The sequence below is a fragment of the Deinococcus peraridilitoris DSM 19664 genome, assembly GCF_000317835.1.
Lineage (GTDB): Bacteria > Deinococcota > Deinococci > Deinococcales > Deinococcaceae > Deinococcus_A > Deinococcus_A peraridilitoris.
Genome location: NC_019789.1, coordinates 394,562 through 442,500, shown reverse-complemented (window position 1 = coordinate 442,500; position 47,939 = coordinate 394,562). Strand labels below are relative to the sequence as shown.

Annotated in this window: 41 protein-coding genes and 5 pseudogenes; 22 read left to right on the top strand and 24 right to left on the bottom strand. The window is 62.5% G+C overall.

Annotated elements, in window-relative coordinates; genetic code table 11:
• Positions 1 to 288 precede the first annotated feature (288 nt).
• Positions 289 to 2,193, top strand: a complete 1,905-nt coding sequence (locus tag DEIPE_RS22805; RefSeq protein ID WP_015231519.1) for a DUF6345 domain-containing protein — start codon at positions 289 to 291, stop codon at positions 2,191 to 2,193.
• Between the two features lie 558 nt (positions 2,194 to 2,751).
• Here DEIPE_RS22805 and DEIPE_RS20830 read toward each other — a convergent pair.
• From DEIPE_RS20830 to DEIPE_RS22800, 3 genes and pseudogenes are all read right to left on the bottom strand, one after another.
• The gene (locus tag DEIPE_RS20830; protein WP_015231260.1) at positions 2,752 to 3,735 is read right to left on the bottom strand and encodes an IS110 family RNA-guided transposase; all 984 of its coding nucleotides are present in this window, start codon (positions 3,733 to 3,735) and stop codon (positions 2,752 to 2,754) included.
• Positions 3,736 to 3,923: 188 nt separating this feature from the next.
• Positions 3,924 to 4,930: pseudogene (locus DEIPE_RS23495) on the bottom strand (IS630 family transposase).
• Between the two features lie 76 nt (positions 4,931 to 5,006).
• Positions 5,007 to 5,513, bottom strand: a complete 507-nt coding sequence (locus DEIPE_RS22800) for a DUF6714 family protein (RefSeq protein WP_015231517.1) — start codon at positions 5,511 to 5,513, stop codon at positions 5,007 to 5,009.
• Positions 5,514 to 6,029: 516 nt separating this feature from the next.
• On the opposite strand from DEIPE_RS22800, the gene DEIPE_RS22795 reads away from it, so the two are divergent.
• Positions 6,030 to 7,670 (top strand): sensor histidine kinase, encoded by a 1,641-nt coding sequence (locus DEIPE_RS22795; RefSeq protein ID WP_015231514.1) that lies wholly within the window; start codon positions 6,030 to 6,032, stop codon positions 7,668 to 7,670.
• 116 nt (positions 7,671 to 7,786) lie between these two features.
• Here DEIPE_RS22795 and DEIPE_RS20805 read toward each other — a convergent pair whose 3' ends face one another.
• The 6 genes from DEIPE_RS20805 to DEIPE_RS23490 all read right to left on the bottom strand — a co-directional run bounded on the left by DEIPE_RS20805 (position 7,787) and on the right by DEIPE_RS23490 (position 14,719).
• Entirely contained in the window at positions 7,787 to 8,116 is a 330-nt protein-coding gene (locus tag DEIPE_RS20805) for a hypothetical protein (RefSeq protein ID WP_245557662.1), read from the bottom strand.
• 114 nt (positions 8,117 to 8,230) lie between these two features.
• Positions 8,231 to 8,593 carry a response regulator gene (locus DEIPE_RS20800; RefSeq protein ID WP_157449124.1) on the bottom strand — a complete coding sequence of 121 codons (363 nt, stop codon included), beginning with the start codon at positions 8,591 to 8,593 and terminating at the stop codon, positions 8,231 to 8,233.
• Positions 8,590 to 9,045 (bottom strand): response regulator, encoded by a 456-nt coding sequence (locus tag DEIPE_RS20795; protein ID WP_015231511.1) that lies wholly within the window; start codon positions 9,043 to 9,045, stop codon positions 8,590 to 8,592. The genes DEIPE_RS20800 and DEIPE_RS20795 overlap by 4 nt, the downstream gene beginning before the upstream one ends.
• Positions 9,042 to 11,792 (bottom strand): ATP-binding protein, encoded by a 2,751-nt coding sequence (locus DEIPE_RS20790; RefSeq protein ID WP_015231510.1) that lies wholly within the window; start codon positions 11,790 to 11,792, stop codon positions 9,042 to 9,044. Before DEIPE_RS20790 ends, DEIPE_RS20795 begins: the two co-directional genes overlap by 4 nt.
• A gap of 422 nt (positions 11,793 to 12,214) precedes the next feature.
• Positions 12,215 to 13,141, bottom strand: a complete 927-nt coding sequence (locus DEIPE_RS20785; RefSeq protein ID WP_015231509.1) for a hypothetical protein — start codon at positions 13,139 to 13,141, stop codon at positions 12,215 to 12,217.
• A 792-nt stretch (positions 13,142 to 13,933) separates the two neighbouring features.
• On the bottom strand, positions 13,934 to 14,719 hold the full coding sequence (locus tag DEIPE_RS23490; RefSeq protein ID WP_083865924.1) for an IS5 family transposase: 786 nt from the start codon (positions 14,717 to 14,719) through the stop codon (positions 13,934 to 13,936).
• Positions 14,720 to 14,939: 220 nt separating this feature from the next.
• Here DEIPE_RS23490 and DEIPE_RS20770 point away from each other — a divergent pair, with 220 nt between their 5' ends.
• Genes DEIPE_RS20770 through DEIPE_RS20760 form a run of 4 tightly spaced genes read left to right on the top strand, consistent with a single transcriptional unit; the run spans position 14,940 to position 16,610 of the window.
• Positions 14,940 to 15,572, top strand: a complete 633-nt coding sequence (locus tag DEIPE_RS20770; protein ID WP_041231835.1) for a PAS domain-containing protein — start codon at positions 14,940 to 14,942, stop codon at positions 15,570 to 15,572.
• Positions 15,569 to 15,844, top strand: a complete 276-nt coding sequence (locus DEIPE_RS20765; RefSeq protein ID WP_169316629.1) for a hypothetical protein — start codon at positions 15,569 to 15,571, stop codon at positions 15,842 to 15,844. The genes DEIPE_RS20770 and DEIPE_RS20765 overlap by 4 nt, the downstream gene beginning before the upstream one ends.
• Positions 15,829 to 16,101: a hypothetical protein gene (locus DEIPE_RS22785; protein ID WP_157449123.1), complete on the top strand. Its 273-nt coding sequence runs from the start codon at positions 15,829 to 15,831 to the stop codon at positions 16,099 to 16,101. Before DEIPE_RS20765 ends, DEIPE_RS22785 begins: the two co-directional genes overlap by 16 nt.
• A complete protein-coding gene (locus DEIPE_RS20760) occupies positions 16,098 to 16,610 on the top strand; it encodes a sensor histidine kinase (protein ID WP_052326866.1) in 513 nt (170 codons plus the stop codon). Before DEIPE_RS22785 ends, DEIPE_RS20760 begins: the two co-directional genes overlap by 4 nt.
• 211 nt (positions 16,611 to 16,821) lie before the next feature.
• Here the strand turns inward: DEIPE_RS20760 and DEIPE_RS24290 are convergent, their stop codons facing one another.
• Complete coding sequence (locus tag DEIPE_RS24290; protein WP_157449122.1) at positions 16,822 to 16,986, bottom strand: hypothetical protein; 165 nt, start codon at positions 16,984 to 16,986, stop codon at positions 16,822 to 16,824.
• Positions 16,987 to 17,390: 404 nt separating this feature from the next.
• Here DEIPE_RS24290 and DEIPE_RS20755 point away from each other — a divergent pair, with 404 nt between their 5' ends.
• Complete coding sequence (locus DEIPE_RS20755) at positions 17,391 to 17,840, top strand: response regulator (RefSeq protein ID WP_015231508.1); 450 nt, start codon at positions 17,391 to 17,393, stop codon at positions 17,838 to 17,840.
• 36 nt (positions 17,841 to 17,876) lie between these two features.
• On the opposite strand, the gene DEIPE_RS20750 is transcribed toward DEIPE_RS20755, so the two are convergent.
• Positions 17,877 to 18,314 carry a GGDEF domain-containing protein gene (locus DEIPE_RS20750; RefSeq protein WP_245557661.1) on the bottom strand — a complete coding sequence of 146 codons (438 nt, stop codon included), beginning with the start codon at positions 18,312 to 18,314 and terminating at the stop codon, positions 17,877 to 17,879.
• 43 nt (positions 18,315 to 18,357) lie between these two features.
• Positions 18,358 to 19,071 carry an IS1 transposase gene (locus DEIPE_RS20745; RefSeq protein ID WP_015231507.1) on the bottom strand — a complete coding sequence of 238 codons (714 nt, stop codon included), beginning with the start codon at positions 19,069 to 19,071 and terminating at the stop codon, positions 18,358 to 18,360.
• A 249-nt stretch (positions 19,072 to 19,320) separates the two neighbouring features.
• Between DEIPE_RS20745 and DEIPE_RS24285 the strand changes: the two are divergent.
• From DEIPE_RS24285 to DEIPE_RS20730, 3 genes and pseudogenes are all read left to right on the top strand, one after another.
• Positions 19,321 to 19,434: pseudogene (locus tag DEIPE_RS24285) on the top strand (IS982 family transposase); the annotation flags it as partial.
• A gap of 867 nt (positions 19,435 to 20,301) precedes the next feature.
• The gene (locus tag DEIPE_RS20735; protein WP_245557660.1) at positions 20,302 to 22,770 is read left to right on the top strand and encodes a PAS domain S-box protein; all 2,469 of its coding nucleotides are present in this window, start codon (positions 20,302 to 20,304) and stop codon (positions 22,768 to 22,770) included.
• 86 nt (positions 22,771 to 22,856) lie between these two features.
• Positions 22,857 to 24,069: pseudogene (locus DEIPE_RS20730) on the top strand (IS3 family transposase).
• 256 nt (positions 24,070 to 24,325) lie between these two features.
• Here the strand turns inward: DEIPE_RS20730 and DEIPE_RS20725 are convergent.
• Positions 24,326 to 26,359: a tetratricopeptide repeat protein gene (locus DEIPE_RS20725; RefSeq protein ID WP_157449121.1), complete on the bottom strand. Its 2,034-nt coding sequence runs from the start codon at positions 26,357 to 26,359 to the stop codon at positions 24,326 to 24,328.
• Between the two features lie 618 nt (positions 26,360 to 26,977).
• On the opposite strand from DEIPE_RS20725, the gene DEIPE_RS24280 reads away from it, so the two are divergent.
• The gene (locus DEIPE_RS24280) at positions 26,978 to 27,391 is read left to right on the top strand and encodes a hypothetical protein (RefSeq protein WP_041231832.1); all 414 of its coding nucleotides are present in this window, start codon (positions 26,978 to 26,980) and stop codon (positions 27,389 to 27,391) included.
• Between the two features lie 279 nt (positions 27,392 to 27,670).
• On the opposite strand, the gene DEIPE_RS24275 is transcribed toward DEIPE_RS24280, so the two are convergent.
• From DEIPE_RS24275 to DEIPE_RS20705, 3 genes are read right to left on the bottom strand one after another with little or no spacing between them, the layout of a single operon-like run.
• The gene (locus DEIPE_RS24275) at positions 27,671 to 27,814 is read right to left on the bottom strand and encodes a hypothetical protein (protein ID WP_157449120.1); all 144 of its coding nucleotides are present in this window, start codon (positions 27,812 to 27,814) and stop codon (positions 27,671 to 27,673) included.
• 33 nt (positions 27,815 to 27,847) lie between these two features.
• A complete protein-coding gene (locus DEIPE_RS20710) occupies positions 27,848 to 29,473 on the bottom strand; it encodes an MBL fold metallo-hydrolase (protein WP_015231502.1) in 1,626 nt (541 codons plus the stop codon).
• A 34-nt stretch (positions 29,474 to 29,507) separates the two neighbouring features.
• Positions 29,508 to 29,789 (bottom strand): HNH endonuclease signature motif containing protein, encoded by a 282-nt coding sequence (locus DEIPE_RS20705; protein WP_015231501.1) that lies wholly within the window; start codon positions 29,787 to 29,789, stop codon positions 29,508 to 29,510.
• 123 nt (positions 29,790 to 29,912) lie between these two features.
• Between DEIPE_RS20705 and DEIPE_RS25665 the strand changes: the two genes are divergently transcribed.
• The gene (locus DEIPE_RS25665) at positions 29,913 to 30,230 is read left to right on the top strand and encodes an IS1/IS1595 family N-terminal zinc-binding domain-containing protein (RefSeq protein WP_041231830.1); all 318 of its coding nucleotides are present in this window, start codon (positions 29,913 to 29,915) and stop codon (positions 30,228 to 30,230) included.
• On the top strand, positions 30,227 to 30,661 hold the full coding sequence (locus DEIPE_RS25660) for an IS1 family transposase (RefSeq protein ID WP_425387747.1): 435 nt from the start codon (positions 30,227 to 30,229) through the stop codon (positions 30,659 to 30,661). The genes DEIPE_RS25665 and DEIPE_RS25660 overlap by 4 nt, the downstream gene beginning before the upstream one ends.
• Here DEIPE_RS25660 and DEIPE_RS23475 read toward each other — a convergent pair.
• Positions 30,625 to 31,098 carry a hypothetical protein gene (locus DEIPE_RS23475; protein WP_015231500.1) on the bottom strand — a complete coding sequence of 158 codons (474 nt, stop codon included), beginning with the start codon at positions 31,096 to 31,098 and terminating at the stop codon, positions 30,625 to 30,627. The two genes, DEIPE_RS25660 and DEIPE_RS23475, sit on opposite strands and share 37 nt — an antisense overlap.
• A 92-nt stretch (positions 31,099 to 31,190) precedes the next feature.
• Here DEIPE_RS23475 and DEIPE_RS20685 point away from each other — a divergent pair.
• Positions 31,191 to 31,850: pseudogene (locus DEIPE_RS20685) on the top strand (IS256 family transposase); the annotation flags it as partial.
• A gap of 353 nt (positions 31,851 to 32,203) precedes the next feature.
• Here the strand turns inward: DEIPE_RS20685 and DEIPE_RS20680 are convergent.
• From DEIPE_RS20680 to DEIPE_RS23470, 6 genes are all read right to left on the bottom strand, one after another.
• Positions 32,204 to 32,521: a helix-turn-helix domain-containing protein gene (locus DEIPE_RS20680; RefSeq protein ID WP_015231498.1), complete on the bottom strand. Its 318-nt coding sequence runs from the start codon at positions 32,519 to 32,521 to the stop codon at positions 32,204 to 32,206.
• Positions 32,522 to 32,524: 3 nt separating this feature from the next.
• Complete coding sequence (locus tag DEIPE_RS20675) at positions 32,525 to 32,896, bottom strand: type II toxin-antitoxin system RelE/ParE family toxin (protein ID WP_015231497.1); 372 nt, start codon at positions 32,894 to 32,896, stop codon at positions 32,525 to 32,527.
• A gap of 928 nt (positions 32,897 to 33,824) precedes the next feature.
• Complete coding sequence (locus DEIPE_RS20670) at positions 33,825 to 34,823, bottom strand: threonine ammonia-lyase (RefSeq protein WP_015231496.1); 999 nt, start codon at positions 34,821 to 34,823, stop codon at positions 33,825 to 33,827.
• A gap of 5 nt (positions 34,824 to 34,828) precedes the next feature.
• Positions 34,829 to 35,236 (bottom strand): RidA family protein, encoded by a 408-nt coding sequence (locus tag DEIPE_RS20665; RefSeq protein WP_015231495.1) that lies wholly within the window; start codon positions 35,234 to 35,236, stop codon positions 34,829 to 34,831.
• Between the two features lie 93 nt (positions 35,237 to 35,329).
• The gene (locus tag DEIPE_RS20660) at positions 35,330 to 35,614 is read right to left on the bottom strand and encodes a winged helix-turn-helix domain-containing protein (protein WP_041231827.1); all 285 of its coding nucleotides are present in this window, start codon (positions 35,612 to 35,614) and stop codon (positions 35,330 to 35,332) included.
• Between the two features lie 55 nt (positions 35,615 to 35,669).
• Positions 35,670 to 35,864 (bottom strand): hypothetical protein, encoded by a 195-nt coding sequence (locus DEIPE_RS23470; protein WP_083865921.1) that lies wholly within the window; start codon positions 35,862 to 35,864, stop codon positions 35,670 to 35,672.
• 221 nt (positions 35,865 to 36,085) lie between these two features.
• Here DEIPE_RS23470 and DEIPE_RS20655 point away from each other — a divergent pair, with 221 nt between their 5' ends.
• The 7 genes from DEIPE_RS20655 (at position 36,086) to DEIPE_RS20620 (ending at position 46,824) form a co-directional block, all read left to right on the top strand.
• The gene (locus DEIPE_RS20655) at positions 36,086 to 36,529 is read left to right on the top strand and encodes a DMT family transporter (protein WP_015231494.1); all 444 of its coding nucleotides are present in this window, start codon (positions 36,086 to 36,088) and stop codon (positions 36,527 to 36,529) included.
• Positions 36,530 to 36,771: 242 nt separating this feature from the next.
• A complete protein-coding gene (locus DEIPE_RS20650; RefSeq protein WP_041231826.1) occupies positions 36,772 to 36,951 on the top strand; it encodes a WapI family immunity protein in 180 nt (59 codons plus the stop codon).
• A 634-nt stretch (positions 36,952 to 37,585) separates the two neighbouring features.
• Positions 37,586 to 41,200, top strand: coding sequence for a PAS domain S-box protein (locus DEIPE_RS20640; RefSeq protein WP_015231491.1), 3,615 nt, complete (start codon positions 37,586 to 37,588; stop codon positions 41,198 to 41,200).
• A gap of 342 nt (positions 41,201 to 41,542) precedes the next feature.
• Complete coding sequence (locus DEIPE_RS20635) at positions 41,543 to 42,124, top strand: hypothetical protein (protein WP_015231490.1); 582 nt, start codon at positions 41,543 to 41,545, stop codon at positions 42,122 to 42,124.
• A gap of 11 nt (positions 42,125 to 42,135) precedes the next feature.
• The gene (locus DEIPE_RS20630) at positions 42,136 to 43,344 is read left to right on the top strand and encodes a multidrug effflux MFS transporter (protein WP_015231489.1); all 1,209 of its coding nucleotides are present in this window, start codon (positions 42,136 to 42,138) and stop codon (positions 43,342 to 43,344) included.
• Positions 43,345 to 44,326: 982 nt separating this feature from the next.
• Positions 44,327 to 46,216 carry an ATP-binding protein gene (locus tag DEIPE_RS20625; RefSeq protein ID WP_015231488.1) on the top strand — a complete coding sequence of 630 codons (1,890 nt, stop codon included), beginning with the start codon at positions 44,327 to 44,329 and terminating at the stop codon, positions 46,214 to 46,216.
• Between the two features lie 119 nt (positions 46,217 to 46,335).
• The gene (locus DEIPE_RS20620) at positions 46,336 to 46,824 is read left to right on the top strand and encodes an MHYT domain-containing protein (protein WP_015231487.1); all 489 of its coding nucleotides are present in this window, start codon (positions 46,336 to 46,338) and stop codon (positions 46,822 to 46,824) included.
• Here DEIPE_RS20620 and DEIPE_RS20615 read toward each other — a convergent pair.
• On the bottom strand, positions 46,813 to 47,391 hold the full coding sequence (locus tag DEIPE_RS20615; protein ID WP_015231486.1) for a hypothetical protein: 579 nt from the start codon (positions 47,389 to 47,391) through the stop codon (positions 46,813 to 46,815). The two genes, DEIPE_RS20620 and DEIPE_RS20615, sit on opposite strands and share 12 nt — an antisense overlap.
• Before the next feature lie 104 nt (positions 47,392 to 47,495).
• Here DEIPE_RS20615 and DEIPE_RS25180 point away from each other — a divergent pair.
• Positions 47,496 to 47,670 (top strand): annotated as a pseudogene (locus tag DEIPE_RS25180) (IS982 family transposase); the annotation flags it as partial.
• Positions 47,671 to 47,939: the final 269 nt, after the last annotated feature.

Genomic DNA, 47,939 nt, shown 5'->3' with positions numbered 1-47,939 from the left:
TTCGCTCGACGCAAATGAGGCACTTCGGCAGCTTCATCCTGGCGCTTCCGGCGTGAGTGCGTACGTGACTTCGCATCAGGCGTCCTGATGCCGACCTGCCAGCGTTTTCAGGGGCGCTTTTGGGACGTTCGAACGTATGAGAGCATCACGCGGTCGGCGGATGCCGCCTCAAACGTAAGCGGTGCGTGAGCCGGATGAGGCCACTGTGAAGGGGTCGCCCTCCGTGCAGGTGGCGCGACACGTGCGTCCATCAAAAACTCACCTGGACGGCACGCGCACTGGAGGCCAATGAAGTCACACCTGTCGCACAATTCGAGCTGGTGGATGCTGAGTGCCATGATCACCTTGTCGCTCGCCGGCTGCGCGAAGACGGGCAGCGCACCAAGCTCGAGCACGCTACCCGTGCTCACTGTCATCTCGCAAGGCCCCACCCTCGGACAAGCTCAAGCTTTACAGGCCGCCTTTGGCCTCCCGGTCACTCCGTACGACGAGACGGACGGCGCCATCCGCTTTCTCGACACGACGCGCTTCCATGTGCTGCCTACCACGCCGCTCCCCGACACCACGCCCAACGAGGAAGGCACACCCACGACCAACGCTGCCTTCGATTTCGCTGCGATCAACGCGATGCCGGTTTATCCCGACGGACAGGCTGCCTCGCGTACGCAAGCGGCTTTCAGCGCGGCCGGGCTCGCCACGACCGGTGGGAAGGCCGAGGTTGAACACGCGACTTTCGAGGCCGTTCAGGATGACGGAACCGTCGACGTATCCAAGGCGATTGACACGCAGGTCGGGTACGACTTCAGCTTCAACGGACTTCCGCTCGCGGGTCCCGGGGCGAAAGTCAAAGTGGTTTTCGACCCGGCAGGTGCGGTATCGCAGGTTCAGTACGCCATGCGCGGCGTCCAGTCAGGCGAGCAGGTCCCGGTCATCACGGCGCAGCAGGCGGACGCACGCGCTCAGCAGCGGATCGGCAAGGATGTCCTCAGTGCGCAGGGGTCCGCGGTGTCGCCGACCGTTCGGCGCGACTTGGTGTATTACGCGCCTCCGCTCGCCCTGAAGAGCGTCACGAAGTACTTCCCGCACTACCGCTACGTGTACACCTCGGTTGTCAATGGCCAGACCGTGAATTCCAAGGTCGTGTACGTTCCTGCCGTCCAGGCGGCACCTACCCCCACGGTCAGCATGAACGTCGTCGATCATCACGACATTGAAGCGAGCGTGCACGTCGCCGGTGGTACCGCTCCATACACATACCGCTGGGTGTCGTCAAATATGGGTGTCGTGGGTGAGGGGCCGACCGTGCGTTATTTCGTCGGCTCCGAGGAGGACGCGGGTACGCTCGTCGACGAGACCTTGAGCGTCGTCGTGACGGACGCGAATGGCCTGAGCGTGGAAGCTGGCAAGACCACGAGCATCACCGCCGGCTATCCCTTCCTCGAGCCGAAAGCAATCCGGCCCCTTGAGGACAGTTCGGTTGAGGTTGGCGTGTGGTCGGTTGGCATGACGTACAGCCGTGTCGGGCAGGACAACCTTCCTCTCTCCGTTGCAAACGGGAACAATTTCGCGGCGCGCTTTCAGCGTGACGCTATCAACGTTGCGTACAACAAGTCAGAAGCGTCCGCGTACGAGCAGCACCTGAAAAGTGGCCCGTCCGAACTCGTAGATCGGGTCGATCTTGGCTTCTTTACAGGCCACGGTATGCCGACGGGGGTTCTCTTCTCTTCGAGCCGGGACGATAGCTTCCTGGACATCAGCGCTGGGGACACGGTGCAGTGGGGCAATACGGACCTCGAATGGATGGTCTTTGCGGCCTGTGAGGTGCTGCAGCGCACTGCAGGTGGTCGCGGCGTCGCCAACCGCTGGGGACCCTCGTTCAAGGGCCTGCACATGATGCTCGGGTACCACAACATATCCGAGGACACTTCGAACGAAGGGGAGAAATTCGCTGACTACATGTTGCGCCAGAAGATTTTGTGGGTCTTCGGGAATGACGCGATGAAGGTGCGCGAGGCGTGGGTGCAGGCCGCAACGGACACGCAAAGCAGGAAAGTGCAGTGGGCATATATGGGCTTTTACGGAAACAACAACCGAACGAATATGAACGACTACTTCCATGGTCGGGGGAGCGTTTCGAGCGACATCAACGCCGCTGAACGAAAAGGCACCTGGTATGTCAGGGGCCCCTCTTGACCTGAAGGACTTGGTGTTGTCTGAGTGAACATGCCGAACTCAGCCTCAGCCGGTGAGCCGTCCTGCGCGGGCTCACCGGCTGAGGCTCGCCGGTTGCCAGGCCCTTTGGAACGCATCTGAGGTGAGGGCAGAACGAAACGCGTTTTTTGCTTGCGGATCACATGAAGTCTGGAAGGTGCAGATGCCACTCCAGTTGAATTTCCAGGAAGGATTTTGCCTTCTGCGAAATTTACTGGACGTGGCAAGATCTCGAGCACTCTCGGGGAAGTGCGGAGCTCGAGAATGGCGTGTTCCTGTGTACGACATATGACCATGAAGGACACGAGGACACGCCATTCGCTCACCGGCGAAGCAGTGGTCGGCCAGTATTGAGCAGCTGTCTTGAATGTCAAGGTGAATCCTTCGGGGCGTTGGCGTTTGGCGACCACAGGACGTGTCCTGTGGTCGCCAAACGCCAACGCCCCGCTCAAGCTATTGACAACACAAAATGCCGACCTCGAACAAGGATCCGTGTCGGACCGGCACGAGCTCTGTTGGCTCACTTCGAAGTCGGCTCCTCTAGCTTATGCTACCGACCGACTCATCGGGTTTCATTGCTACGCCGGGCTGGTCGCGCCACGGTTCATCAGCTCGAATCATGGCGTTCAAGTGGACAACGAACTTTCGCAGGCAGGCGATCAGTGCCACCATCTTTGGTTTCCCCCTGGCGACAAGTTGCTCATAGTGCGCCTTGATGGTTGGATTGTGCCTCACGGCGACGGTGGTTGCCATGTACAGCGCGGTGCGGACTTCTGCCCGGCCACCCCAGGTTGTGCGTCTTCCCCGCATTCGTCCGCTGTCCCGATTGAGTGGGGCGACCCCCACCAGCCCAGCAACCTGCCCTCGGGACAGCATGCCAAGTTCCGGCAACGCTGAGAGGAGCGTCAGAGCGACCACTGGACCGATCCCTGGCGCACTGCACAGCAGCTCGAAGCGGTGCTGTGTCGCTGGGTGAGCCTGCACTGCGTCCAACAACTCTCGGTCCAGGTCTTTGCGGAGCGTTTGGAGGTGGGCAATCAAGTGTTCGATATGAATTCGGACGCCTTGATCGTGGGTGGCCCCCAGCCGGTTTCGTTCTGCCGTCAACATCGTGACGATTTGCCGGCGCCGAACGGCGAGCGCTTCAAGATGACGGATCTGTTCGTCACGGACAAGGCGCACCTCTGGCCGCACAGCCTGCGCGAAGTGAGCGAGGATCAGGGCATCGAGGCGGTCGGTCTTGGCCAGCTGGCCTGTCGCTCTTGCAAAATTGCGGACCTGCCGAGCATTCACGACCGCGATGGGCAGGTGTGCGAGCGTGCTGGCCAGCACGACTGGGCGCTCCATTCCACCGGTGGCCTCACAGACGATCAGCGTAGGCGACAACGCGGCCAGGCGGGTGCAGAGCAGCTCAAAGCCGCCTTCGTCGTTGGTGACATGGAAGGTCTCCCCAGAGGGGTGGAGGGCGACATCGAGACGCGCCTGGGAAACATCAATACCGACGAAGAGTTCCGGGTTCGTCATATAGGACCTCCCGGGACGTGTTCCGGCCGAACCCAACCTTGCAGAAACGAACTTGGAGATTCACGCAGCTGTACGGGCTTTGGGGCCGGGACTGGGCGACGTGGCGACGCTTGCTCAAAACCGGTTTTGGGCACCCAGAGTAGTTCGGTCTGCCACGTCGTGTCCCATACCTAACTTACAAAGAGTAATTATTGATCGCGGCGTAAGTTTGCATTCAACAACTGTCGTGGCAAGTCGATGTACCGAACGCGCTGCCAGGCACCGACCAGCTTCTCCTTCAATATCCTGACCGTACGCGCACAGAAGTTGTCCAGCACCTTCCGCTTCACGAACAATCACACCAGCTCAACCCTGTTTAATTCCGGTGCGTACGGCGGCAAATACACCAGTGACAGGCGCTCCTGGCTCTCCACGAACGCCTGAACCGCTTTGACCCGATGAATACCGGCGTTGTCCAGCACCACTACGACCTGCCCCTGAATGTGGCGCAGCAGATGCTGGAGAAACTCGATGACCTCCGCGCTGCGGATCGCGCCTTTCTTGGTGTTCTGCAAAAACTGTCCATCCGACGTGATCGCCCCAATGGTCGAGAGCTTCTCCCAGTTCGCGGGCAGCGAGACCAGCGGCGTGACGCCCCTGGCCGACCAAGTCCTTCTTCGGACACCTTTCAACGCGAATCCCACCTCGTCGAGGTAGACCAGCGTGGCCCCTTCAGCCACCTTTTTTTCAACTCCGGGGCCAGCTGTTCCCGCCAGGAAGCGATCCGAAGTTCATTGCGTTCTGCCGCCCGTCCATCGGGCATCTGTGGTGTAAATCCCAGCTGGCGCAGGATGTGCCGGACATGGTCATGGTGGTACCAGACCTCAAATCGACGACCAATCAAGGCACTCACGCGCCGGGTGGTCCAGGTCTCATCCGGGAAGCCGTGATGCAGCGCACCGTCGCGCAGAAAGGTGCGGAGCTGTGCGAGTTGATCTGCGGTGAGACGTGAAGTGGGTCCTTGAGCCACGGTGGCCCCAAGACTGCCGTTTCGTTTGAGTCGGGCTTTCCAGCTGTAGACGGTGTGGACTGAGACGCCGAAGTCATCGGCGATTTCCTGATTCCTGTGGGTACTACGCTCAATCCATTCGAGGGCAGCGAGACGGCGCTCTTCAAGTTGAGTGCGGGAGAAGCGGGCCGGTTGCCAGACGGGCATCTCGACAGAATATCAATGCGAACCCGTAACGCGATCAATAGAGGGCACTGCCGACACTCCTACAGTACGAACCCGATCATTCCTGCACCTGTTCTGCCCAGTAGGCCCACACGTCAAGATAATCGCGCCCGAAACAAGGGGCCGTTGCAATGCCAGGTTCCAGGTGCTCCAAGGCCTCAACGAAGCAAAGAATGGCGCGCTTCTGGGCAAGATCAAAATCTGGCAGGTGTCCGAACTGTTGCGCCGATTCCAGAATCTCAAGCGTCATCCAGGCGAAGGTGCCAAGCCTGCCGTTTGTCTCTATCAACGCTTCCGTCATGTACCTGGGCAGGTAGTACCGAAAGCCCTGGGCGTCCATGAAGATGAACACGCTGGAGTACTCTTTGAGATCTTCACGCGGCACTTCCCACCATGGTCCCTGGAAATCCAGAGCGCGTGCTGCAGCTCGTTCCTCCAGACTTCCGTAGTCGTCGATGACGTCCGACTCTCGAAGTGGCACGCCATCCCCGAGGGTGACGTCACGAAAGGCAGCACGAATTGCTTCGACAACTTCTTTTCGGTTGAAGGTGGCCACCGCAGGCATCGTACAACTACAACGCCTGCAATTGGGGTATCAGCCCGCGATGTTGAGCAACGCCCGGCGCAGCGTGAAACCGACGACCAAGTAAACGATGAAACCCCAGAGGGCCGCGAGTGCTAGGCCGACAACGAATAACGCGAGCTTGCGAAGCATCACCCAATTTCGCACTCTAAGAGAGGAAAGACGATGCAGAACATCCTTCTGAACTGGGCAGCGCTGGAGCCACAACGATGCTCGCAGCAGGCCAACTCCGAGCGATTCACGCTGCGCTTCAATAACGAGTACAGCGAAGGGCCGGACGGCACAACTGACCTTCGTGCCGTCCGGTGGGGCGTCATCGAGGCAATCGAAGCACATGGGTGGAAATTGGGGGCAGGGCGCCACCGACTCGCGCGACAAGGGCACTGATCAGCCGGACACCACGGAACGGCTCGACTGAAAGCACACTTACTCGAAAGTCTGAAGAGCCCTCCACCCGCTTCTCGCCGAGCAGCTTTCAGCGGACGCTAGCCTCACTGAATGTCTTCACCCGCCCGGCAGGCACCCACCATCTTCAGCGATGAACTCCAGGCGGTCGCGCAGGCACTCAGTCCCATCCAACCACAACGCGAAATCTCCGAAGTGATCCTGCGCCCTGCCCTCAGCAGCCTTGGCGCCGTCGCCGGTGCGGTATTGCTGATCAACGCCGCACAGGACAAACTGGAACTCATCGCCCGGCAAGGCTACGAACAGGACCATAAGACCATCTGGCAGGACGGACCGCTTGACCGGCATATTCCTGCCATTCACGCCATGCAGCGCCAGGAAGCCTTGTTCTTCGAGGATTCAGCGACCCTCAAAGCGGAGTACCCACAGCTGGAGCACGAAACGGGCGCCCTCAGTCCCCTGGCGAGTGCCGTGCTGCCCATCGTGCTGAACGAACAGGCGCTGGGCGTGCTGGTCCTTGACTTCCGCGAACCTCACGACTTCTCTCTGGCAGAAAAGCAGTTCCTGAACACCCTGGCGGTGCAGTGCGCCGTGGCGCTCGATCGCAGCATGCGACATGCACGTCAGCTGCTCGGACAGCAGCAACAGGTGCGCATCCTGGAGAGCATCGGTGACGCGTTCTACGCGGTCGATCACGACTGGCGCTTCACGTACGTCAACCAGCGCGCCGAGGAACTCTGGCATCGCCGGCGTGAGGATCTGCTGGGCAAATCATGCTGGGAGGAATTCCCGCACGCGGTCGGGAGCGAAGCGTACCTCGCGCACCTCGAAGCCGCACAGGAACGGCAGGTGGTGCGCGTGGAGACCCGCTCACGCACCCTTGATGCGTGGATCGAGATGGTCGTTCACCCTACCCCGGACGGTTTGTCCGTGTACTTCAAGGACATCTCAGAACGCAAGGAACTCGAAACCAGAAGTCATGACCTCACCCGTATGCTGGAACGCAAGGTGGCCGAGCGCACCCGTGACCTGCAGGACCTGAACGCGGAGTTGCGCGCGTACGCCATTGCCGTGGCGCGTGACTTGAGCGAACCGATGCGACGCGTGGACGCCTTGATGGGGCTGCTGGAGCGAAGACTGCACGACACGATGGACGAGCGAGCGAGGGCGCTCTTCACCCACTTGCGGGAAGAAGCGAAGCACGTGCAGCGCCGCATGGATGAGCTTCGGCTGCTGGCCGTGCTGGAACGCCGGGAGCTGACCGAGGAACTCGTCGCGCTGGACCAGCTGGTCGTGCAGGTCCGCAGTGACCTGGAGCCACTGCTGAAAGGCAGGAAAGTGAAGTGGGTGCTGGGAACGCTACCGTACATCACGGGGGATCCGATGCTGCTGCGGCAGGTATTCGGTGAGCTGCTGGCGGTTTCACTCGACGCCACGAAAGACACGCCTGGCGCGACAATCGAAGTGGAGGGTGAGGGGCGTGACGGGCAGGTGGTGGTTTGGGTACGGCACAACGGGCTCTCTTTGACGGCTGAGGAAGCGCAGCGGTACTTCGAGGTGTTTCAGGTGCCCAGTTCATTCTTGGGTGCGAGTGAGCGGATTGGCCTGGCGAACAGTCGCCGGATCGTGACTCGGCATGGCGGGCACGTCTGGGCAGAGGCGGCACCGGCAGGTGAAGCGGGCGCGTTGCTGTTCATGGCACTCCCGGACCGCCTGAATGCGGGCGGAAATTAACTGCGCTGCCAGGTGAAGAAGAGCCGCCACGATCGGTGGCTCTCTGGTTTGAGGCGATCTTTGGTTCTATGGTTTCCAGCACGCCTCTCGTAACAGCTCGGTTCGCACCTCGAATATCAACTCTGCCGATCGTTCGAGCCTTTCCATTCCGGATCGTGCTTCTCAACGTACTCAAAGAGGCTCTTGGCCGAGTTGAACACGTAATCGAACATCTCAGAAATATCCGTGCCGCGCGCCTTCACAACTCCGTGTCGGTCAATCTTGACTTCCAGCACCACGCCCTCTGAGAGGTCCTGCAAGGTGTCTTTAGGCGCCCAACTGGCTTCGAGCATGCACCGGTGGTTCTGAAGCCACCTCAGCTTTTCTTTCTGCTCTTTGGTCAGGAAGTCGACCCAGCGGTTGAGGTCGTCAGGAGTCATGGTGCAGGCTAGCGTGCTGATCCGCACGACGCGTGACCGTACATATCACACGACCTTCAGGGTCCACCACAAGGCATTGGAGGACGTATGGAAACAGTAGCGTCCGGACTGCAGTTTATGACCCTCCGCAGCCACCTTTCGTCATGGGGACGGATCAAGCAGCTCCACCAGCTGCTCCGCTGCCCCGAAGCCTTTCAACACGTACCCCCGCGCACCCAACTGCACCGCCCTCACCGCGACCTCCGGGTTTATCAGGCCACTCAACACCAGCACTGGAACGTCCTGTACGACCTGTAACGCGCGGGCCAGTAACTCCAGCCCGAAGCCATCCGGAATATCCAGGTCCAGCAGCAGCGCATCAAACTGTCCTTCCGGCCAGCGTAACGCCGCTTCACGGAAGGTCTTCACGTGCTTCACCTCCCACGGAGCGGCGGCCAACTCCAGCAACTCCATCAGCAGCAACGCGTCCGGGTCATGGTCCTCTACCAGCAGCACTCGCTTCACCACTTGTTCCCTTGGGGGAGTCGCGCTGAGCGGAACCAGTAGTCATTCATTTGCTGCATCAAGGCAAAGAAGCCCGGCAAGTCCCGTGGTTTCACCAGGTACGTATTCGCCCCCAGATCATAGGCCCGTTCGACATCCTCCCTGCGGTCCGAAGTGGACAACACCAGCACCGGAATGGAACGCAGTTCCGGATCGTCGCGCAGGTCACTCAGCACCTCCAGGCCGCCTTTCAGCGGCATGTTCAGGTCCAGCAGGATCAAGTCAGGCCGGGGGGCGTCCTCAAAGCTTGCTTCCCGTCGCAGGAAACGCAACGCGTCCACACCGTGTCCCGCGACACTCAAGCGGGTGTGGGGCATGCTTTCCTGGACGGCTTCCTGCATCAACACCACGTCCGCGAGGCTGTCCTCGACCAACAGGACATCGTGCAGTGCAACGTTGGTCAGGTTGATCATGCCGCGCCTCCTGGTGCGAGTGGAAGCGTGACGTGAAACGCCGTACCGTCTCCCGAGGTGCTTTCCAGCCAGATCTGCCCGCCGTGTCGCTCGACGATTTTTCGGGCAATCGAAAGCCCGATCCCGCTGCCTTCGTAAGTCTCGCGAGTGTGCAGCCGCTGGAAGATGGTGAAGATCCGGTCGAAATACTCGGGTTCGATGCCGATGCCATTGTCACGCACTGTGATCTTCACCTGGTCTCCTGCGTCGTGCGCGTGAATATGCACTTCCGGGGTTCGGTCGGGGTGACGGAACTTCAATGCGTTCCCAAGCAGATTCTGGAAGAGTTGCCGCAGTTGCGTGCCGTCCCCGCTGACGCTGGGCAGAGGACCGATGCTCACCTGCGCTTCAGTGCGTTCCACCTGCGCTTGCAGGTCCTGCTTCACCTGCGCCAGCACGTCCCTCAAATCCACCACGTCCCGCCGGCGGGCGGATGAGCCGACCCGTGAGAACGCCAGCAGGTCCTGCAGCAGCGTTCCCATCCGCGTTGTCGCGTCCCCGATCAGCCGAATGTACAGATCGGCTTTCTCATCCAGCCGCCCCTGATACTTCATGGCCAGCAGCTGCGAGAAGCTCGTGATGGTCCGCAGGGGTTCTTGCAAGTCGTGGCTGGCGACGTACGCGAACTGCTCCAGCTCCGCGTTGGACCGCCGCAGTTCTTCGTTGCGGCGCTGCAAGTCCGCCTCGGCCCGCTTGCGCGCCGTGACGTCGTGCATTGCGACCACCGCGCCCAAGGGCGCTCCGTTTTCTGTGAAGATCGGCTGGCCGTTCGCGATGATGCTGCGCGCTTCACCCTTCTCTGGACGGATCACCATTTCGGCGTCCCGTACACGCTCGCCTCGCCACGCGCGGTACAGCGGGATGCGCTCGGTCACCAGGGGCGTCACGCCGTCCCCCTCGAACAGATCGTACTGCCCGGACCACTCCTCGGGCGGCAAGGCTGAAGCTTCTTGACCGTGAAAGGTGCGTGTCGCTTCATTGAACAGGGTCAGGCGTCCCTCAGGGTCGCACGCGACGATGCCTTCCGTGAGACTTTCGAGCACGGCGCGCAAAAAGGTGCGCTCGCGCGCCAACTCATCTGTACGCGCTGCGAGGTCTGTTACGCCCTGCGCGCGCTCGAGGGCCAGGCCGAGGCTGCGCACGACGGTCTCCATCACAGCTTTGTCCGTGCCTGTCCATTTCCGTGGTTCGAACAGCACGAAGCAGATGATGCCGGCGATCTCGCCGTTGACGAAGACCGGCAGGGTCGCCACGGTGTTCACGTACTGTACCAGGGCCGCGTCCGTGTCGCCGCCCCGCAGGTACTCGTCTTGGTAAAAGGGTTGCCGGGTCGTCCACGGCACCACCAGACTTTGCGGCGCATCGTAGGGGAAGCCTGCGTCCACCACGGCCTGCAACGCCGCCGCTTCGGAGGGCGTCGGTCCCAGTTCGCCCGTCTGCACCGTGTTGCGCCACAAGCCGTCCAGACGTTCGTAGTACAGCGCGTAGCCCTCAGTGAGCAGCGACATCACCACTTCTTGGGCGCGCTTCACCAGCGTGTGTCCGTCCACCTCGACGCTGAGATCGCGGGTGAGTTCCGCAAAGCCCTCCAGCACTTTGGTGCGCGCGTCGAGCTCAACGTTCTGAGTGGCGAGGCGCTGCGCTTGCTCCGTACGTTCCAGGGCGAGTCCCAGACTATGGCCTACGGCGCGCACCACGGCTTTGTCCTGCTCAGACCAGTGCGCCTCTTGCAGACGGCCCAGGGCGAGCACCGACTTGACTTGACCGTCTTGTACGAGTGGATATCCGCTGCTGCTGGCGTAGGTCTCAGACTGCTCCACCTGTTCACGCCCGGCGTCCCAATTCTCCACAAACGTGGGTGTGCCTGTGCGGACGATCTCCACGAAGACGGGTGTATCGTATGGCAAACCCGCTTGCAAGACGCGCAGCAACTCCGGTTGATCGTTCAGGTCGTTCGTCCATACGCGTAACTTCCACACGTCGTCTTCGAGCACGTAGTACCCACCGCTGCCGTCCGTGAAGCGCGCGCGCAGCACTTGCAGTGCCTGAGCAACGAGGATGAGGACGTCCGACTGCGAGCCGATGAGTTCGGTCAGGGCCACGAACGCTTCTTGCGCGCGGGCGTCCAGCTCGATTTGTTGAACGCGTTCTTGCACTTGGCGTTGTAAGTCGGTCATGAGGCGTACGCGGCCAAGGGCGATGGCGCACTGCGCGGTGAGGGTGCGCAGAAAACGCCGCTCTTCGGGGGTGAAGTCGTGTGGTTCCTGGAAGTCGAGCACGATCGTGCCGAGCGGCCGCTCGTCCAGGAACATCGGCAGGACGGCGTTGGTGAGCGGGGCAATGGCCCCCGTTCGTTCTTCGAGTTCGGGGTAGGCGCGTACGAGGTCACCTTGCAGCTCGAAGAAGAGGGGTTCGCGTTTCTTCAAAGCGTCCCCGGCAGGAATATTGCCGCTTAAGGACCCGTCGTGCCAGATGGTCTGGGCGCCTTCCTGGTAGCCCTGGGTGGCGGCGATCTCCAGGCCGTCTCCCGCTTCGTTCACCAGCAGCACCGCGCCCGCGATAGCGTCCAGGGCTTGCAGGGCAGGGGTAAGCACGACCGCGAAGACGTCTGCAGGCGTGGACGCAGCGGCGAGCGCCTCAGTGACGTCTTGCAGGCGTTCAGCCAGGGACGGGGGCGGCACCTGAGGCGCCGCAGGCTGTTCGGGCATGCGCTTAGGATAGCGTTCAGCGTAGCCAGTCGGCGTGGTGTTTTCTGGTGTTTTATTGCGCCGTTCTCGTCAAAATGAAGTACTTGTATGTTCGAAAACTTTACCAGCGTGGCAGCGACCCCTTTTTTGCCGAACATTTCTCGGCAGCCGTCAGGTTATCCCAAGTGGCCTTTTCCAGCTCTTATACAGCAGTCATCAAGCCCTATGCAGCTGCAACAAACGAGTTTAATCATGACAAGACATCGCGTTTGAGCGATACGATTCTGACCACAGCGCCTTGGCTGAACGCGTACACAAGCTGATCGACCTGCCCCGCGCACTTGCCGTGCAGAGCATGCACTGCTGGTACGCTCGCAGGCCCAGCAGGTCACGGCGCATCAGCACCGCAACCCACGTGCAGCCATCGATTACCGGCAGATGCGTCACGCGCCGCTGTTGTGCATCTTCTTTTCGAAGCGGCGAATGCCGCCGCCCTGCATGACCGTCAGGGCGTACGTCACGCCCGCTGCGAGGACGAGGCCGAGCGTGTTCAGCAAGAACATCAGCAGATGCTCGCTCAACTCGCCTGAGCCTTCGAAGCCGAAGATCAACTTCAGACCGAACCAGGCGGGATGCACCGCAATGTGCGCCGTGGCGGCCAGACCAATCAGTTCCCTGCGGCCCGCCGCGTCGATGCTGCCAAGACCGGCCGCCACGCCAATCACCATGGAAATGATCACACCGGACACTGGGCTGCCGAACTCGTCGAACTTGATCGGCGGCTCCAGGGCAAGTCCGACCGCTACCCCGGCGAGGACGATCAGCACCGTGCTCACCAGAAGTGCCCACAATGCCTGCCCCAGAAACCGGCGCTCGCGGAGCACCGCACCGAGCGCCACGCCGATCATGTGATGGTGGTATGGCAAGAACAGCAACCCTGCGATGATCAGCGGCAGGTGATCCTCGACCATGCCGTACGCGACCAGCACCGCCGACAGGAACACCCGGCCGGCCAGACTGAAGGTGACCTGCACGAACTGCCACAGTTCAGCGTACACGTCGGGGCTGGGACGAACGACCGGGTAGGTTTCTTCCGCCTGCGGTTCGTTCCCGAAGATGGACTCCGGGTGACGGCTCGTGAGACTGTACGTGCCGGGGTCGTAGTAAGGTGCACTCATCAGCCGCTCGATAAAGTCTTTTGCCTTCGGGATGGACGTCGCAACCTCCACCACGTCCTGCGCGCGTTCCTGCCCGTCAGACCTAAGGGCAGCCGCTCGGTGAACACCGACCTCTGAGATCCCAGCTTCGAATGCTGTGGTCGCGACCTGCTGGCCATGCCCTGCCGGTGCGCGGATCGTAATCAGACGCATGTGATACCTCCTCGTGCCTCAGTGGAGCATACGCAGCACCGGGCTTGCAGCCGCCCGATCTGCCCAAGACAGTCGCATCGCCCGACACCGTGCCGTGTTCGGCAACGGTGAGGGTTCCGGTAACGACATAAAGCGCAAGGCTTTCTCAGCGCGTGCGCCTGGATCACGAACCTCCACCCGCCCGCTCTACTGTCCCGCTGGGCACTGTCGCCATCACCAGAAAGTTGCCTTCAGACGTGGCAAGAGACCGTGTGGCAGGCAGCCTGAACCTCCGGTACACCTCAGGCGCCAGCTACTTGCCACAACCTGTACACGCAGGACAGCCTCCGTCCGTTCTTGTACTCAACTGTCACAGGACGAACGTGCGAAAGAAGAGCACCAGGTTCGGGCGCTCTTCCTTCGTTCAGCGTTCGAATTGTGGTTCTGCGCGCGTTGCCGGGTTACTCGTTGCCGCCGGCAACCCACCCCCAGCAAGGCCCGCAACGCGAACGTGCTGCCCCGCCAGCGGACCAATACCCTCCACCATCAACTCGCTCGCGTCAAACCATTCATCGCCCGCAGTGTAGTCACGGTCGAGCAATTCCCCTGTTACACAATCCAGAACGCCCCGGCCCTGGTGGGACACGATCAGCAACACGTCCGATCCTGATGCAAAGCCAACTTCAGTGAGACCGCCCACTGCTCGAAGGGCACTTTGACGCCACGGTAGCGGTGGTGGAGCCACACTGAGAAACGGCAGTTGCTCGTACACAAGACGCATATTCAAACCAGTGTCCCGCCCCGTCATGTCCGTCATGCTACCGGATGCAATAACCTGCGCAGCACCAACATCAGCACCCCGACAGTGAAAAAGGCGACGTACACGTCGACATGTCGCTCCCAACGAATCAGCAGGCGTCGCTGATAGCCCAACCATGCGAAAGTGCGTTCAATCCGCCAACGCTGCGCGTAATCAGCCTTGGAATACGTTGTTGGGCGTTCCCTTCTCGGTTTCCATCCTTCTGGACGGCGTTTTTCAGGTATGCAGGCGCGAATGCCCCGCACACGCAGGAAGTGCCGAAACGGACGATTGTCATACCCTCGGTCCGCGACCAAACATGCTGGGCGATTCTTGACTCGGCCGCTTATGGTCCGGACACCGATGGTTCCAAGGGTTTTATAAGCCAAGCGTGTTTCGGCCAAACCGGCACTGTCGGGATGGTAACCAATCGGGGTGCCACGTGCATCAGTGACGAGCATCCACTTGGTCCCTTTTCCTTTGCGTGTAAGTCCGACAGCAGCGCCACCGCGTTTTGCGGGAACGAACGAGCCGTCGAGTTGCGCCTGCGACCAATCCACAGCCCCTTTGGACTCCAAAACGTTGAGGGCCGTGCGCCAGAGGAGTTCCCAGATATCCAGGGCTTGCCAGTGCTTCAGGCCTCTCCAGGCGGTGATAGGAGACCCGAGGTCACCGGGGAGGTCGCGCCAGGCAATGCCGGTGCGGAGGACGTAGAGGATGGCGTCAAGCGTTCGACGATCATCGGCACGGGGGCGACCACGGTTGTTGTGAGGGGCAGGAACGGTTGGATAAAGTGCCACTGGGCATCGGAGAGGCGGTGAGACACCAGGCTCGGCTACTGACCTGATATTTGAAACAGTCTCTAGCGATAACGTCAGTGTATGTGCCGGAGTTGCTCGCCCTCATCACAGGATAAAGACTTCCTTAAGTCGAGGTTCGATCCACACTCGCTACCCTGATAGCGTTCCCGTGGCTGACCGCGCTGACGTCCTTCCTTCCTGCTTCACTGTTACCAGTGAAATGGCGCGGTGCATTCACGCCCTCGACTGGACGCGGACTCCCCTCGGGCACCCGCAAACCTGGCCGCAGACGCTGTGCACCACCCTCGACATCATGCTGGCCAGTTCATTCCCCATGCTGGTGCTGTGGGGCCACGATCTGGTGCAGCTGTACAACGACGGCTACCGCGACCTGATGGGCGCCAAACACCCCAGCGGGCTCGGACAACCCACCCATGACTGCTGGCCGGAATCGCGGCACTTCACCGCAGGCATCTTCCAAGGCGTCCTGGAACGCGGGGAGAGCTACGAGTTCGTCGATCAGCACCTGGTGCTCCAGCGCAACGGGAATGATGAAGACACCTACTTCACGCTCAATTACAGCCCCATCCGCGACGCCGGAGCGGTGGGTGGCGCGCTGCTGCTGGTGACCGAAACAACCCGGCATGTCCTGACCCAACGCCAGCTTCACGAGCAGCACGCTGAACTCCAAGTCCGCACGAAAGCCCTCGCCAACTTTGCTGAACTCTCCCGAGAACTGGCTTTCGAGACGGACCGCTATGCCCTGGTGCGGCGCACGCAGGAAATCGTGCTGCATCTCCTCCCCCCGGGTACAGCGTGTACTACGAACTCGAAGATCACTTGTGGCAGTTGAAGTCACAGGTTGGCGACATCGGCAGCGCGGCGCTGCAAGCCGTGGTGAACGCCGGGCTCCCTGAAGCGGCGTCTTCGGTCATGAGGCCCTTCGAGACGCTGCTGCCGCTGTACCAGGACGTGTACGCCAGAGGTGCGGATACTTCCGTGGATCTGGTGACGCACATCAATGCGGTTGCGACACTTCCGCTGCTGATAGACGGCGCGCCCGTTGGGTTTTGGGCGTGGGATTGTTCGAGCAGCGCGCGTGGACGCCGGTGGATAAAGCGGTGATGGAAACGGCACTGCACAGCCTGACGCTGGCACTCGAGCGAGCGCGTCGTGCAGCGCAACTGGCGGAGGAACGCGGGAAGCTGCGCATGATGAACGAGGAACTCGAAGCCTTCTCGTATTCCGTGTCGCACGACTTGCGCACGCCCGTCCGGCACATCACGGGATTCGCCGCGATCCTCCGCAAGAACCTCGGGAGAAACTCGACGAGAAGTCGGATCGTTCACTTCGCACGATCGAAGAAGCCGCCCTGCGGATGAACACCCTGATTGACGCGATGCTGGAGTTGTCCCGCACATCGCGCCTCCCGGTGCTGGTGCGGCTGGTAGACCTGGGCCAGCTGGTGAGTGCCATACGAGCAGAACTCGAAGTGGATCTGCTGGAGCGGCAGGTGCGGTGGAAGATTGACGCCTTGCCGTTGGTGGCGGGAGATCAGGACCTGCTGCGGCAGGTGATGCAGAATCTGCTGGTCAACGCCGTCAAGTACACCGGCAAGCGTGATGAAGCCTTGATCGAGGTGTGGGCGGAGGAGCGGGCGGACGAATGGACAGTGTTCGTACGGGACAACGGCGCCGGCTTCGACCCGAGGTTCCAGGAGAAACTTTTCGGCGTCTTTCAACGGCTGCACCGGGCAGATGAATTCGCAGGGACCGGCGTGGGGCTGGCGACGGTGCGGCGGATTGTGCATCGGCACGGTGGGCGGGTATGGGCGCAAGGGCAGGTGGAGGCTGGCGCGACGTTCGCGTTCTCCCTGCCGAAACACCTGTAGTCTTGACGGCTGAATGCCGTTCTCCAACGCGCTTGTCCGGATTCTGGTCTGTCAGGTGTTGCTTTCAAGCCTCAAGCTGCTGCTTCGGTAGCGCTGACAGCAAAGCAGGAAGAGGGCACGCGAATCTCCGCCATTACTTCTGCGGTAAGATCCTCCGACTTGCTCACGCCCGCCAGCCTTCCCCTCAGGTTCGTACTACCCGATACTGAGGTTAGAGATTGGTGCGCACCATCCGCGTGGCCTGCTCGTCCAGCCGCCACGAACCGGTTTCCGTGCCGACCGCCTCGGTGAACGCCACGCGTGGGTCGAGCGCCGCGCGTTCCTCGTCGAGTTGTCGGATGCGTTCACGAACGCGGTCTTCCAGGGTGGCATGCAAAGCGTCTGACCGTTCAGAGTGGCCAAGGAACAGCGCCGAGCAGTCTGGCCGAATCGAAGGGCGTCGGCGTGGACGGCAGCGTGAAGCCCGGTATTTGCGGGTCGTTCACGGGCGAATCCCGTGAGTCTCATATACGCGACCTTCAGCAGGGATGGTCAGGGCGCGGTGACGTTTGAGGACACGCGCGATGGTGGCGGAACTGACGCCGTACAGGCGGGCCGCATCCGCAGCGGTGATTTCACCTCCGCCGACACGCCGGATGAAGTCGTGACGTTCCCTTTTGCACGGTGCCGTGACGGTACAAAAGCGACTCTCAGGAGACGCTGAGGAACACCCCACGTGAAGTTGAACAAGTCAGGAGACGTTGCTCCCAGCACGCCAGCAGCCTTTATCTTCAAGAAGAGATGTGTCAGATACTGCTGGTTGAAGACAACCCCCTGGACGTGGAGTTCATCCGGGAAACCCTCATGCAGTTCCCCGTCAGCGTGACCCTGCACGTCGCTCGTGACGGCGCCGAAGCCCTCGATTTCCTCAGGAATGACGGTGAAAGGCAAGGCCCGCCACGCCCCGACCTGATCCTGCTCGACCTCCGCCTGCCCCGCCGCGACGGCTTTGAGGTGCTCGAAGTGATCAAGACGCACCCGCTGGATCGCAACATCCCCGTCGTGGTGCTCACCATCTCCAATGAGGAAGCGGACGCGTGGCGGAGTTACCACTTGTACGCGAACGCCTTCATCACCAAACCCGCGGATTTGCAGCGGTTCACCGAGACATTACACGCCACGGTAGAGTTTTACTGTCACGTCACCCTGCGACCACCCAAACAGCCTCCACAGCCGCGAGCTCCAGCTTGAGGTAAGCACTGGTCAGGAGCGCCACGTGCATTCCCGTCAGCGGCAGTCGTGGATGAAGAAGTGATTCTTGCCCTGACGCTTCGCCTGGTACATGGCCCTGTCCGCCGTGGCGATCACCTCCTGCGCGCTCATGTCCCTGCCAGACAGGACCCCGCCCAAGCTTGCCCCCACGCGCACCTGAAGCCCTTTGAGGACAAACGGCTGCTCCAGCGCCGCCAGCGTCCGCTTCGCCAGCGCCTCGACCAGCTCGCCGTCGTCCAGCTCACGCAGCAGCAACACGAACTCATCCCCCGCGAGGCGCGCCACCACGTCCACCTTGCGCACGCTTTCACGCAGCCGCGCGCCCAGTTGCCGCCACAGTTCATCGCCCGCGTCGTGCCCGAGCGTGTCATTCACGCTCTTGAAATCGTCCAGGTCCGTGAAGCCCACCGCGAACCGCTCTCCCGACGCGGCCTGCGTGATCGCGTCGTGCACCGCCCGCATGAACTGCGTACGGCTCGCCAGGCCGGTCAGTTCGTCAGTCAGGACCTGCTGCGCCCTTGCGCCTCATGTGCGGCGTCATCTGCCGAGCAGTCCCATTTTGTCGCTCCACCGCAGAAGTGTTAGCGATGCTGTAGCCCAAGGTGCCCAGTTCCTGATCGACGCGCTTCTGGCTGCCGTGGGCCAGGCGCACTTCCACCTCCACCACCCGCCGCCCTTCGCGATGCTTGATGACCTGGGTATGCGCCAGAGAATGAGGAATCCGGTAACGCACTGCCGGTGGCCGACCGTGGAGATGTTTGCGGGGTGGGCGGTACGGGATACCGAAGATGCGGGGAAACAGCGTCTTGTAACTGGCTTCCCCGTCGGTGAAGAGCACCAGTTTTTGGGGTTGGGCCACACGGTTACGCGCCTCTTTGAGCAGGGCATGGATCAGGTCTTCGTTGCGTCGCCCGAGGCTGAGGGCCACCAGGGACTTGGTCTTGGGATCAATGACAATGGCTTCCCAGCAGGGACTCTGCTTGCTGCCCACGAAGCCGTAGCGCTCATCCGCTTGGAGGGCACTCACAGCGAGTCCTTTGGCACGGTCAGCATGGAAGGCAGTGGCGTGTGGACCGCTGACCAGGGCAATGCGTTCGACCGTGTCGTGATGCAATCCCACCAGGCGTGCGGTGGCGCTGATCGAGTTGCCTTCGGTCAGATGCAGCGCAGCGGAAACGAACTGCTCTGGAGGGATTTTGCTGTTCCACAACGCTGTGCCCTTCCGCTCGCTGAACTCACGCTGACAGCGACGACAACGCAGGTAACGCGTGCCTTAGGGGCCGTAGGTCTTGCGGACGATCAGGTTCCCTTGCCCTTTCTGGCCGTAGAGCGGGCAATCGGGGAACACGCAGGCTAGACTTTCCAGTGGGAGTGGTGCGGACATGAGACCCGCATCTTGCGGAGGCCAGCCACTCCCTTTCCGTGACCCCCTCCGGGATCATCTCATTCAACGACCCCAGGCATGGGGATGCGCTGGGGACAGGTCAAGACTCTGGCGAGTCTGAAACTCAAGGTGGCGCTGCTGATCCTGGCCTACAACCTCAAATTCCGTGACCTCGCTGCCTCACCATAAAACCCTCCCAATCGCAATCCCTATTCGCGGTGATAAGAAGAAAAGTTGCCATAGTGCTCCCCTCAGTAACAAGCGTAAACTCCAACGCTGCCTCCCTGATGCAGTACGAGTGATAGAAAGACGAACGCGGTATCCATGCCTTCAACAGAGGCGGGCACTCAAAAAAGCTACGCCGGCAAAAAGCGCTTGAATAGTGGGTAGGAGGGAAGTTGGCACGCTTGAATGCCCGCAACCTCGCCGACCGGCAGGAAGTCCTCCGTTGCGAGACTCGCCCCATTTACGACATGGCTAAGTGGCTAGCGTGAGCGGAATTGGTGATGGCATTCGGCCTGTTCGCCGCCGCCTGCACGCGCTTTGCCCGTAGTCCGGTCCGCTCCCAGGATCACCCGTTCCCTACCCGCTAGCCACTTATCAGAATGCGACACGCGTCCAACCTGAAGTACTTGAATCTGTGCGTACCTTTCCTTTGCGTTCGCCTAAGTTCCGACGTGTCCTGACATCTGAGATACTGTCGTTATGACCCGGCCTAGCTGGAACTCTCCGGGGGTCAGCGCTGCTCACGAACAACTGCTTGACACCCTCCATTGCTTGCTCTGGGTTCTTGACTTCCAGGGCAACATCACCTTCGTCAACCAGGCGTTTGTGGCTCACACTCAAAGTGCGGAAGCCCTTGCTTCGCATACGAACATCACCGCGTACCTCCCCGCAGCAGAACAGTTTTCCGCTCCCAGCGTGCATGACGCTTTGCGAGGTCAAACGCCGTTCACCCTCGAACTTGAAATTCCAGTCGCTGGTGAACCACACCCGTTTGAGTTGTGCGCTCAACCTGGTCCTCAGCTTCATTCCTGGGTCGCCACCCTTCGTGACTTGTCCCCACAGAAACAAGCTGAACTGGCCCGCCAGAAGCAGGCCCAGCAACTCGAAACCCTCAACCGCGTGAACCAGACCATCTCCGCAGAACTCGACGTTCAGAAAGTTGTGCAAGCAGTCACCGACGCCGGAGTTGAGCTCACTGGTGCTCAATTCGGGGCGTTCTTCTACACCTTGCCGGATCACAATGGCTCGCTTCTAAACCTCTATGCGCTCTCCGGCGCACCCCCAGAAGCGTTCGCGCACTACCCGATGCCCCACATGACGGCAGTGTTCGGCCCGACCTTCCGCAATGAAGGTGTCGTCCGGTCTGACGACATCACTCAGGATGCCCTGTACGGGCAAAATGCCCCTTATCATGGCATGCTACCAGGGCACCTGCCGGTGAGGAGTTATCTCGCGGTACCAGTCGTCACCCGCGAAGGAACCGCCATCGGCGGGTTCTTCTTCGGCCACCCTGAAGCGGGCATCTTCAACGACACCGCCGAGCGTGCGGCCCTCAGCCTGGCCACACAGGCAGCCATCGCTTTGAACAACGCGCAGCTGTACCAGACGGCGCGCCACAGCGAACGGCGTTTCCGCTCCCTGGTGGAAGCGACCAGCCAGATCGTCTGGAACCGCGCTTCAACGGGGGAAGTGATCGTCGAGCAGCCCGCGTGGCAGAACTTCACCGGACAGACCGCCGAGCAGCAACTCGGATGGGGCTGGCTGGACGCGATTCACCCGGATGACCGGGAACGCACCCAGCTTGCCTGGAAGCAGGCGGTGAACACGCAGGCCCTATACCGGGTGGAACACCGTCTGCGCCGTCACGATGGCGCGTATCGCTTCATGCGCGCCCGCGCCACTCCCGTCCGGAACGAGGACGGGACGTTACTGGAGTGGGTGGGTGTTCACGAGGACATCACGGAGCATCACGAGGCGGAACAGCGACTCCGAGAGCGGGAAGCACGCTACCGCGCTCTGGTGGAGTACACCATCGTCGGTGTGACTCGTATTGACCTGAACGGCCATTTTATCGATGTGAACCCCGCTGCCGCCGCGTTCCTTGGGTACAGCCAGGCAGAACTCGCGGGCATGAGCGTCAAGGACGTCACCTACCCGCCGGACCTGAACGAGAGCTTCGCCGCGTTGCAGACAGTGATATCCGGGGAACGTGCCGCGGTGACGCTGGAGAAACGCTACGTCCGCAAGAATCGTGAGATCGTCTGGTCGAATTCAGGCGTGACGGTCGTCCGAGGCGCTGATGGAGAACCGCAGTATTTGATCGCGGTGATCTCGAATATCACCGAACGCAAACATGCCGAGGCGGAACTGCACCGATTGAACGCGGATCTGGAGTCGCGTGTGCGGGAACGCACCCAGGACCTGGCTCAGGAGCGCTCCTTCCTGCGCGCCTTGCTGGAAAGCCTGGCTGAGGGTATTGCGGTGTGTGACGAGCACGGCCAGCTGACTTTGTTCAATGACTCAGCCGTCCGCATTGTTGGCTTGCCCGCCGAGTCTCTTCCGCCCTCCGAGTGGGCGTCACATTACGGCGTCTACCATCCGGACGGCATCACCCTCCTCGCAACCGAGGAGCTTCCGCTGCTCCGGGCGCTTCAGGGCGAGGACGTACGCGACGTGCCCATCATCATCGACACGGAGGACAGGCCGAGACGCTTCGTGTCCATCAGTGGGAATGTCATTCGCGGCGAATCCGGAGAGAAGCTCGGTGCCGTCGTGGCGATGCACGACGTTACCGCGCAGCAGCTCGCTGAACAGGAAGTGCGGCGCGTCAACCAGGAACTGCAGCGCAGCAATGCAGAACTCGCTCAGTTCGCCGCTGTCGCGTCACATGACCTGAAGTCGCCTTTGCGGACCATCACCAGTTATTTGCAACTTCTTGAGCGCCGGTATCAAGGCAAGCTGGACGCGCAGGGAGAACAGATGATCTCGTTCACGGTGGAAGCCGCGAAGCGCATGGACACCTTGATCGACGACCTGCTGGCTTACTCACGCTTGGGACGTGAGCGACGCGTGCGCAGAGTAGACGCCGGACAAGTACTCCAGGACGTACTGGGAAACCTGGACGCCACCATCCAGGAACTGAACGCCAAAGTGACATGGAGTGACGTTCCAGAGGTAATCGCGGACGAGACGCAACTCCGGCAGGTGTTTCAGAATCTGGTGGCGAATGCCTTGAAGTTCCAGCCGCCGGGCCGAGTGCCAGAGGTGGACGTTCAAGCGATCCGTGAAGGCGATCTGGTGCGTTTCCAGGTACGTGACAATGGGATTGGGGTCGACCCGGCGTATTTTGACCGGATCTTTGGTATCTTTCAGCGCCTGCACGGTAACAAGCAGTTCTCTGGGAGCGGCATCGGGTTGGCAGTAGTGAAGAAGATCATCGAGGAGCATGACGGAAGCATCTGGGTGGAGTCCGTAGTTGGGGAGGGCACGACATTCCACTTCACTCTGCCTGTAACTTGAGATCAGTGGCGCCTCCAGTGACTCACGCTGGTCTTGCTAGGGTTTTGTGGAGGGGAAGTTCAGTGTGATCCACACTGGAGACGGATATGGTAACCCCGAAGCAGCAGTACACAGCCGAGTTCAAGCAGGAAGCCGTCCGACTGGTTCAAACTACAGGGAAAAGCTGTGCCGAGATCGCCCGCGACCTGGGTGTTCCCCCGAATTACGTGGCCCGCTGGAAAAAGCAGCAGGAGACCCAGGCTGCTACAGGACGCCCGGCGTTCACAGGGCGTGGTGTCATGGCTCTTTCTGAACAGGAAGCCCGGACCAAGCAGCTCGAACGTGAGCTGGAAATCACCCGTCAGGAACGGGACATCCTGAAAAAAGCACTGGCCTGTCTTGGGCAGAACGGACGCCCCCCTGGACGCCTGCCCGCTTCTTCGCCAAACAAAGCTGATCTTTGCGTTTATCCATCAGCACCAGGAGGCGTTCCCAGTGGAACTGATGTGCGAGGTGCTGGAGGTCAGTCTGAGCGGCTATTACGCCTGGCGGAGAAGGCCGGAGTGCAATCGAGTGCAAAAAGACCGTGTATTGACGGCAAAAATCATCACTTACCATCAGCGGAGCCGGGAAACGTACGGGACACCCCGGATCAAGGAAGACCTGGCCGAAGAGGGACTCATGGTCAGCCGCCAACGAATCGGGCGCCTGATGAAGGCAGCCAAACTCCAGGTTCGCTGCAAGCGAAAGTTCCGCACCACCACGAAGTCAAAACACACCCACCCAGTCGCGGAGAACGTGTTGGACCGCGATTTCAAGGCGAACGGCCCGAACCAGAAGTGGGTGACGGACATCACCTACCTTCCCACGACAGAGAGCTGGTTGTATTTGGCCACCGTGATGGATCTGTACTCAAGGCGAATTGTCGGTTGGTCTCTGAACGAGCGTCTCCACACGCCGCTGGTCATCGACGCGCTCAACATGGCCAGACAGCGGAGGAACCCTGGGGCAGGGTTGCTCCACCACTCGGACCGGGGGAGTCAATACGCCAGCGACGCGTACTGGCAAGCCTTGGAGCGCTTGGCAGCCGTGCAGAGCATGAGCAACAAAGGGGAGTGTTGGGATAATGCTGTGCAGGAAAGCTTTTTCGCCACCTTGAAGACGGAACTTGATCTTCGGCAGGCCCGTGGAACTCGCGCCCAGACGCGCAGTGAGGTGTTCGAGTGGATTGAGGTGTTTTATAACCGGCTACGTCGTCATTCATCGCTCGGCTACCGCTCGCCGGTGGCCTTCGAGGAGCAAGCCCTCAGCATGAACTGACCCTCCACCAAACCCTTGCAACTTCACTGCCGCCTTGCTACTGGTGGAGAATCCGCTGCGCACCTGCTTGCCAAGGTGATGCTTCGTGATGGTCTGGAACAAATGGGAAGTTTAAGGGGCGGGCCCAGCCGGCATCTCGCACCAGCACGGGTCGGCGCGAGCGACCTCGGACACCAGTGTCGACGACGGGAGTCGGACGACCCCCGCGTCACCCCACCCCAAAGCAAGCCGTCACGGTGGCTGGGCGTGGACCTTGCTATCCGGCGATCACGACGATCGAGCCGCTCGCCTCTACCTGGAGCGCGCCCCCGGCAACGCCGGCCGACACCCCGCCACGCACGCCCGCGTCCACAAACTTCCCCGTGCCCGTGTCCACCGTCAGGTAGCAGCCGCCCTTCGCCTCCACGCCCGTCCCGAGTGGGCCACCGCCCACCTCCCCCTTCACGCCGACGCCCACCGTGACCTCGCCCGTCTTGGTCCCCTCGATCACGTACTCCACCTCGACGAAGCCATCGAGGATCAGGAAGCCCTTCTCGACCTCCACCGCGACCTTCTCGCAGTCGTACGAGACCGAGGCCACGAACAGGTCCGCCTCGAACGTCGCCCCGCCAAGGATGCAACGCTGCGCCGGCGTGAGCACGGCCGGCTTCGGATCCTCCGCGACGCCGGGCTCCTTACAGAACTGCGAGTACGCCGGCAGCGGCCCGAGGCTGGTCGCCGGCGTGAGCAGGTAGATCCAAACGAGGTTGTCGACCTCCCGCTCGATGTACAGCACCGCGATCTGGTGCTGAACCGGGTCGCTGATGTTCGCGGCCAGGCCGGTCATGAGCTTGTACGCCGGCGCGAAGTAGGCGGCGAGCGCGTTGTCCAGCCGCACCGCGCTTGCGCGCCACTCGTCCAGGCCCTTCCGGGCCGCCTCGCAATTGAGCTTGTCGTACTTGACCTGGACCGCCTCGCGGCAGGCCGAGCTGCCCGGCTCCCTGTCCGGACACTTTTTGTCCTCTTTGGCCTTCTCAGGCCCGAGGCGCGTCACCTCCGCCCAGAAGCGGCCCGACGCGGTGGCCGGGTTGAACTTCTGGTCCAGGACGGCACCCGTCGTTCCCGGCACGAGGCGCGAGCCGTTGAACATCACCTCGACGTTGTTGCGCGACCGGGCGTCCTCGACAGTCGACCACAGCTGGCGCAAGCTCGGCTCGTGCTGCGCCTCATCGATGCGGTTGATGATCCCCGAGACGCGCATATGGCTCAGATCGCTGCCCGGACCCGGAACCGGCTTGAGCCTGGCCTGCAGGACCTGGAGGCGCTGGTGCCAGGTCGCGTTGCGCCCCTTGATCTCCGCGATCATGGCCTCGAGCTTGGGCTGCTGCGCCTCGGCCTCCGCCGGCGTCTTCGGCCATTTGATCCTCGGCAGGTCCCCGCGCACGCCGCGCGACAGGTCGTACACCCGCTCGGCCGGCAGCTGCGCCGCTCCCTCCGGGGAGAACGGGTCCGCGGACTGCTGCCCCGATTGCCCGGGGGGTGGGGTCTGCCCGGAGGTGGGCGGCGGCTTGACCGCCGGCTGGCTCGGGGGCGGTGACCGCCTCATCCCCGCCCGGAAGAAGCGCACCGCCTCCTCGGTCTTGTTCTGTGCCCGCAGCGCCATCGCCAGGTTCGTTCTCGCCTCCGCCAGCAGCGGCTCGAGCGATACCGCCCGCCTCAGCACCGCCTCCGCATCCTTGGCTCGGCCGAGCCCGAGCAGGGCGTGCCCGCGGTTGTTCAGCGCCACCGCCTGCCCGTTCAGACCCATCGCGCTGGGGAACGGAACCTTGAGGGCGTCCGCACCGTCGAGCAGAGCGATCGCCTCGACGGGCCGGCCGAGCAGGCTGAGCAGGCCGGCCGCGTTCACCAGGTGCGAGGGGTTCTTTGGCTCTGCTGCCCTGGCGGCGAGCAGGGCGGCGAGGGCGCCGACGGGCCGGTCGCGCAGCACGGCCGCCGCCGCGAGGGCCGAGGCGCGCCTCGGATCCTTGCCGGCGGGGCTCGCGGTGAGCGCAGCGAAGGACTGACGCCCCTTTCCAGTCTCGACCAGCGCCCGAGTGTTCGTGAGTGCCTGCGCGAGGGTGAGCGGCCCGGTGGACTTGGGCGGTGCGGGTGCCGGCCTCGGCGCGGCCGGCTGTGGCGCAGGCTGGGCCGCGAACTGGTCGCGCGCCTTCTTCAGCGCCTCAAGCTGGGCCACAAGCTGGGCGCGCTGTAGGGCGTCGGGTTTGAGCTTCGCGAGCATGGCCTCGAGTTGCACGATGGCATCGTCGTACATCTTCACTGCTGCCGCTCGTGCCGCCGCCGATCCACCCGTGCTCGGCGCTGAGCCTGTCGCGGCTGGCCGTCCGTAACGCGCGGCGTACTCGCTCTCGAGCAGTTGCGCTGCGCCCCGCGCGTCCGGTAGGTCCTTCGCGTCGGACCACGCGCGCACGGGTGGGGCTGCGGCTTGGGCTTGGGCAGGGGACACGGCCGGGCCGAGGGCGAGGGCGAGAGCGCTGACCGCCAACCTAAGGATCTGCTTCACGGTGACCTCCTCGGCCGGGTCGCCCCGGGTCGTGCCTTGTGGGTGTCTAAGAGCATAGCGGATTCGGCCGGCTGGTACGCGGGCGTGACCTGCGGCTCCGGAAGCACGGGGCCCTGCCCTACTTGGACTGCCATGTTCACAGCCTATGGGAGCTGGTGGCGCCGCGCATCGTTAGAACGGGGGAGGAAAGCGCGTAGAGCGAAAGCGCGTAGAGCGGGCGTATGCGGGACCGGCTGTACCCCCTTCAGGCGGTCGAGCTGCTCGAGGCGGCCCGCGCTCACCCTGCTCGCTCACCCTGGGCAGAGCGTAGAGGGTGCCCTGCGGGCCATCACTGGGCAGAGTGAGGGTGGAGTCATCACGCCCGCGAGGGTGCCGGGCACCATCACACTGGACGATCTGCGGGCAGCGCTGGGCGTGGTGCTCGCTCCGGTGCTCGAGGAGCTGCAAGCCCAGCGGGCTCAGTCTGAAGCCCTTCAGGCTGAAGTGACCGCCTTACGCGCGCAGCTCGCCCAGCTGCCCAGCAGTCAGAGCGACCTGGTGCCGGTGCTCGCTTCGCTCGACGATCAGCGCGAGAGCGGCCAGGCGTTGCAGGGTGAGGTCAGCAGCCTACGGGGTGAGGTGGCGGTCCTCACTGCTGAGTTGCACGCGGCCCGCGCGACCGTCGAGCGGCTTGAGGTCATGACGCACGCCGCCCTGCCAGGGACTACACCCGCTCAAGCTCCGGCAGCGCTGGGTGTGTGGGGTGTCCTCGCTCGAGCGTTGGGGCTGCATCGTCGAGACTGATCCGGCCGAATCCGTCGCAAGATCGACGCTGATAGTCACAACACACCTCCGCCGTCATCACAGTCATAGCGTCATGGTGACCGTCACGAGCGTCAACCTGCTCAGCTTTTGCTTTCACAATCCGGTTCAGCACCCGCATGGCGGTCTCCTGCCCGGCTTCCTCTCCGACAATCAGCGTGAGGTCGTGCAGGAAGGCCACCACGTCACGCATGGGCACGACGTGGTTCCTCTCCCATTCCCGCTGCGCCTCCTCGAGCTTCTCAAGGCGTTTGCGGGTCGTCATGGCGTCACCCCGACACGCCGCGCCAGCTCCAGCAGTTCAGCACCACTCAGCGCTGCCAGGTGATCCGGGCTGAACTCCGGCCGCACGCCGTCACGCGCACACAGCGCCCGGTAGAGACTCCACAGCGCCTCATCACTCAAGGTTTCCAGCTTCGCCAGCTGGCTCGCAGCCCATCACTCAGTAGAAGACAAGGCTGGTTCGGCAGGCTCAGTTTCCACTTCACGCTGCCCGAGCTTGATGCGAGTCAACTTGCCACGCACGACTTCCAGGGTGTAATCACCTTCTCCGAAATAATTCGGGCTGAGGTCCTCTGGGAGTTTCACCACCAGCGCGTGCTGCTCATCGTCGTACTGCACCTGCACCTGCCTGCGGGTGTGCCGCTCCCTGGTGGCGGCCAGGCGGCGTGGGGCATCCGAAACAAAAGCCCCTCGCCGCCGTCCGCTGTCCTGCAGCGGCACAATCTCTCCCGCTGCGGGCAGGCTGACGTCGCGTTTGGTGTCCAGGTACGTCCTGAGGTTGTTGCGCGCGGAAACCTCGCCGTGCGTGAGGACCACCTTGCCGCTCGGGTAACGGCCCAGCAGGCCCAGAATGCCTCCCCGGTCGGCATGCGCGCTGAGGTAGAAGCGCTCCACCCGGCACAGGGCGGGCACCAGTTCCCGGCCTCCCCGGCCGTCTGGCAGCAGCACTTCACCGCCACGTTGCAGTTCCAGCAGACGCCGTCCCGGGCTTTCAGCGTCCTGGTACCCCACCACGAACAAGGCGTTCTCCACTTCCTGCAGGAACACGCGGGCGTAGAGCGGGCTGGTGCCGGCGTGCAGCATGCCGGATGAGGCGATGACGATGCACGGACCGCGTGACGCCAGAATCTTCCCGCGCATCCGGGCATCCTCGACTCGCTCGACCGGACTGCGCAGGAAGGGCGCGCGGCCACTGGTGCGCTGGGCATTCTGCAGGGCAGCGGGCAGCAAGTCCAGCATGCCTTCGTACTCTTCGGTCAGGGCGCGTACCAGCCCATCGAGGTAGATCGGCACTTCTCGCAGTTGCCCGCCCGCCATGGCACTCAGCAGGATGGAGACCATTTCCTGCGCGCGTCCCAGCGCGAAGGAGGGAATCAGCACTTTCCCGCCGCCGCGCAGCGTCTCCTGAATGGCCGTGACGAACGCCCGCACCTGCTCTTTGCGTGACGGCAGCAAGGTGTCGCCGTACGTACTCTCGCTGACGACCGCGGTGACGGGTTGCTCCTCGGCGGGCATAAAGGCGGGCTCGGTGGTGGGTGTGGCGACGTTGCTGAAGTCCCCGGTGTGGAAGACCCGCCCCCGCCGGCTGCGCAAGTCGACCGAGACGGCACCGAACAGGTGACCGCTGGGCAGCAGCGTGAAGGCCGGACCGTGCTCGGTGATGGGCGTGAAGGGCTCTACGACCCGCAGGCGTTCCAGGGCGCGCTTCATGGCTTTCACGTCGAACAAGGGGGCGCCCTGGTCGGCGGAGACTTTCAGGGTGTCCGCCAGGACGGTGGCGGCGATTCGGGCGGTCGCGGCCGTGCAGTACACCGCCAGCCTCGGGAATTCCCGGGTGACGAGGGGCAGCGCGGCGACGTGATCGAGGTGAGCGTGCGTTAGGACCATCACGGCCGGTGGGTGCTCACGCAGTAGCTCCAGCTTCGGCAGGGCAGCTTCACCGAGGGCACCAGGTCGCAGTCCCGCGTCGATCAGCAGGTTGCCTTCGGGCAGCAGGTACAGGTAACTGCTGGCGCCCACTTCAGCCGTGCCGCCCAGACCGAGAAAATGCAGATCGCTCACTGAACGCTATTGTCTCCGATTTCGCTGCGAGACATCAGTCCTGCACGGTTGCCGGCAGCAGCACGTCGGTTTCGAACAGCGGAAATTGACCACGTGAGACTTTACGCTCGACGTGCTCAATCACCATGTGGTGCGCCTGGCTGGGCAGAACCCGCAGATTCTCAGGGCGGTTGTCACGCTTGTCACCGTTGACGTGATGCACGACTTCCCAGGACTCCAGAGGGCGCCCAAGGGCCGCTGCTGCAACAAGCCGATGCACCCGCACGTGCTTACGCCGTTCGGGGTCCCAGATCCGCTCGTATCGCTCAATCGCCATAAACGAAGAAAACGGCCCCTCGGCCGCTTTGATGTTTGACAATATAGCGCCTTATGCACGGCCACACAACCCTATGCACTGGAAGGTAGTGGATTCTTAGCGATGACGGGTGTTGAATGAAACATGAACGGTCCAGCGTGCCCAGGGTGCGGCTCGGAACGCACCGTCAAAAACGGCCACCTCAAAAGCAGCAAGCAACGCTTCCTCTGTCGCGTCTGCCAGCGACAATTCGTCCTTGAACCCCTCAAGCACCCCATTGACCCTGCCACGAAGCAACTGGTCGACAAGCTGCTTGTCGAACGGCTCTCCTTACGAGGCATCTGCCGAGCTGTCGGCGTCAGCCGCTCCTGGCTCGCTCGGTACCTCAAACAGCAAACACAAGCCGTTCAGCAGCAGGTGGAGATGGTGCCCGCAAAAAAAGTGCGGACGAACCACTCGTGATCGAGTGCGATGAACTCGCGACCTTCGTTGGTCGGAAGGATCGGCAGGTATGGATCTGGCTGGCCATGGAACGCAAAACCCGCAGGATCGTAGGCTGCTTTGTTGGCCCGCGTGACGCTGTCGGTGCTTTTGGCTTGTGGGAGCATATGGCCACGCCATTCCTGGACGCCGTGTGTCATACCGACAAGCTTGGGGCGTACAAAAGCGTGGTGTTCGAAGGGAGGCAGCGGATCGGGGGTACGCAGCACATCGAGCGTTTCAACTGCACCTTGCGTCAGCGGCTCGCTCGCCTGACCAGAAAGACACTCGCCTTCTCGCGGAAGCTCGATCACCTGATCGGGCTCGTGTGGCTCTTTATCCACCACTACAACGCATCACTGCTGGGTATCAGGGATCACTCGTCCCGTGAACGGGCACGCCGTTCACGATAGAGCAGTTGCCTATCGAGTTCTTCGACGGTATCGCGCAGCCCTTGAGCCAAGTGCTGAACTTTTGGGTGGCTCTCAAACGCCGGGGCAACCCGCGACAAAGCATCCTGAACAGAACGAACGAGTGCAGGCAACGTGACCACAATGGGAGCGGGAAGGTCAGGTGGTGCACTCACCTCGATAAGGTCGCAATCTAAAGCGCGTAGGGTGAGCGCGTAGGGACCTTCCATGAACTGCAACTCCACAGTTTTAGCGCCCTGAGCCAGAAGAGCTAGCTGTGTACTCCACCAAGGCAGGAGCACACCAGGGTTGTCGAAGAAGTTGGGTTCGGGGTATGCCGTGTCGTCGAAGCGCCACCAGATCGCAGTTGAAGCATGTTCGTAGGCAGGCTGGAAGTTTTGCAGGAGGTGTTCTGGCAGTTCGATCGAGGGGACAACCATGCTTTCTCGACGCTAGCAGATTGACCAGGAGAGCCCATTCAGAAGTTTGTGTGCGGGGGGAGGGGGACGCATCCTGAAGAAAGGAAGTGTCCATGTCCCAAGACGATGCCTTTTTCGACCCCCAACTGCTCGACCAGCTACTCGATGGTCACCGCACAGCCGAAGGCTTCAACGGTTTACTGAAGCAGCTCAGCAAAGGCCTGCTCGAACGCGCGCTGGAAGCTGAACTCACGCACCATCTCGGGCACGAACGCGGCGGGAAAGTGGCGAACGAAGCTCGGAACGTGCGAAACGGCAAGTCCAAGAAGACCATCCAGGCGGAGTTCGGCCAGATGGAGCTCGCGGTACCGCGCGACCGGCACAGCGAGTTCGAGCCGCAGATTCTGCCCAAACACCAACGACGATTCGAGGGCCTCGACGAGAAGATCCTGTCCCTCTACGCGCACGGCATGACCACCCGCGACATCCAAAGCCAACTCCAGACCCTCTACGGGGTGGACGTCAGCCCAGCCTTGATCAGCGAAGGAACGGACGCAGTACTGGACGAAGTGCAGGCCTGGCGCTCCCGGCCGCTGGAAGCGGTGTACCCGATCGTGTCCCTCGACTGCCTGCACGTCCGGATTCGCAAGGATGGACTGGTGGCGCCACGAGCGGTATACACGGCTGTGGGCATCACCCTGGAAGGCAACAAGGACGTCCTGGGCTTGTGGGTGTCAGACACCGAAGGCGCCAAGTTCTGGGCGAGGGGTGTCGCTTCGCGCGCCCCTGCGTGCCTGAGCACTACCCCCCGCACACAAACTTCTGTACGTGCCCGGCAGAGTCTACGGCGCTTTCTGGAGGATGTGTACAACGAGGAGCGCCTACACTCATCACTCGGCTACCGGCCACCTGTGGAGTTCGAGGCCGTGTATGCTCAGCAGCAGAACCTGCCTTACCCCGTGGCCTAAACCATGGGACTCACCTCAGTGCGAGGCCGACATCATTCCGTTCATGGTGCATGAAATGCGTGCATCCCCGGTTGAATCGTCCCGAAGTACAGGTGGTTTGCCGGACCTAATTCGGCCTGTGTGCGAGCGATCATGCTGCATGGCGCGAGTACCAGTGGTCAGACGAGCACGACGCGCTCATCGCCCAACTTGACGACCACTTCAAGCTCACCGCCAAATGCTTCTGTGAACGCGCGGAGGGTGCCGAGTTCAGTGTGCCCGATGTCACCTCGTTCGATGCGGGAAACCCGTGATTGCGTGACGCCGACCTTCTGCGCGATTTCCTCTTGGTTAAATCCAGTCCTCTTGCGGAGTTCTGCGAGGCGGTATGCGCGCACACTGGCGAGTCCGGCTTCGCGGTGCTCAGCAACCTTCGCCTCGTCAATACGTCCGCGTTCGGCAGCTTCGGCACGAACTTGCTTCCAAGTCTTCGGCATGTTTTACAACTCCTCTTGGTCGCGATCGTCTTTCAGCCCTTCGTGGCAATGGGCCTCAGCGATGGGAATATGTTCCTTGTACCACCGCTTCCAATGTCCTGTCTTGTCGCCAGCCGTCAGGAGGATGCCCGGCGCTACGAAAAGAATGCGGATTTCACTGCGGCCACTGGAACCGGGACAAAGCTCTTTGAGGTTCGGCAGGTTGGTTCCTTCGAGAGTGTCAACCATGGGGCGTCCAAGGCTTGGGCCGCGTTCTTCGAGCATGTCAATGGCGCTGGTAACCAGTTGAGTCGTTTCATCATCGAGGCTGTCGAACCAGGCGGTGACTTCGTCCAGAAGAATGATCGTCCACGTTACGCATAAAATATAACACACATATCATATGACTTAAAAGTACTATTCGATCTGAGTAGCCGCTCACAACTCGCCGCGCATGCCTTCAATGTCACGACCGCACGGTACGGCGGCTACGAGGAAACGATAGGACTTTGCGCTCCTCCGGCTCCGCGAGCCCGCGCGATACGGGCCTGCGGAGGACGCATAGGTTGTTAATGGCGGTGCCCGACCTGAGCAGCCAAGTGGTCACGCCGAGGAGAATAGAACGGACAGGAGGAGTTGCTCCTCTTAACATGCCTGCGCCTCGTTGTCGAGCAGGTTTGTAAGATTATCGTGAGGTGGCGTCCGGGAACCTCCCTTGCCTCCTGGCCTAAATTCTGGGACCCATATCCGTGACGTTAAAGCGGTTGTCAAAGACATTGATCGGTTTTTGATCAATGTTTTTGACCGAGCGGAGAGCGCGCAGTGCCCGAAACCGCTTTTGGGCACGCTGTCAGCGCGGGGAGCGAGTGACCTTGACCAGGAGCGTTTGGAAGCGGGCAGGCGTCCTGAAGGGCGCCGTTCTGCCCAAGACGCGGGCAGGCGTCCTTAAGGGCGTCCGTTCTGCCCAAGACAATGGAATTGATGGAGTGTCTTCCTCCAAGGGTGGAATGGACAAACGCTCTAGCGTTGGCGTGTCGGTGTGTGGCACCCCGCGCAGCGGCCCATCAAGCGCAAACGGCATGGGCGGGGCGCGGTGAGGCTTGTCAAGTACGGCCTGGAGCGTTTTGCTGCCGCTCTACGCTGGGAGACGTGTGATCGAGCTGCGCTCCTGTCCCTCGTCATGCAGCCTTTTGCCGCTCCAGTACACCACTCAACTCCAGATGTGGGGTACTGAGCGCCGGGACTTCGGCGCCTGGCCATTGGCACCTGCCGCAGACCCGGCGCCGTGATCTCAAATGTGTCAGATCGATCCTTCAAAGAGATCTCACAGCCCGACCAACGCCTGCCCACGCTCAAGATGGGTGTCGAACGACGCCGCATCAATATTGGCACCGCACGCCACAATTCCCACCCGTTTCCCGTTCAAGCGCTCCTTCAGCGGTCCGAGCAAGGCCGCCGTTCCCGCCGCGGTTGCCGGTTCCGTGACCAGTTTCATGTCTCGGAACAGGTAGAACATGGCCCGGCACAGATCGTCGTCTGACACCCGCACCACCTCATCCACAAACGTCCGGCACACCTCAAACGAGTAAGGCAAGGCAAACGGCGCACCCAGACTGTCCGCAATCGTCGCCACCCGCTCCAGGCGAACCGGCTCACCGGCATTCAAGCTTTGAAACAGCGAGTCCGCACCCAGTGGTTCCACCCCGAACACCTGACACTGCGGCCGGAGGTGCTTCACCGCTGCTGCCACGCCAGAGATCAGGCCTCCCCCACCGACAGGCACGATCACTGCGTCCAGGTCCGGCACCTGATCCATAAATTCCAGTCCCACGCCCGCGGTACCCTGCGACGTCAGCGGACCCTCAAACGGGTGAATCAGGGTGCGGCCTTCGTGTACCTGAATGGTGTGGACCCGCTCGAACGCCTGGTGGACGTCCGGGGCCAGGTGCACCTCTGCGCCGAGCGCCTGGCAGGCCTGAACCCGGGCTGGATTGGAGTGCTGCAACATCACCACCTTGGCGCTGACGCCCGCTTCGCGTGCCGCGTAAGCCACGGCAATGGCATGATTCCCGGCACTCACCGCCGTGACCCCCCGGGCCCGCGCCGCCTCATCCAGTGCCTCGATAGAGTTCAGTGCGCCCCGCAGCTTGAATGTGCCCGTTTTCTGCCACAGTTCCAGCTTCAACCAGACTTCAGTTTCGGGAACCAATTGCTCGGCAATGACGCCCGTCTGCCAGTGCCACACGGGTGTGAGCAGCACTCCGCCTGCCAGGCGGGCGTGGGCCTCGCGCAGCGCAGAAAGGCTCAGTTCGCTGAAGGTCATAGCGTTCATGCTCCAGTCAAGGCGGCCACACTCTGAATTTCGACCGTGGCACCCAGGGGAAGTGCCCGAACAACCACAGTGGTGCGCGTCGGCAGGGCATCATCGAAAGCCGCGAGGTACAACTCGTTCAGCCTCGTGTAGTCATCTGGGGCCGTCAGGTAGACGTTGACGCTGACCAGATCACGAAGGGTGAGTTGATGCTCCGTAAGGATGCGCTGAAGATTGGTCATCATCTGCCCAAACTCGGCGGGAAAGCCACCTGGCACAAGCTGCTGCGTCTCAGGATCAAGGCCAACCTGTCCGGAGATGAACAAGAGGCCTGCGGCTTGCCGTGTCAGTGCGTAGGGACGACGGAGAGCGACCTCAGGCCGTGTTAAGGGATCAATATCGGACTTTTGAGGTTCAGTATTCATGAATGACTCTATGCGAAGCACAGCAACAGACGCAAGACAGCCCTGTTCACCGCTGATCATTGACCGCGAATAGGGGTTGCAGCGGGCGGAATTTTATGGTGAGGCCAGGTCGCGGAATTTGAGGTTGTACGCCAGGATGATCAGCGCCACCTTGAGGCGCTGAAGCCGCTTTCGCCCAGACAGACAAGCGTCAGGCCCGCCTCGACTTTTTTTGCTGATCTCCACGCCCTTGGTTCTCGACCAGGTGTGAATCGCCGGCTTGTCGCGCTCTACAGGCTTCTTGCCGGGTTTCTGCACGCTGAAACCGAGCTTGATCAGCAGTTTATACACGTGGTCGCCTACTGGCAGCTTGAGGTCGCCGAGCACGGCGTACAGCACCACCCTGATGATCAGGCCGGCGCCAGCGCGTTGCGCGTAGTATTCTATTCCGCCGTCAGGGTGTGGGGATGGTATCGAAAGCGTGGCTGCGGGTCATGGGGGCCATCGCGATGCGGTTCGGTAGGGTGAGGGTGCCAAGCTGGACGGGTTCAAGGAGTTCATGCGTTCCTCCGGATTGCGGGGTGTAGTGGCGTTTATTCTGAGTGGCAGCTGTCCGGCGTGCCGGAATGGCGTCAGTGTCGGTTGTCAAAGCAATTCGGTATGAGAAATATATTACTGTATAAACTGTAGTGCGAACATTGTGCTTCTTTTCTGGAGCCTGCCCTCACCTCAGCCGCACCATCACAGCCGGGAGTGAAGCACCACTTGGACGAACACCAAAGACTGCAACCAGGGGTGCGGCAGAGGAAGTGCCGCGAAAACCGCGACTCAAGTCACAGGAGGTTGCCGCATGCAAATTGAGGAAAACGCTTGATCTGGCTGGCGGTACTCTTCGCCCTGCTCGCCGGGGTTGTCGTGCCCCTCCAGGCTGCCGCCAACGCCCGGCTCGGCAGCGCAGCGGGACACCCAGCCTGGGGGGCTTTGATCAGCGTGATCGTGACCCTGCTGGTGCTCGGCACCTACGTACTCCTGTTCCGGCCCGGGAACGTTTCCAGCCTGATTGCTACGCCCGTACCCTGGTGGGCCTGGCTGGGCGGTTTGTTCGGCGCCACGTACCTGCTGGGCCTCACGGCCCTCGCGCCCCGCCTGGGGACAGCGACCCTCCTCGGCTTGATCGTGCTGGGTCAACTGCTGATCGCCAGCCTGCTGGAGCACTTCGGGTTGATGGGAATGAGGACCCACCCGCTTTCCCCGGGCCGCTTGCTGGGCCTCGCGTTACTGATCGTAGGGGTGGTGCTCGTACGCCGCTACTGACCGCCAAACGCCACCGCCTCCAGCAAACCATCGCCAATTTCAACATCTAAAGCACATAGACGGCGATGGGTAACTGCTCGTCGTCTTCAGGGTGAATGGGCAGCCGTGCGAGCACTTCACGAACTGTACAACCAGTCCATTGGACACCAGCAGAATCGAGGAGCACCTCCAAGCACGGAGTGACACAATCACAATCGTCTTGAGGCGTGGGCGGCCTGCCTTGGGGGTACACGGTAATAAGCATGCAGTTTGAAGCCGGTCGAGTCTCATTCCAACTGGATCTTGTCGGCTATCAGTTTCCTCACCTCACCAGTCAGGAGTGGGATTCTGACTGGCTGCGTGTCCGCGTGCGGCTCCAACATGCTGCCCGCGTCTGGAAGCTCACGGACCCGGCCCTGACGACCTTCGAGGTGCAGGGTTGATCGACTGGTTGGCAGAGGTCGCGGACCACACTGAGGTGTTCGCTACCTGGCGTAAGACCAGGCTTACCACCCGGATCTCCTTCACCGAACCCAACTTGGGTATAGCGGTCCTCAACGGTCACCCGAGCGGCGCGGCGATGATACCACGGGTGTATCTGGCCGCCGAGTTGCTGCCGCCAATTTGGCACGAGCTCCAACATGACGTGTTTGAGGACGAGCCCAGCAAGGTCTGGTTGGATTTCGGCGTGAACGAAAGTGAGGTTCGCGCGGCGGCTGGGCGGTTGCGTGAGCGGCTTCAGCAGTACCTCTTGCGCGTTGGGTTGCGGCATTCGCCAGCAGGATCCGAAGGGTTTCGGGGCCGACAGTGGCGGTGAGCACGGCGTTCTCGCCTTGTGGAACCCAGCTGGGTGGCGGCGCGGGCCAAGGAGGGCGCGCCGACAGGCCGAGATGGACGCCGCCTGAGCGAGACGAATAAGTCACTCGACGAGGCGCGGTAGGATGCCAAGCGCCGCGCCGACGAAATGCACGCAAGTGATCGCCTCGCGTGGTCAGCATCCCAAGCGACGGGCAACACGCGCGCTTCATGAAGATGCGCGCCAAGCATTTTTCACAAAAACCTCGGTATTCTCATGCCATGCCGGATCAGCCGACGGCGCAACCGTCCTTCTTGCTGCTCGATGCCCTGCCCCTCCCAGCGTACGTCAGCGACGCGAACGGCGCGGCCCTCTTCGTCAACCGCGCCCTCACCCTCCACAGTGGCGTCAGCACGGAAGAGCTGCTCGGGTATGGCTTCGCCGAGCTGATCCATCCCGACGACCGTGAGCACGCCCTCACCCTTTGGGCACGCGAGTGGCACGACGGGAAACCCACCCAGCACGAACTGCGGCTGCGCACGAAAAACGGCACCTACCACTGGCACTGCGTGCAAAGCCAACCCACCTTCGACCGTGAGCGCCTCGCCTACATCGTCGGCACCCTTCACGACATCCACGCGCTGAAAGACGCCGAAGCGCGCGTTACGCTGCTGCACCTCGTTACCGCCAGGCTCTCCCATGCGCAGGACGTGCCGGACGTCCTGAAGGTACTGCCCGACTGCGCGCGTGCCCTGCACGCCCCGTGCGCCACCATCACACTGCTGAAAGACGACGGGTTGCACCTCGTCGGCGCCTTCGGTTACCCGGAAGCGTGCCTCGGCGTGTTTCGCGTGCTGCCCCACGACGCCGACGTCCCTGCCGCCGACGTGCTACTCACCGGGCAGCCGCTGATCCTCCCCTTCGAGGCGTTCGCGGCGCGCTACCCGCATCTCGTGTCGCCTCAACCGCCTCCCGCGCGAACGCTGGTCCTCATTCCCCTACGTGCGGACGGTCACGTCCGGGGCGTCCTCACTGTCGGCTACCTCGAGCAGCACGACGTCTCCGAAGCGGAACGCACGTTCCTGCTCACGCTCGCCGACGTCCTCGCCGGAACCCTCCACCGCGTGCAGCTCGATGTCACCTCACTCGAAACGGAAGTGGAACACTACCGCGCCGTGTTCGAGCAAGCCGCAGTCGGTGTCGCGCGCGTCGCGTTCGAAGGCGCGCGTTTTCTCGAGGTGAATGACGCGCTGTGCCGTATCACCGGCTACTTACGCGACGAGTTGCTCACGACACCCTGGACGGAAATCACGCATCCGGACGACGTGGACCTCGACCTCGTGCCGTTCCGGCGCATGGCGGCCGGTGAGCTCGAAACGTACACCGTCGAGAAGCGCTTCATGCACAAGCACGGCCACACCGTCTGGACGCGCTTGACCCTGTCGCTCGTGCGGGACGCGCGGGGACGCCCCAACTACGAGATCTGCGTCGTGGAGGACATCTCCGAGAGCAAGGCGACCGAAGCGCAACTGCGCGCCAGCGAGGCGCTGCTCTCGGCAATGCTCGACGCGCTCCCAGTGGGTGTGACCATCGCTGATGCGACGGGTCGCTTGCTGCGCGACAACACCGCTCACCGCGAGCTGTGGGGCGTGCCACCCGAAACGACGCGTTGGGAGCAGTACGGCGATTGGGTCGGCTGGAATCCGGACACGGGCGATCGCCTCAGCGCGGCTGACTGGGCGATGACCCGCGCACTGCTGCACGGTGAGATCGTGCGAAGTGAACTCGTGGAGTTTCAACCCTTCGGTGACACCAGACCACCAGGCGAGCGGGCCACGCTGCACGAGCGACGCTACTACCTCAACAACGCCGCGCCGATCCGTGATGCCGAAGGCACCATTATCGGTGGCGTGGTTGCGGAGCAGGACGTGACCAAACAGATCCGCGCTGAAAGGACGGTCCAGGAAAACGCTGAGCGCGTGCAGCTCGCCTTGTCAGCTGGCGCGATTCTCGGCACGTGGTTCTGGGACCTCCCAAGTGACCGCTTCACCGTCGACGAGGGCTTCGCGGTGAATTTCGGGCTCGACTCGGCCCTTGGGCGCGAAGGTCTCAGCCTCGAGCAGGTCATCGCGACCGTCCACCCGGACGACCGGCCTGAACTCATCGCAGCGATCGACGCGGCCATCACGCGCGGTGGGCCGTACGCCCACCAGTACCGCGTGCGGCGGCACGATGGGCGCTACTACTGGATCGAAGCGAATGGCCGCGTTGACAAAGCTGCGGACGGCTCGCCGCTGTCCTTTCCCGGCGTGCTGCTCGACGCCGAGGAACGCCGCGCGGCCCTTGCCGCCTTGCGCGAAAGCGAACAGCGGTACCGGCTGGCAGTCCACGCCACGAATGACACGATCTGGGATTGGGATCTCTCGTGCGGCCACATCCTCTGGAACGAGGCGGTGCAGTTCCGCTTTGGTTATTCGTCACATGAGGTCGGCTCGTCGGGGGCATGGTGGAAGGCGAACATCCACCCGGACGACCGCGAGCGGGTCGTGGCAGGCATTCAAGCCGTCATCGGCGGCGCGGGCGAAACGTGGTCGGACGAGTACCGCTTTCGGCGCGCGGACGGCTCGTACGCCGAGGTGCACGATCGCGGCGCGGTCTTGCGGGACGCGCAGGACCGCGCCGTGCGGATGATCGGCGCGATGCAGGACCTGACCGAACGCCAGGCCGCGGAATCCGCACTTCGTGAAAGCGAGGACCGCCTGCGTATCGCGACGGAGGCAGCAGCGATCGGCACCTGGGATTACGACCTGCTGCGTGACGTGCTGCGCTGGGACACGCGCACCAAGGCGCTGTTCGGGCTGTCGCCGGAGGCGGAAGTGACGTTCGAGACGGCGTTCCTCGCCGGATTGCATCCCGAGGACCGCTCGCGCGTCGAAGCGGCCGTGGCAACCGCGCTGGAGGTGGGCGGGCCGGGCGAGTACGACATCGAGTACCGCACCATCGGCCTTGAGGATGGCGTGGAACGCTGGATCGCCGCCAAAGGCCGGGTGTTCTTCGAAGACGACCGCGCCCTGCGATTCATCGGCACGGTCATCGACATCACCGAACGAAAGCGAACCGAGGCGCGCTTGCGTGAGGTGACCGAAGCGCTCGAGTGGCGCGTGCAGGAACGCACGGCGGACCTGATGCGGACCAACGCGGAACTGGAGCGCAGCAACACCGAGCTCGAGCGGTTCGCGTACATCACGTCCCATGACCTGATTGAACCGATCCGGACCGTGTCGAGCTTCACGGGGCTGCTCAAGCAACGGTACGGTGCGACGCTCGATGAGCGCGGGCAGCTGTTTCTCGACATGACCCTCAAAGGCACCGAACGCATGAAGGCTCTGGTCGATGACCTGCTGACGTACTCACGCATCAGCGGGGACCGGGTGCCGCTGCGGTCCGTGGACGTGCGGGCGCCGCTGTCAGAAGCGCTGGCGCGCCTGGAGCGTCGCCTGACCGAGACGCAGGCGCACGTCACGTGGGGTGAGCTCGGGGTGGTACTGGGGGATGGACCGCAGCTCGCACAACTCTTCCAGAATCTGTTGGGAAACGCCGTCAAGTTCTCGCGTGCGGGTGTCACGCCTGAAGTGCGTGTGAACGCCGTGCGGGACGGTGAGTGGTGGCAGTTCAGCGTGTCGGACAACGGCATCGGTATCGACGAGCAGTACCTGGATCAGATCTTCGAGCTGTTCAGGCGTCTGCACACCCGTGAGAAGTTCGAGGGGACGGGGCTCGGGCTGGGCATCTGCCAGAAGATCGTGGAGCGGCACGGTGGGCGCCTCTGGGCGACATCAAAGGTCGGGGTGGGCAGCACGTTTCACTTCACCCTGCGCGCGGCCGGGGACGCCTGAACGTCAGGAACACGACGGGAATGAGGTGCAGACAGCCATTCACCGGCTTGCCCTCGTCGGCGTACGCCCGCCGACCCTACTTGCGCTTCATGTACCCGTCCGGTGCGCCGCTGCCGTCGCGCCACACCATATCCCCCGCGCCACCAGGCGAGGACGCGCCTGGACTTTCCCTGCACAACCCGTGCCACGTCAGGTCGTCACTCTGCCCGCTTCCAACCACCAGTTGCTACGCGTTCCTGCCCTGTTCAGCGGCAATCGAACGAGAAACGCGGACAACGGGTCCCGAACGGCTCTCATCAAAAAACGTCCGTGCATTCCGTTAAGTCAGCTGACAGTGGAGGCATGACCAGATACACCCAGATACACGCCCTCACCATCGAGCAGCCTCCCGAGACACCAACGCCAGCCTGGCCTGACGTGACTGAAGACTCGCAAGGTGACTTGGCGGACGCCAACGATGATGTGATGGGCCTGCTCCCGTTGGACGATCTGGAGGACGCGACATTCAGCCCGGAACTGGAGCAGGCGCTCGTGGCGTTTCAGGACAGCGTGGGCGAATTGCGTGCGTCTGACTTATCCCGGATGGACGGATGCATCTTGGAGCCGTACGCCCTGGCGACTGCCAGGTTCATCGCATTCGTGGCGCTGTCAGACGTGTGTGGCATGATGAATCCTGCCGGTGCGCCGTTCCTGCATACCTCGTCCGTGCGTCGCCTCCCGCCACACCAACTCGCCTTTGCTCATGCCTCCCCCGAGTGTCAGTTTGAGTGCTGGACCCTCCAGGCGAGCAGCTCGCCACGCGCTGACGCTTCCGAACCCCTGAACGCCTGTTCCATGGGCAAGCGGGCACGTTGGAGCATGGTATGTAACACGCTTCGCAATTTGGCCCTGAGCAGGAACTGTCCCTACCACTCTCACCCCTGAAGGACCCAACCATGAGCCTGACCACCCGCACGGCCCTCCCGCTCAGCTCTGCGCTGCTCACCCTGATCCTCGGCGCTCTGCAAGCCCTCATGCCCCTCAGCATCGACCTGTACCTTCCCGGGCTCCCCACCATTGCCCGTGATCTGAACGTCACCTCCGGCGCCGCCCAAGCCACCCTCGCGGTGTTCATGCTCGGCGTCGCCCTCGGTCAGATCGTCTACGGTCCCGTCACCGACAAGTACGGCCGTAAACCCCCGCTGCTCCTCGGATTGGCCGTCTACGTACTCAGTTCCGTCCTCTGTGCCCTCGCCCCCAGCATGACCGTCCTCCTCGCCGGGCGTTTCCTGCAAGCCCTCGGCGCGTCCGCCGCTGCTGTCATCACCGCCACCATCGTTCGCGATTTGTGGAGTGGCAAGGCCCTCGCTGACCGCCTGAGCATCTTGATGCTGATCATGGGCGCCGCCCCCATTCTCGCCCCCTCCCTCGGCGGCTTGCTGCTCACGCAGATCGGCTGGCACGGTCTGTTCTGGCTCCTGGCCATTTTCGGGGTGCTGATCACCATCATCGTCACCCGCCTGCCCGAAACGTCCTCCGCGCAGGAGCGCGCGCAGACCCGACTGCGGGACGCCGCCACAAACTACCTCAGCCTGCTGCGCAACACTCCGTTCCTGCTGTACATCCTCACGGGCGCCTGCACGGCCGGCATGCTCTTCGCGTACCTCACCGGGTCGTCGTTCATGTACATCGACACGCTTGACGTCACGCCCGGTGTATTCGCCGTGCTTTTCGGCGTGAACGCTGCCGGGCTCATCATCGCCTCGCAAATCAACCGCGTCCTGCTGCGCCACTTCAGCCTCTTTGCCATCGCGCGCAGCGCGATCCTTGCCGCCGTGGTGCTGGCCGGGCTGCTGCTTGCCGTCGTCCTCAGTGGAGCGGCGAGCGTTCCCACCCTCACGCTGCTGCTGTTCTTGTTGCTTGCCACATTCGGCTTCATCTTCCCCAACATCGCGGCCCTGGCCTTCAGCAACGTGAAAGAGCGCATGGGGAGCGCCGCCGCTCTGCAAGGCACCCTGCAGTCCACCGTCGGGGGACTCGCCGGCGCACTCGTCGGCGTGCTCGCCGGGAGCGCACTCCTGCCGGTCGCCGGCATCATCACGGCCTTCGCCGTCCTCGCCACCATTTTCCTGCTCGCCGCGCACCGGGCTCGCCCCACCGCATGACCCGGCGAGCCGGTCTTCGCTACCCCCATCCCCAGGAGTCCTGATGCAGACCATCGTCACCGACCGCCCCGTCGGCTCCGACGTCCTGCACCGATAGGCGAACACGTAGTCGGGCGGGTGTTGTGCAAGAACCGCCAGGAGAATCAGGAGTGTAAGCCCGGAGGGAGGCGCGGCCTGCCGGGCAGGGGCACGAGGGTAGCTGAGCGCGAACGATACGAGGGTAAACCGTGCTGGAGCGTGGACGTGGAGCTGTGCTGGGACAAGATGCCCGAGCATTTGCTGGCGGTGCGCTCGGAGCATGACGAGGCGATGACGGCTGAGCGGTGCGCTGATGGGGAGCTGATGGGCTGGAGTACGACGTGATCCTGGCCATGCTCAGGGCGTTTGTCTCCGAACGCCTTCATCAGCTGCTGAACTAGGAGCGTCGAAGCGTTCGTGCCTGAGGTCCGGGAGACGCTGCGGCGCTCACTGGGCACCTGCTGATTAAAGCGGCTGTCAAAGACATGGATCGGTTTTTGATCAATGTCTTTGACCGAGCGGAGAGCGCGCAGTGCCCGAAACCGCTTTTGGGCACGCTGTCAGCGCGGGGAGCGAGTGACCTTGACCAGGAGCGTTTGGACGCGGGCAGGCGTCCTTCAGGGCGCCGTTCTGCCCAAGCGGCCAGGCTTGCTCATGCGAGTCCGTTCTGGCCAAGACGCGGGCAGGCGTCCTTCAGGGGGTCTTGCGCAGGACAGCCCTCAAAGCGGTTTGAGGGCTTGCGCGCGTCCGTTCTGCCCAAGACAGTGGAATTGATGGCGTGTCTTCCTCCAAGGGTGGAATGGACAAACGCTCTAGGAGCGCGTCAGTCGAGGAGGGGATGGGAGCTCGACCCGTACCGGACACAACCGCAGGCGGTCACCGACTGCATTCCTCGCCTTCACAGGTACCTGACGTAGTCATGAGCTGCGTCGTCTGGTACGGTAACACAGATAGGACTTGCCGGATGTCTGAACCCCACCATCACACCGACCAGCCACCAACTGGGGACGCCGCTCAGGTCGACGCGCTTCTGGCGCTGTCGGAAAAGCTCGCGCTGAACGAACGTGAGCAGGCCGCTCTTCTGGCCCACCAAGCCCTCACCCTTGCGGATCAACTGCTCGACGAACCACGCGGTGCCCAGGCCGCCCTGCGTCTCGCAACCCTGGAATGGCGCCTCTCCCGGCATGACAGCGCCATGCAACACGCGAGCGACGCCCTCACGCGCTTCCGGCGGCTGGGAGACGCGGAGCACGAAGCGTGGAGCCTGCGTCTGCTGGGGAACATTCACGGCGTGCAAAGCCAGTACGTCCCGGCCACCGAGTACCTGCAAGCCGCCGCGGCGCTCAGCCGTGAGACGAACAACCGCGCCTGCCTGGCGTCGTGCCTGAACAACCTCGGCATCATCGCGGATGAACTCGGCGATTATGCGACGGCGCTCGAGCATTTGTTCGAAGCGTTGCAGATGTACGACGAGCACGACCGGGATGTTCCAATTACCCTGAACAACATCTCCTCCCAGTACCGTCAGCTCGGACAGTTCGACCGGGCGATGCACTTCCACCAGCAGACACTGGAGCTCGCCCGCTCAGGGCAGGAACACCCGCTGATCGCGACGTTCGTGCACAACATGGCCGAAACCCTCCGAAGACACCGACGAGGCGAGCAGGCCCAGCCACTCCTCCAGGAGGCGTTGATGCTCGCGCGGCAGGCCAGCGACCGGCAAACGGAAATGCTGGCCCTCGACAGCCTCGGCCTCATTCAGCAGGAACAAGGAGAGGAAGAACTCGCCCGCGGTGTGTTCGAGCAGGGCCTGAGCATCGCGTCAACCGTGAACCATCCCCTGGCAGAGGTGAAACTGCTGATGCATCACGCCGCCACCCTGGGGCCTGGAGGCGCGGTCGAGCAGCTGGAGCGCGCTCTGGCACTGGCGGTCCGCGCGGGACTCAAGGCGGAGGAACTGGAAGTGCATGACCTGCTGGTGAGCGCACACCATCAGCCGGGAAACCTGGCAGCCGCGTTTGATCACCTCAAGCGCGCCCGCACCTTGGAACGTGAACTGTTCAACGAAGAGCAGGACCGGCGAGTGCAGGCCTTGCACATCCAGTACGACCTGCGGAGTGCGCGTGAACTGGCGGAAGCGCAGCGGGTGCTGAACGAGCAACTGCTCCGCGCGAACGAGGAGCTCGACGCGTTCACGTCCACCGTCTCGCATGACCTGCGCGCGCCCCTGCGGCACATCATCAGTTTCAGTGCCGTGCTGCGCCGCGTGCTGGGTGAGGACCTGCCGGAACGGGCGCTCAAGCCGTTGGGCGTGATCGAGTCGTCCGCGGCGCGCATGAACGTGCTGACGGACGCGCTGTTGTCGTTTGCTCGCACGTCCCGCCAGCCGCTGCAAGTGCAGGACGTGAACCTGCATGTCCTGCTGGACGACGCCCGTGAGGATCTGCATCTGGGAGTCACGGCACAGCGCGTGCAGTGGCGCGTGGAGTCCCTGCCAGTTGTGCGGGGTGATCCGGTGCTGCTGCGCCAGGTGCTGGTGAACCTGCTCAGCAACGCGGTGAAGTACAGCGCTGAACGAGACACACCCGTTGTTTCCGTCACTGCTGAGGAAGCGCCGGGCGAGGTGGTGCTGACAGTGCAGGACAACGGGGTGGGGTTTGACCCCAGGCACGCGGACAAGCTGTTTGGGATGTTCTCGCGCCTGCACCAGGCAAGCACGTTTGAAGGGACCGGCATCGGCCTCGCGACGGCGAAGCGCATTGTGGAACGGCACGGCGGGCGTATCTGGGCAGAGAGCACTCCCGGGCACGGTGCAGTGTTCCACCTGTCGCTGCCGAAAGGGACACAAGCGTGAGCAGCCAGCACACGAGGAACTCAAACACCCCAGCGGCTGCGGTGCAGGCGAACCGGCCACGGCATCCAGGACAGCCGACCCAACCTCTCCTGGTCTGAGGTTGTGATCGGCTCAGCCTGATGCACCCCGTAACGGGTCAGGACGATCCGCAGCTCGTCCTGCTCTCCATCCTCATCGCTTGCCTGGCATCCTGCGCCACGCTCAGCGTCGCCGCCCGCGTGCAGCCCAACCTCCTGCGTCTGCTGGTCCCACACCTGCTCTTCAGCCCCATCGTCATGGCGGTCGGCATCTGGTCGATGCACTTCACCGGCATGCTCGCCCTCAAACTCCCCACGCCCGTCGCGTACGATCCCCTCACTGTGGTCCTGTCCGCGCTGGCCGGAATGATCGGCGCGGTCCTGGCGTTGCGACCCGTCGTGCCCCTGGCCCCGTGGATCTTTGATCCGTCAGCACCGGGCTGGAGGTTACCCGTGACGACAGGAGAGGCGGCTCCCCGTGTGCCGTCCTGTTCGGGAGCCGGCAGAAGCCTCCAACACGATGCCCAGCGGTCCTTCCAGTTCATCATGACCGCCTGGACGAGATTCGCCGAACCCTCGTCATCCCCATGAGTGCAAACAGGGCCGCCTCTTCTGAATACGCGCGGATGGGCCAGGCTTTACCTTCAGGGGCCTCAGCGGAACTCCACCGCCTTCCCTCAAGAAGCGAAACGTCAGATGAAGGCCACACCGTCGGTCGTGGTCGTGGCCCACGTCCTGTCGGCCTCCCTGAGTGCGGGCAGCGAAATCCACGGCTCGCTGCTTGATGTCCGCCAGCTCCTCGGGCGTGAACGCATTCAGGGAGGCCGCGGCGTCATTTCGGTGCCAGGCCCAGTGCGCTGCGTAGCGCAGGGCGGCGCTGACTCTCCGGCGTGCATCGCGCACCGCCAGGATCTCGCACCAACTTTCACCGTCCATTATCAGGCTGTCGATTCCTGATCGCGTTACGGCGAGTGGTTCGGTATCCGGTGGCTGCTGCACGAACCTGACCAGCGCCCCCACTGCTTCGTACGCCTCGTCGAACATCACGGGGACGTCGGCCGCGCTGCCCTTGATCGTCACCACTGCCTGATGACACACCAGAACCTCCAGCGCCAGCGCCTGACGTGCGGCGTCCATCACGTCGGCGCGCGTGTGCATGACGCGCGCCGTCTCGGTAATTCACCATCCATGCCAGGCGCTCGCACTGCCGCGCTGAAAGGAGCCCCCGCCGCCAGGCCGCCGTGATGTTCTGGGTCATGCGCAGGCAGCCTGACCCCTGCTGGAAGGACAAATACCCTGCTGCAAGTTCATCAAACTGGCTTTCTCGGTCCTCTTCGGTATGGGGCTGCGCTGGGGCAGGTCAAGACGCTGGCGAGTCTGCGGCTCAAGGTCGCACTGCTGATCCTGGCCTACAACCTCAGCTTCCGTGATCTCGCTTCCTCACCATCAGTCCCTTCCCGATGCACCCCCCTTCGCGGTTCTTGGATAGCACGCCCTCAGCGGTTCTCACTGCCCCAGAGCACCACCGGCAGCGACGCGAGGTCGAGGCTTTGGTCGAGTGTACTGATGCGGATGTACCCGATGCGTTGCCTGTGAAATTCAGGTCGCTGAGCTTGTGAGTGAGGCAGGCTGCACGACAGAAATGAATCATGAAGAAGTCTTCATCAAGCGCTAGGCTTCCTTGAAAGGGCAGAGCTTCAGGTGCC

Coding starts and splice junctions, on each gene's coding strand:
- DEIPE_RS22805 (WP_015231519.1), top strand. CDS start 289: ATGAAGTCACACCTGTCGCACAATTCGAGCTGGTGGATGCTGAGTGCC.
- DEIPE_RS20830 (WP_015231260.1), bottom strand. CDS start 3,735: ATGACGAACCCGGAACTCTTCGTCGGTATTGATGTTTCCCAGGCGCGT.
- DEIPE_RS22800 (WP_015231517.1), bottom strand. CDS start 5,513: ATGCCTGCGGTGGCCACCTTCAACCGAAAAGAAGTTGTCGAAGCAATT.
- DEIPE_RS22795 (WP_015231514.1), top strand. CDS start 6,030: ATGTCTTCACCCGCCCGGCAGGCACCCACCATCTTCAGCGATGAACTC.
- DEIPE_RS20795 (WP_015231511.1), bottom strand. CDS start 9,045: ATGATCAACCTGACCAACGTTGCACTGCACGATGTCCTGTTGGTCGAG.
- DEIPE_RS20790 (WP_015231510.1), bottom strand. CDS start 11,792: ATGCCCGAACAGCCTGCGGCGCCTCAGGTGCCGCCCCCGTCCCTGGCT.
- DEIPE_RS20785 (WP_015231509.1), bottom strand. CDS start 13,141: ATGCGTCTGATTACGATCCGCGCACCGGCAGGGCATGGCCAGCAGGTC.
- DEIPE_RS20770 (WP_041231835.1), top strand. CDS start 14,940: ATGGCGCGGTGCATTCACGCCCTCGACTGGACGCGGACTCCCCTCGGG.
- DEIPE_RS20760 (WP_052326866.1), top strand. CDS start 16,098: ATGAACACCCTGATTGACGCGATGCTGGAGTTGTCCCGCACATCGCGC.
- DEIPE_RS20755 (WP_015231508.1), top strand. CDS start 17,391: ATGTGTCAGATACTGCTGGTTGAAGACAACCCCCTGGACGTGGAGTTC.
- DEIPE_RS20725 (WP_157449121.1), bottom strand. CDS start 26,359: ATGTACGACGATGCCATCGTGCAACTCGAGGCCATGCTCGCGAAGCTC.
- DEIPE_RS20705 (WP_015231501.1), bottom strand. CDS start 29,789: ATGGCGATTGAGCGATACGAGCGGATCTGGGACCCCGAACGGCGTAAG.
- DEIPE_RS25665 (WP_041231830.1), top strand. CDS start 29,913: ATGAACGGTCCAGCGTGCCCAGGGTGCGGCTCGGAACGCACCGTCAAA.
- DEIPE_RS23475 (WP_015231500.1), bottom strand. CDS start 31,098: ATGGTTGTCCCCTCGATCGAACTGCCAGAACACCTCCTGCAAAACTTC.
- DEIPE_RS20680 (WP_015231498.1), bottom strand. CDS start 32,521: ATGCCGAAGACTTGGAAGCAAGTTCGTGCCGAAGCTGCCGAACGCGGA.
- DEIPE_RS20670 (WP_015231496.1), bottom strand. CDS start 34,823: ATGACCTTCAGCGAACTGAGCCTTTCTGCGCTGCGCGAGGCCCACGCC.
- DEIPE_RS20665 (WP_015231495.1), bottom strand. CDS start 35,236: ATGAATACTGAACCTCAAAAGTCCGATATTGATCCCTTAACACGGCCT.
- DEIPE_RS20650 (WP_041231826.1), top strand. CDS start 36,772: ATGCAGTTTGAAGCCGGTCGAGTCTCATTCCAACTGGATCTTGTCGGC.
- DEIPE_RS20640 (WP_015231491.1), top strand. CDS start 37,586: ATGCCGGATCAGCCGACGGCGCAACCGTCCTTCTTGCTGCTCGATGCC.
- DEIPE_RS20635 (WP_015231490.1), top strand. CDS start 41,543: ATGACCAGATACACCCAGATACACGCCCTCACCATCGAGCAGCCTCCC.
- DEIPE_RS20630 (WP_015231489.1), top strand. CDS start 42,136: ATGAGCCTGACCACCCGCACGGCCCTCCCGCTCAGCTCTGCGCTGCTC.
- DEIPE_RS20625 (WP_015231488.1), top strand. CDS start 44,327: ATGTCTGAACCCCACCATCACACCGACCAGCCACCAACTGGGGACGCC.
- DEIPE_RS20620 (WP_015231487.1), top strand. CDS start 46,336: ATGCACCCCGTAACGGGTCAGGACGATCCGCAGCTCGTCCTGCTCTCC.
- DEIPE_RS20615 (WP_015231486.1), bottom strand. CDS start 47,391: ATGCACACGCGCGCCGACGTGATGGACGCCGCACGTCAGGCGCTGGCG.